The sequence below is a fragment of the Pseudomaricurvus hydrocarbonicus genome, assembly GCF_011602365.1.
Classification (GTDB): domain Bacteria; phylum Pseudomonadota; class Gammaproteobacteria; order Pseudomonadales; family Cellvibrionaceae; genus Pseudomaricurvus; species Pseudomaricurvus hydrocarbonicus.
The window spans coordinates 57,672-115,342 of record NZ_JAAONZ010000002.1 but is presented as its reverse complement, the minus strand read 5'-3'; the positions used below and the strand labels follow the sequence as shown (position 1 = coordinate 115,342).

43 protein-coding genes, 3 tRNA genes and 3 pseudogenes (1 of these 49 only partly in view) are annotated in these 57,671 nt (G+C 50.3%); 38 read left to right on the top strand and 11 right to left on the bottom strand.

From position 1 onward, the window contains the following. From rfbA to G8770_RS24030, 13 genes and pseudogenes are all read left to right on the top strand, one after another. A protein-coding gene (rfbA, locus tag G8770_RS02810) for a glucose-1-phosphate thymidylyltransferase RfbA (RefSeq protein WP_167182296.1) crosses the window boundary here: on the top strand, positions 1–648 show its 3' portion. 222 nt of this gene lie to the left of the window's left edge; the window shows 648 of its 870 coding nt (coding positions 223–870); its start codon lies beyond the left edge, outside the window; its stop codon occupies positions 646–648. A gap of 125 nt (positions 649–773) precedes the next feature. After that, entirely contained in the window at positions 774–1,628 is an 855-nt protein-coding gene (locus G8770_RS02805; RefSeq protein ID WP_167181557.1) for a glycosyltransferase family 2 protein, read from the top strand. 91 nt (positions 1,629–1,719) lie between these two features. Then, positions 1,720–2,625, top strand: coding sequence for a dTDP-4-dehydrorhamnose reductase (gene rfbD / locus G8770_RS02800; protein ID WP_167181555.1), 906 nt, complete (start codon positions 1,720–1,722; stop codon positions 2,623–2,625). Positions 2,626–2,645: 20 nt separating this feature from the next. After that, a complete protein-coding gene (gene rfbC / locus G8770_RS02795; RefSeq protein ID WP_167181553.1) occupies positions 2,646–3,206 on the top strand; it encodes a dTDP-4-dehydrorhamnose 3,5-epimerase in 561 nt (186 codons plus the stop codon). Next, positions 3,199–6,822, top strand: coding sequence for a glycosyltransferase (locus G8770_RS02790; RefSeq protein WP_167181551.1), 3,624 nt, complete (start codon positions 3,199–3,201; stop codon positions 6,820–6,822). The genes rfbC and G8770_RS02790 overlap by 8 nt, the downstream gene beginning before the upstream one ends. 20 nt (positions 6,823–6,842) lie before the next feature. Beyond that, positions 6,843–7,598, top strand: coding sequence for a sulfotransferase family 2 domain-containing protein (locus tag G8770_RS02785; RefSeq protein WP_167181549.1), 756 nt, complete (start codon positions 6,843–6,845; stop codon positions 7,596–7,598). Between the two features lie 75 nt (positions 7,599–7,673). Further along, positions 7,674–8,561 carry a WcbI family polysaccharide biosynthesis putative acetyltransferase gene (locus G8770_RS02780; RefSeq protein ID WP_167181547.1) on the top strand — a complete coding sequence of 296 codons (888 nt, stop codon included), beginning with the start codon at positions 7,674–7,676 and terminating at the stop codon, positions 8,559–8,561. 2 nt (positions 8,562–8,563) lie between these two features. Beyond that, on the top strand, positions 8,564–9,481 hold the full coding sequence (locus G8770_RS02775; RefSeq protein WP_167181545.1) for a hypothetical protein: 918 nt from the start codon (positions 8,564–8,566) through the stop codon (positions 9,479–9,481). 140 nt (positions 9,482–9,621) lie between these two features. Then, complete coding sequence (locus G8770_RS02770; protein ID WP_167181543.1) at positions 9,622–11,136, top strand: glycosyltransferase family 32 protein; 1,515 nt, start codon at positions 9,622–9,624, stop codon at positions 11,134–11,136. 289 nt (positions 11,137–11,425) lie between these two features. After that, a pseudogene (locus tag G8770_RS02765) lies at positions 11,426–12,580 on the top strand (IS3 family transposase). A gap of 323 nt (positions 12,581–12,903) precedes the next feature. Further along, a pseudogene (gene tnpA / locus G8770_RS02760) lies at positions 12,904–13,317 on the top strand (IS200/IS605 family transposase). A 364-nt stretch (positions 13,318–13,681) separates the two neighbouring features. Further along, entirely contained in the window at positions 13,682–15,358 is a 1,677-nt protein-coding gene (locus G8770_RS02755; protein ID WP_167181541.1) for a hypothetical protein, read from the top strand. A gap of 98 nt (positions 15,359–15,456) precedes the next feature. Further along, positions 15,457–15,617: pseudogene (locus G8770_RS24030) on the top strand (transposase); the annotation flags it as partial. Positions 15,618–16,229: 612 nt separating this feature from the next. Here G8770_RS24030 and G8770_RS02750 read toward each other — a convergent pair. The 4 genes from G8770_RS02750 to G8770_RS02735 form a co-directional block, all read right to left on the bottom strand. Beyond that, a complete protein-coding gene (locus tag G8770_RS02750) occupies positions 16,230–18,173 on the bottom strand; it encodes a polysaccharide biosynthesis protein (RefSeq protein ID WP_167181540.1) in 1,944 nt (647 codons plus the stop codon). A gap of 306 nt (positions 18,174–18,479) precedes the next feature. Beyond that, positions 18,480–18,554, bottom strand: a tRNA-Asn gene (locus G8770_RS02745). A 224-nt stretch (positions 18,555–18,778) separates the two neighbouring features. After that, complete coding sequence (locus G8770_RS02740; protein ID WP_167181538.1) at positions 18,779–19,834, bottom strand: MraY family glycosyltransferase; 1,056 nt, start codon at positions 19,832–19,834, stop codon at positions 18,779–18,781. Between the two features lie 13 nt (positions 19,835–19,847). After that, complete coding sequence (locus tag G8770_RS02735; RefSeq protein ID WP_167181536.1) at positions 19,848–20,849, bottom strand: NAD-dependent epimerase/dehydratase family protein; 1,002 nt, start codon at positions 20,847–20,849, stop codon at positions 19,848–19,850. Positions 20,850–21,136: 287 nt separating this feature from the next. Here G8770_RS02735 and G8770_RS02730 point away from each other — a divergent pair. From G8770_RS02730 to G8770_RS02675, 12 genes are all read left to right on the top strand, one after another. Continuing rightward, positions 21,137–21,213 (top strand) — tRNA-Val (locus tag G8770_RS02730). Between the two features lie 190 nt (positions 21,214–21,403). Next, on the top strand, positions 21,404–21,892 hold the full coding sequence (gene purE / locus G8770_RS02725) for a 5-(carboxyamino)imidazole ribonucleotide mutase (protein ID WP_167181534.1): 489 nt from the start codon (positions 21,404–21,406) through the stop codon (positions 21,890–21,892). Positions 21,893–21,947: 55 nt separating this feature from the next. Further along, positions 21,948–23,018, top strand: a complete 1,071-nt coding sequence (gene purK, locus G8770_RS02720) for a 5-(carboxyamino)imidazole ribonucleotide synthase (RefSeq protein ID WP_167181532.1) — start codon at positions 21,948–21,950, stop codon at positions 23,016–23,018. Positions 23,019–23,380: 362 nt separating this feature from the next. Further along, positions 23,381–25,303 carry a threonine--tRNA ligase gene (gene thrS / locus G8770_RS02715; protein ID WP_167181530.1) on the top strand — a complete coding sequence of 641 codons (1,923 nt, stop codon included), beginning with the start codon at positions 23,381–23,383 and terminating at the stop codon, positions 25,301–25,303. Positions 25,304–25,330: 27 nt separating this feature from the next. Next, positions 25,331–25,879, top strand: coding sequence for a translation initiation factor IF-3 (infC, locus tag G8770_RS02710; RefSeq protein ID WP_167182293.1), 549 nt, complete (start codon positions 25,331–25,333; stop codon positions 25,877–25,879). Positions 25,880–26,063: 184 nt separating this feature from the next. Continuing rightward, entirely contained in the window at positions 26,064–26,258 is a 195-nt protein-coding gene (rpmI, locus tag G8770_RS02705; RefSeq protein ID WP_167181528.1) for a 50S ribosomal protein L35, read from the top strand. 31 nt (positions 26,259–26,289) lie between these two features. Continuing rightward, positions 26,290–26,646 carry a 50S ribosomal protein L20 gene (gene rplT, locus G8770_RS02700; protein ID WP_167181526.1) on the top strand — a complete coding sequence of 119 codons (357 nt, stop codon included), beginning with the start codon at positions 26,290–26,292 and terminating at the stop codon, positions 26,644–26,646. A 249-nt stretch (positions 26,647–26,895) separates the two neighbouring features. Then, positions 26,896–27,948 carry a phenylalanine--tRNA ligase subunit alpha gene (pheS, locus tag G8770_RS02695; RefSeq protein WP_167181524.1) on the top strand — a complete coding sequence of 351 codons (1,053 nt, stop codon included), beginning with the start codon at positions 26,896–26,898 and terminating at the stop codon, positions 27,946–27,948. 152 nt (positions 27,949–28,100) lie between these two features. After that, positions 28,101–30,497, top strand: coding sequence for a phenylalanine--tRNA ligase subunit beta (gene pheT, locus G8770_RS02690; RefSeq protein ID WP_167181522.1), 2,397 nt, complete (start codon positions 28,101–28,103; stop codon positions 30,495–30,497). A 24-nt stretch (positions 30,498–30,521) separates the two neighbouring features. Further along, positions 30,522–30,824, top strand: a complete 303-nt coding sequence (gene ihfA / locus G8770_RS02685) for an integration host factor subunit alpha (RefSeq protein WP_167181520.1) — start codon at positions 30,522–30,524, stop codon at positions 30,822–30,824. Continuing rightward, entirely contained in the window at positions 30,805–31,164 is a 360-nt protein-coding gene (locus tag G8770_RS02680) for a MerR family transcriptional regulator (protein WP_167181518.1), read from the top strand. Before ihfA ends, G8770_RS02680 begins: the two co-directional genes overlap by 20 nt. Before the next feature lie 166 nt (positions 31,165–31,330). Then, positions 31,331–31,407: transfer RNA gene (locus tag G8770_RS02675), tRNA-Pro, on the top strand. Positions 31,408–31,694: 287 nt separating this feature from the next. On the opposite strand, the gene G8770_RS24025 is transcribed toward G8770_RS02675, so the two are convergent. The 5 genes from G8770_RS24025 to G8770_RS02650 all read right to left on the bottom strand — a co-directional run bounded on the left by G8770_RS24025 (position 31,695) and on the right by G8770_RS02650 (position 40,304). Further along, a complete protein-coding gene (locus G8770_RS24025) occupies positions 31,695–36,974 on the bottom strand; it encodes a diguanylate cyclase domain-containing protein (protein ID WP_341771059.1) in 5,280 nt (1,759 codons plus the stop codon). Positions 36,975–36,997: 23 nt separating this feature from the next. After that, positions 36,998–37,768, bottom strand: a complete 771-nt coding sequence (locus tag G8770_RS02665) for a hypothetical protein (RefSeq protein WP_167181516.1) — start codon at positions 37,766–37,768, stop codon at positions 36,998–37,000. Positions 37,769–37,779: 11 nt separating this feature from the next. Continuing rightward, positions 37,780–38,580, bottom strand: a complete 801-nt coding sequence (locus tag G8770_RS02660) for a gamma-glutamylcyclotransferase family protein (protein ID WP_167181514.1) — start codon at positions 38,578–38,580, stop codon at positions 37,780–37,782. A 374-nt stretch (positions 38,581–38,954) separates the two neighbouring features. Beyond that, the gene (locus G8770_RS02655; RefSeq protein ID WP_167181512.1) at positions 38,955–39,827 is read right to left on the bottom strand and encodes a phytanoyl-CoA dioxygenase family protein; all 873 of its coding nucleotides are present in this window, start codon (positions 39,825–39,827) and stop codon (positions 38,955–38,957) included. Positions 39,828–39,854: 27 nt separating this feature from the next. Then, complete coding sequence (locus tag G8770_RS02650; RefSeq protein ID WP_167181510.1) at positions 39,855–40,304, bottom strand: nuclear transport factor 2 family protein; 450 nt, start codon at positions 40,302–40,304, stop codon at positions 39,855–39,857. A gap of 266 nt (positions 40,305–40,570) precedes the next feature. On the opposite strand from G8770_RS02650, the gene G8770_RS02645 reads away from it, so the two are divergent. The 3 genes from G8770_RS02645 (at position 40,571) to ftsH (ending at position 44,900) form a co-directional block, all read left to right on the top strand. Beyond that, positions 40,571–41,155, top strand: a complete 585-nt coding sequence (locus G8770_RS02645) for a TetR family transcriptional regulator C-terminal domain-containing protein (RefSeq protein WP_167181508.1) — start codon at positions 40,571–40,573, stop codon at positions 41,153–41,155. A gap of 337 nt (positions 41,156–41,492) precedes the next feature. Continuing rightward, the gene (gene zapE / locus G8770_RS02640; RefSeq protein ID WP_341771058.1) at positions 41,493–42,695 is read left to right on the top strand and encodes a cell division protein ZapE; all 1,203 of its coding nucleotides are present in this window, start codon (positions 41,493–41,495) and stop codon (positions 42,693–42,695) included. Between the two features lie 339 nt (positions 42,696–43,034). Beyond that, entirely contained in the window at positions 43,035–44,900 is a 1,866-nt protein-coding gene (ftsH, locus tag G8770_RS02635) for an ATP-dependent zinc metalloprotease FtsH (protein ID WP_167181506.1), read from the top strand. A gap of 369 nt (positions 44,901–45,269) precedes the next feature. Here the strand turns inward: ftsH and G8770_RS02630 are convergent, their stop codons facing one another. Continuing rightward, the gene (locus G8770_RS02630; RefSeq protein WP_167181505.1) at positions 45,270–45,485 is read right to left on the bottom strand and encodes a hypothetical protein; all 216 of its coding nucleotides are present in this window, start codon (positions 45,483–45,485) and stop codon (positions 45,270–45,272) included. Between the two features lie 78 nt (positions 45,486–45,563). Between G8770_RS02630 and G8770_RS02625 the strand changes: the two genes are divergently transcribed. From G8770_RS02625 to G8770_RS02585, 9 genes are all read left to right on the top strand, one after another. Beyond that, positions 45,564–46,340 (top strand): transporter, encoded by a 777-nt coding sequence (locus G8770_RS02625; RefSeq protein ID WP_167181503.1) that lies wholly within the window; start codon positions 45,564–45,566, stop codon positions 46,338–46,340. Positions 46,341–46,428: 88 nt separating this feature from the next. Further along, complete coding sequence (locus G8770_RS02620) at positions 46,429–47,229, top strand: hypothetical protein (protein WP_167181501.1); 801 nt, start codon at positions 46,429–46,431, stop codon at positions 47,227–47,229. A 332-nt stretch (positions 47,230–47,561) separates the two neighbouring features. Next, positions 47,562–50,144, top strand: a complete 2,583-nt coding sequence (locus G8770_RS02615) for an acyl-CoA dehydrogenase (protein ID WP_167181499.1) — start codon at positions 47,562–47,564, stop codon at positions 50,142–50,144. Between the two features lie 189 nt (positions 50,145–50,333). Beyond that, positions 50,334–50,516 (top strand): periplasmic nitrate reductase, NapE protein, encoded by a 183-nt coding sequence (gene napE, locus G8770_RS02610; protein ID WP_341771057.1) that lies wholly within the window; start codon positions 50,334–50,336, stop codon positions 50,514–50,516. A 200-nt stretch (positions 50,517–50,716) separates the two neighbouring features. After that, the gene (locus G8770_RS02605; RefSeq protein ID WP_208022009.1) at positions 50,717–51,061 is read left to right on the top strand and encodes a chaperone NapD; all 345 of its coding nucleotides are present in this window, start codon (positions 50,717–50,719) and stop codon (positions 51,059–51,061) included. Next, the gene (gene napA / locus G8770_RS02600) at positions 51,061–53,565 is read left to right on the top strand and encodes a nitrate reductase catalytic subunit NapA (RefSeq protein ID WP_167181496.1); all 2,505 of its coding nucleotides are present in this window, start codon (positions 51,061–51,063) and stop codon (positions 53,563–53,565) included. Before G8770_RS02605 ends, napA begins: the two co-directional genes overlap by 1 nt. A gap of 13 nt (positions 53,566–53,578) precedes the next feature. Next, a complete protein-coding gene (locus G8770_RS02595) occupies positions 53,579–54,109 on the top strand; it encodes a nitrate reductase cytochrome c-type subunit (RefSeq protein ID WP_243760242.1) in 531 nt (176 codons plus the stop codon). 3 nt (positions 54,110–54,112) lie between these two features. Continuing rightward, a complete protein-coding gene (locus G8770_RS02590) occupies positions 54,113–54,832 on the top strand; it encodes a cytochrome c3 family protein (RefSeq protein WP_167181494.1) in 720 nt (239 codons plus the stop codon). A gap of 152 nt (positions 54,833–54,984) precedes the next feature. Then, complete coding sequence (locus G8770_RS02585; protein WP_167181492.1) at positions 54,985–55,257, top strand: YkgJ family cysteine cluster protein; 273 nt, start codon at positions 54,985–54,987, stop codon at positions 55,255–55,257. Between the two features lie 85 nt (positions 55,258–55,342). On the opposite strand, the gene G8770_RS02580 is transcribed toward G8770_RS02585, so the two are convergent. Further along, positions 55,343–55,987 (bottom strand): histidine phosphatase family protein, encoded by a 645-nt coding sequence (locus G8770_RS02580; RefSeq protein ID WP_167181490.1) that lies wholly within the window; start codon positions 55,985–55,987, stop codon positions 55,343–55,345. 183 nt (positions 55,988–56,170) lie between these two features. Here G8770_RS02580 and G8770_RS02575 point away from each other — a divergent pair, with 183 nt between their 5' ends. Continuing rightward, a complete protein-coding gene (locus G8770_RS02575; RefSeq protein WP_167181488.1) occupies positions 56,171–57,544 on the top strand; it encodes a serine hydrolase domain-containing protein in 1,374 nt (457 codons plus the stop codon). Positions 57,545–57,671: the final 127 nt, after the last annotated feature.

Below are 57,671 nucleotides of genomic sequence, written 5' to 3'. Positions count from 1 at the left end.
TTGAGTTATGCCGTACAGCCCTCGCCGGACGGTCTGGCCCAGGCGTTTATTATTGGTGAAGACTTTATTGGCGATGATAATGTGTGTTTAGTCCTTGGGGACAATATTTATTATGGCCAAGGCTTCAGTCAGCTATTGCAGTCAGCTGCTGCGCGTACGAGTGGCGCAACGGTGTTTGGGTATCGTGTAACTGACCCAGAGCGATTTGGAGTTGTAGAATTCGATGAAAATAATTGCGCAATTTCAATTGAGGAAAAGCCGGCTTACCCCAAATCAAATTATGCAATAACGGGTTTGTACTTCTACGATAATGATGTAGTTGATATTGCCAAATCAATTGTCCCTTCCAGTCGAGGAGAGTTGGAAATCACTTGTGTCAATCAGGCTTATCTTGAGCGTGGAGACTTGAACGTAGAATTGCTAGGAAGGGGCTTCGCCTGGTTGGATACCGGGACCTATGATTCATTGCATGAAGCTGCCGGGTTTATTGAAACACTGGAAAAGCGCCAGGGATTGAAGGTGGCTTGCCTGGAAGAGGTTGCTTATCGTATGGGATACATTGATCGGGAGAAACTGCTACAGCAGGCTTCGCTGCTGAAGAAAAACAGTTATGGAGCTTATCTTCGCAGGTTGGCTGAGTCTGATTGATTACCTGGAATAATTAAGGTTCCTGCCTGACAAGCTGCTTGTTTAGTCTGCTTTGGTATGTGCATTTTTAAATTTGCAGTCAATGTCGTGTTGATTGCTTTTGATCGTTGGCCATTGAGCTTTGTATGAATCTTGTTATTTCTATCGTAATTTATCATTGGAATTTCGAAGAGCTGCAAGATTGTCTACAGGCATTGTCAGAAAGCCTCGACGAAGCACAACAGGGGGGCTTGCTCAAAAGTGGGCAATTACACCTTCTCTACAATGGCCCTCTCAGCCTTAATGTTCAGGAGGCCGAGTTTAATATTGCCAGCCTTTTTGCCTGGCCCTTTATTTTGCAGAGTTCTGTGCCAAATAACGGGTATGGTGGGACCAATAATTTAGTGCTCAAAGCCGTCATGGCGAACGAACAGTGGACGCCAGAAAATAGCTCAATACTGGTTTTGAACCCTGATGTTCGAGTAGATAAAAGCGCAATATGTCGGTCATTGCAGCGGTTGTCGGAAAATCAGTCTTATGGCCTGATCTGTCCGAAAATTCATGAGTGGGATGGCCGTGCCACTGCCTCTCCTGGCCATAAGCGATACCCGTCAGTAGCCGTTCTTGGGGCCAGACTGCTCCAGCCTCTGAAGAAGCTTTCCGTTTTTCGATCACTTAACCGTCGGTATGAGTATCAAGACATTGATCTTGAGAGCGAATACCTGGGCGTAGTCTTGTGCAGTGGTTGCTTTCTGATGGCCTCTGGTCGGTTTTGGCAAGAGACGGGTGGGTTTGATGAATGTTATTTCATGTATTTTGAAGATTTTGATTTATCCCTGCGTGGCACTGCTGCAGGAATGATCAATGTCTATGACCCGGAAGTGGTTGTTTATCATGCAGGAGGTGGAGCTGGCAAAAAAAGCTGGCAACATCAATGGTGGTTTATTCGCTCCGCGGTTAAATTCTTTGGCCATCATGGTTGGCGATGGTGGCAAGTCTAGCTAATGACCTTTTGTGACATCCAATAGCGAGTATGGGACAATTGTCGGTTTTTAATTTGATGGACGGGTAGAAGATGATTAGTCCTGGAGTATGGCAGAAATGATCCTGATAACAGGAAGTGGTGGACAAGTCGGTTATGAATTATTGAAAACTTTGGCTCCGCTAGGGCAGGTCAAAGGTTTGTGCCGGAAAGATGGTGACTTGTCGGATCCTGACGTTGTGAATCAATTGTTATCAACCTACAAGCCTACCTGTATTGTGAATGCTGCTGCCTATACCGCAGTGGATCAGGCTGAATCAGATTTCCCTAAAGCCAAAGCGCTAAATGCAGAGTTACCGGCCTTGCTGGCACAATGGGCTTCAGCCAATAACGCTATCATGGTCCATTATTCTACTGATTATGTCTACGATGGCAGTGGCGAAGAGCCTTGGACAGAGGAGGCGAAGCCTAATCCATTGTCAGTATATGGTAGAACCAAACTTGACGGTGATGTAGCAGTTCTTGAGTTCTGTAACAATGCCGTAGTTCTCAGAACGTCTTGGGTCTATGGGGCGAGGGGCAGTAACTTTATGCTGACTATGCTTAAGCTCGCCGCCGAGCGCAATGAGCTTAGAGTGGTCGATGATCAGTGGGGGGCGCCAACACCCGCTTGGCTGATTGCCCAGGTGACCGCAGCAGTGGTGCTTTCGAAACAAAAAGCTCTCGACTGCCATTCAGGTATATATCATTTGGCTTGTCGGGGGGAAACCAGCTGGTGTGGATTTGCCAAGTCTATCATCAACGGTGCTCTTGATTTGGGAAGTAAAGCCGCTATGTCGGGTGAAGCCGTATTCCCGATCACAACCGAAGATTACCCTGTTCCTGCGCCTAGACCTGCCAATTCCCGTCTCGATGTATCGAAACTAGAAGAGTCTTTTCGACTTACAATCCCGGATTGGGAGTCGGCATTGAGAGTAACGTTGCAAGATTGGCAAGAGCGACAACTGACTAAATAGTATAACTGTAGGAAGTTCTCATGAAAGTGAACAAAACACCACTTGAAGGTGTATTGGTGATTGAGCCAGCTGTTTTTGGTGATGAAAGAGGCTGGTTTACTGAAAGCTTTAATCACGATCGATTTGCGGAGGCCGTGGGTCGAGAGGTGGTGTTTGTTCAGGATAATCATTCCAAATCCACAAAAGGTGTTCTTAGAGGGATTCATTTTCAAACCGCATCCTCGCCACAGAGTAAATTGGTTCGGTGTACTCAGGGTGAGGTTCTAGATGTGGCCGTAGATCTCCGTATTAGTTCTCCTACGTTTGGTCAGTGGACCGGGGAGGTTTTAAGTGCGGAAAATCATCGTCAGCTATGGGTGCCTGCGGGTTTTGGGCATGCTTTTCTAGTGCTGAGCGAAACCGCTGAAGTTCAGTACAAGGTGGATAATTACTGGTCGCCTAAACATGAGCGTAGTCTACGATGGGATGACCCATTGGTCGATGTGAAGTGGCCAGACCGTGACGCGGTACAATTGTCAGGGAAAGACCTTGTGGCTCCCACTTTGGAAGAGCTTAAAAAGGCCGGAGATCTCTTTGATTAAGAATATGACTGAGTCTGTTGAGGGAAAAAGAATAATTGTTGTGCTGGGTATGCATCGCAGTGGCACCAGTGCGATCACCCGCGGTTTACAAGTCTTAGGTGCAGACCTGGGGCCAGACTTAATGCCTGCAGCAGAAGGCGAGAACGATAAAGGCTTCTGGGAGGATATGGGTGTCTACCGAATTAATGAACGTATCCTTGCAGCATTGGGTTCTAGTTGGGATGGCTTGTCGGAAATTTCTATTGAGGATTTACTGTCCAGTAAGTTAGAAGATGAAAGACGTGATGCCATTGATTTGTTAACCGAACGCTTGGCTCACGTCGACACATATGCGTTTAAAGATCCGAGGACAGTGAATTTATTGCCTTTTTGGCAGAGTATATTTTCTGAACTCAAGCTGGATGATCGCTATTTGATTGTTGTCCGAAACCCGAAAAGTGTGGTTGATTCACTGGCCAAAAGGAATGGTTTTTCAACAGCAAAATCACTTTGTCTTTGGGGGCGGCATACTTGCAACTCCCTGGAATATATCGGGAGAAAACGGTATTCAGCGGTCGATTACGATTTGTTTTTGGCATCTCCTCGAACGGAATTATACCGAATAGCTGCTGATCTGGACGTTGTTGAGCCAGATGAAAAATCTCAAGAATATAAAGATTTTATTGACCACTTTTTGTCGACTGACTTGAGGCACAGTGTCAATGACACAGTAGAAAATCTTGATGATGAGATACCGCTGTTTATTTATGGCATATATGAGGTTGTCTTAAATCTTGCAAATTCAAACAATCACGATATGGCTGAGGTTTTGTCGGGCGGGCTTTGGGATGAGTACTGTTCGCAATTTAATGGTTATGCCTCTTTGGGGATTTACATTGATCAATTAGAAGATTCGGGACAACAAATTAGAACCGAATTAAAATTATATACAAAACAGATGGAAAAGCTAAAGTCCATGTATGATGAGCTCGAATCCGATTTTGAAGGCAAAAGGGAGCGGTTGGAGAAAAAACTTAGGGACGATTTAGATTCAAGCACTCAACAAATAACAAAGCTTCAGTCTATGCATGACAGGCTGCAGTCTGAATTTGAACTGAAAAGGGAGCGCTCTGAACGACAGCTCCGAATAGATTTAAGCGCCAGTTCAAGAGAAGTAAAAAAACTTCAAGAGAAATATTGTAAGACTCAATCTGAACTTCAGGAAGAAAAGCAGAAATATAGCAAGGCTCTATCGGAATTTGAAAAGGAAAAGCAACAATCGCAAGCAGTAATGCTTGGCTTTTACAGTCGGTTGGATGCATTTAATCGATCTGCGTTAGGGCGTCTTTTTTCTCTGATAGAGTCAATGTACTTACTCTTTCGCTTGAATCCTAAAGGTTCGACATGTTACCGCCAGCTGGTTGAAGAGGGTGAGCATTATTTCTCTGAAGCAACTTTAGATTCTGAAAGTCTAATGTATCAGTCTTCTAGCCGGTTTCGGCTTTCTATACAGATCATTAAATATGTGCTTCGCCACCCGTATTCCAGTGTAAGGTTGGTCAGTGCGTATCGACTAAAAAAGCTGTTTCGGACTTTATTACTTGCAGATCAGACCACGGCCCAAACCTGGATCGGCAATAGATTTCCTGCGGAACAGATTGCCAGGCAGCGCCCTGTTATTTTCTCGGAGTCTGATATTGCTGAAGATTTGGAGTTAGAGTTTCCCGTATTTGATGACATTAAAGTGTCTATTGTCGTACCGGTCTACAATCAGTATCGAACTACTCTGTCTTGCCTTAAGGCAATTCTGGCTCATACTGACGAGATCTCGTATGAAGTCATTGTGGCTGATGATTGTTCCACAGATCACACCGCGACAATTGAATCACGTATTAAAAATATTCAAGTTGCCCGTGGTGATAAAAATGTAGGCTTTTTGAAAAACTGTAATTATGCCGTGTCTCGTGCGCGCGGAGAATACGTAGTTCTTCTGAATAACGATACCAATGTACAAAGCAACTGGCTTGCACCATTGCTAAGTGTTCTGGAGGAGCAGGGAAGTGTTGGAATGGTTGGCCCCATGTTACTGTTTGAGGATGGCATTCTTCAAGAGGCCGGGGGAATAGTATGGCAAGATGGTTCTGGCTGGAACTATGGTCGAAGCCAAAACCCGGAGCTCCCGGAATTTAATTACTTGAGAGAGACCGATTACATTTCTGGTGCCTGCATCATGTTTTCCAGTGCTAATTGGAAAGAGCTAGGTGGGTTCGATGAGCGGTTTTGCCCTGCCTACTATGAGGACACAGACCTCGCGTTTCAAATGCGCGCCAAAGGTTTGAAAGTTGTATATCAACCTGAATCTAAAGTTGTCCATTTTGAGGGGGTCAGCAACGGTACCGATCTTGGCGGTGGTATTAAAAAACACCAGGCAATAAACCAACATGTTTTTTGCCAAAAATGGCAGACTACATTAACGAGTGAAAACTTTCCTAACGCAGAGAATGTCTTTCAAGCCAGAGAGCGTTCATCGAGTAAAAGAACTGTTGTTTTTGTAGATCACTATGTTCCTTTTTACGATAAGGATGCTGGTTCCCGCTCTACATTTTTGTATATCAAATCAATGGTCGAAGCCGGTTTAAATGTAAAGTTTATACCCGCTAACTTCTTTCCTCATCTACCCTATACGAGAGACCTTCAGCAACTGGGTGTCGAGGTGTTGTACGGTGAGGTGAGCGCTCGCAATTGGAAGCAATGGTTTTCAGATAATAGCCAATATATCGATGTTATCTATCTGCACCGTCCACATATTACGGAAGGCTTTGTGGATCACTTGGTACAATTGCAGCCTAAACCCAAGTTAATCTATTTTGGACATGACCTGCATTATCTTCGAACGGAGCGTGAAGCCAATATACTGGGTGACACTGCGGTTTTAGCCGATGCCGAAGACTGGAAACGGCGTGAACTGGAAATATTCAAGAAGGTAGATAAAGTCTATTACCCTTCAGAAATCGAAGTTGATGAAGTTCGTAAGGTTGCACCCTCTACGGATGTGTCAGCAATCCCGCTCTACCTTCTCAATCAACCCGATGTGAATTCCTATGATCACAGCGAGCGAAGTGGATTGCTGTTTGTGGGTGGGTTTGGGCATCCGCCCAATGCCGATGCAATAATCTGGTTTGTTGAAAATGTATTGCCGTTATTGATAATTGATGAGCCCGATATCTGTTTACATATCGTTGGTTCCAATGTTCCCGAAGATATTCAGTGTTTAGAAAGTCGTAACGTGAAAGTGCATGGTTTTCTATCGGATGAAGATTTAGCACACCTCTATCAGCAAGTCAGAGTGTGTGTGGTTCCTTTGAGGTACGGCGCAGGGGTTAAGGGTAAAATCCTGGAGGCTCTACAGGCCGGCCTGCCCATTTCTACCACATCTATAGGAGCAGAAGGTCTGCCCGACGCTGACAGTGTTATGGCAATTGACGATGATTCTAAATCCATGGCGGATGAAATCCTGAGCCTATATAAAAAGCCCGATGTATGTATGAACTATTTGAATCGATACCCTGGATACATTGAATCTCATTTCAGTCAACATGAAGTTCGAAGGGTAATTGATCGGGATTTTGTAAACTAATTTTTTGAGATGCAAAAGTTATGCGTTACGTAATTACTCATGGGCATATATTTAAAAATGCCGGTACTACATTTGATTATGCTTTGGAAAAAGCCTTTGGTAAGGATTTTTGTGATCATCGTGACGATAAGGAGATGCGTCAGGGCGGGGCGGAATATTTGAGGCAGTTTATTCTTGATAATCCAAATCTGAAGGCAATTTCAAGCCATCACTTGTGTAACCCACTACCAGAATCGGATGAGTTCAAGTGTATCCCGGTTTACTTTGTACGTAATCCTATTGATCGGGTGCTCTCAGTATATAACTTTGAGAGAAAACAGAAGTGGGGTTCAAAAGGAGCTGAGATGGCATCAAAACTTTCCCTGGAAGAGTATGTTCGCTGGCGCATGACTCCTGAGGCACCGAAGGTTATTTTTGATTATCAAACTGATTATATAGGGAAAATTAAACACTCAAAACCGTCCGAGAGAGTTACTTTGTCGACTTTTGAGAGAGCTTTGGAAAGACTCTCTGACAAAGATGTATTGATAGGCAGTGTTGAGAGGTTTGATGAAAGCTTTGATTATATAGCAAAAAAACTCAGCTTGTTTTTTCCTCAGGTTACTTTTGGTTATAAAAGAAAAAATGTAACCAACAAAAAAACGGAATCTGATAAGTATCGTCAAGCAATTAATGAATTGAATTTAGTTTTGCCTGAAGTTATTAACGGAAATACTTTTGATTTGGCGTTGTGGCATGCGGTTGACCAATTTCTTGATGAGGTTGTTCAGAAATAGAAGGTTTAAAATTTTAAACCCATTGGCTTGGTGTATGCCAGCGTTAGCGGCTTAACTTAATAGGTTTAAGACTATATGGAAAAAATTAAAGTTGTAGTAGTTGGTAATTGTCAGGCAAGACCCTTGGCTAAGTTGCTGGAAAGTCTGAACCCATCGATTGTAGTAACGGTTACCGCAATTGTTCATCTTTTAAAGTCTGAGCAATTTTCCGAATATCAAAAATATTTTGAAGAGGCGGATTTGATCGTTTCACAGTTGGTGCTAGATTCATATCCATGTGATTTTGTGCAAACTGGCTTTCTTAAATCACGATATAAGGAAAAAGTAGTATCTATAGTCAATCTATATTTTAATGGTTATACACCCGATTGGTTTTATATTCGTATACCTGGTAGAGGGGCGCTTAGGGGGCCTATGGGTGACTATCATAATCGGACTATTTTTGAGGCATGGAGAGAGGGCTCATCTCAAGATGTAGCGGAAAAACGATTGTTGAGCGAAGAATATAATGAGATTTATAAGTCAGAACTGAAAAAATCCCTACTGGCATTAAAAGAAAGAGAAAGTAAAGTTGATGTAAAAATTACAGATTTTCTCGAATCTAAATTTCGTAAAGAAAGACTTTTTTTTACTTTTAATCACCCAAATATGTTTCTCCTTCGTGAGTATGCAAAAAGAATATTGTCTTATTCAGATATTAAGGTTAAAGGTAAATGGCTTCCTTTTAGGGTTAAGGATGTAGAGATGTTGGACCAGTTTATTCCGTTAGCAAATCCATCTATGGGGCTGCCCACTCTTGCAGGTGATCTGCATAAAGGAGTTAAGTTCGAATTTGATTCGGAAGATATGATAAAAATAGGTAGGAAAAAATATTATAACTCTCGGGAAATTGTAGAAACGTACTTTCAAATATACGAGAAGTTAAATGAGTCTCTCAATTTGAAAGAGTTAGTGAAATCTTGAAAATGAAGAAGTTGATTTTACATATTGGTTGTGAAAAAACTGGCTCCACATCTATCCAGAATTTTTTGAATGTAAACAGGGGGGGTTTGGAGCGCGATAACAAGATTCTTTTGCCAACATCATTAGGAAAAGATAATCATATTCAGTTGGCAGTATATGCTTGTGACGAGGATAAAGGGCTGTCTCGTTTCTTAAAGCGGGGGCAGGATCTAAATTCTGCCAGATTGCCAATAGAAGAAAAGTTCAGAAATGAAGTCCTCAAAAGTAACTGTGATACTGTTTTGATTTCAAATGAATGGCTTCATTCAAGAATAAGATCTAGGGAAGAGTTTTCTAGGTTGAAGTGTTTGTTTGAAAATTTATTTGATGATGTTACTGTTATTATGTATGTAAGGCGCCAGGATAAAATGGCGATTAGTTTATATTCTACCTCTTTAAAGTCTGGTAATCACCTCCCTTTTCAGTTTCCCGTTGTGAACCCTAATGGCCGGCTTCCTTACTATTATGATTTTTTTGAAATTTATAAAAACTGGGCTGGTGAGTTTGGTCCAGGAAATGTAAGAATTAGGTTTTTTGAGCGGTGCTCTTTAAAAGAAGGGGATGTGGTTAAAGATTTTATCTGCAGTCTCGGAATAAATAATAAAAATTTTAAGTTTTTGAAAGAAAAAAACACCTCACTAAGTAATTTGGGCGTGAGTATTATGAGAGTTGTGAATCGGTTGATTTCATTGGGTGGGCGTTTTGTCCATCCTCGATTAGCAAAAACAATAAGGGGTATAGTGTCCTACATCTTTTCGGGAACTCCGGCTCTTACATCTAGTCAAGAGTGTGCCGCCTTTAACAAAAAATTTAGTACCTCTAACACCAAGCTTAAACTTCTTTATGAAAAAGATTGTTCAGAAATTATCAATATACGTTGATTTAAAAGGGGGGGATAGATGTTTTATACATTCAGCGTTAGAGCAGGTGTTAAAGTTTTAAAGAACACAGAGATTTAGTGAGGCGTTTAGTTTTAACTTGATGCCCAGTTTCAAATTTTATACTTCAGTTAGGTGAACTAATGATACCTAGAGTTATTATTCAATATTGGGATCAAGATGAAACTCCCGAAGACATTAATTCTTTATTAAAAAGTTGGCAAGACATGAATCCATTTTATGGGTATAAATGTTTTTGTTTTAGAGATGCTAAAAAATTCATAAAAGAATATTATAGCCAAGAAGTTCTGGACGCTTTTTTGAAGTGCCGACTACCAGCAATGCGGTCTGATTTTTTTCGCGTCGCATATCTATTAGAGTACGGAGGAGTTTATATAGATGCCGGTACTGCTTGTTGGTCAAATATAGACAGTCTTTTAGGTGATTCTGATAAACTGGTTGTAGTAAAAAAGTGGCATGGCGGTATTTGTAATGGGTTTGTTGCGTCTCCTCCTGGTAACCCTGTGCTCTCATTAATTTTTGATAGAATTGTTAATAATATCCAATCTCAAGTGAGTAATGATATATGGAGAGTTACTGGGCCAGGAGTTTTTAATGAAGTTAAAGAGCTGTGTGAAGATCGATTGTTGAAGATACTCACACAATCAGAGTGCCAAAACTATTTTTCATTTGTTAATGATTTGTCACATAAAAAGAGCAATCATTGGTCGAAGCGCCAAGAGTTTGAATCTATTTTCGCTTCATCAAATTCAGATGATGGACTGCAAAATATAATTAAACATACTAATTTGTTCCATTTGGGGCCACATAAAACAGCAACGACTAGCTTTCAGAATTTATTAGAGTCTAACGAAGACTATCTTAAAGAGATTGGATTTTCTCTGCTTACAGTAAGGTCCTCTAATAAGGAGGAGTATAAAGAGTGGCGAAATAGATACACAAGAGAAATACAAGGCTATTTGCTTGGGCGGAGAGAAAAGGAAGAGCTGATACATAACATTTCTAAATTATTTTTAGAGCTCAAAAATAGTTACACTTCAGAGCACCATAAGTTAATCGTGAGTGATGAAAATTTATTAGGGCCTATGACTGGCCATCCTTTTGCAAAAGGTCAAGGGCGGGATTGGACATTTTATTCTGCTTACCCTGCTGTGTTTTCGTCTCTTAGGAGTGTTTTTTTCGAAGGTGACTTAAAGGTAATGATGTGTAAAAGGAAGCCATCTGAGTTTGTTACCTCATCCTACAAGGATATGGTGAAAAAAAGCTCTCACCCTGAAGATTTTTTAAGTTTTTATGAGAAGTTATTGCCTGATTTTGTGGTTAGGATGAATGAGTTGTTCAATTCTATTCAAGATGACTTTGAGGTGATTGATTTTCCTAAGTTTGTAAAACACATGCCTAATGTTTTTCTGGAATTGATGGGTATTGATCTAAAAAGTAAAAGAAAAGTGATGGTTAATCAGTCAATGAGTTGGCAAGCTATTGAATTGTACCGTCAGTTAGCTTGTTCACTTAAAACAGATGAGGATAGAAAGGCTTTATTGTCGGCCTTATCAACTCTTCGAGGTGCAGGGTCTGTGGAATTGAATAATACATTAGCTACAATCAAATCCCAACTTGACTTTATGCCCCATTGATTGATTTGTTATCAAGATAATGGGCGATTTTAATTAAAGGTTCTTTTTAAATTATCTAAATCTGTTGCCGTGCTTGTTGGGTCGTTGCGTGATAGCTAGGTTCATGACTATATTGGATTACTTATAAATTCTCTAAATTGCTACTCTGGGGGATTTAGGCATTTGTATATTCTTGATATATACAAGGGGGGGGGGTAATTACAGCGTTTTTTGATAGGTATAATGTGTAGTGGTCTAATGATCCCGGACACCAACTTAGGTGGTAAAACCACCACCAGTGAGGTGTTCAATGAAAAGACAGCCTCGGTCATTCTCGACTGAATTTAAACATGATGCGGCGGCCTTGGTCCTTGATCAAGGTTACACGATAGCCGAAGCCTGCCGCTCTTTGGATATTGGGGAAACCCTCCGACGCTGGATTGATCAGTTGCGGGCTGAACGAGGGGGTGTTACCCCAACCAGCAAGACTATGGCACCAGAGCAAACGCGTATTCAAGAGCTGGAAAAGCGGGTTCGTGATTTAGAAACTGAAAACGCATAACAAAAGGCTACCGCTCTCTTGATGTCAGACGAGTAGAATCGTACCAACTGATAGACCAGTTGAGTGAGCAGGAGTCTGTTGAAAAGGTCTGTCGGGCGTTTGATGTAAAGCGATCCAGTTATTATGACTATCGTAGCAGAAAAGGAAGGGTAAACTCTGTACGGGAATACTTAAAGATTCAGGTAAATCAGGCGTTTAGAGAGTCGCTGCTCAGCTGGGACCAGGACGATCAAGCATCTGCTGGCGGAGGATAGCATCCATCTTGGCCGCTTTCTGATCGGTCGCCTGATGGAAGAGTTAGGACTAATCTGTAAGGAGCCGGGTCCGCACTAGTACAAGCAGGCTACGGTGGAACGTCCTGATGCCCCAAACCATTTGAACCGGGAATTTGATGTCGACCGCCCGAACCTGGTTTGCTGTGGCGATACCACGTACATTTGGGCTGGATCTCGCTGGGTTTATCTGGCGGTTGTTATAGACTTGTACGCACGCCGGGTTGTGGGTTAGTCTTTGTCAGACAAAGCGGATGCCAATCTAACGATCAAGGCGCTGGAAGACGCCTACCACCGTCGAGGTAAACCAGAAAGCGTCATGTTCCACTCGGATCAAGGATCACATTACAGCAGCTTGAGGTTCCGGCAACAGTTATGGCGCTATCGATTTAAGCAAAGCATGAGTCGTCGTGGTAATTGTTGGGATAACGCGCCGATGGGGCGGCTGTTTAGAAGCCTAAAAACGGAGTGGGTTCTAAATACTGGCTACCGCTCCATGGTAGAAGTAACCATGGGTATTGGTTGGTATCTGATGACTTACTACAATCAGCGCAGAGCCCATGCAGGGAATGATGGTCTGCCGCCGGTAGCGAAGGAAGAAAAACTTAAATCACTCTCCGGAATTAGTTGACCACTACAAGTATCATACCCCCGCTTTTTAGATGTAATTATTGTGGTTACAGGTTAGTAATATTATTAACTTGTAAAGGGGCTGATTTTCAATAGGTGTAGCAGTAGGCTTTATGGGTGTGGAGTTATGACTCTTTGGTTTTATCATTAAAGTAAAAATTTCTGTACTCACAAAAGGTAGCAGAATATTAATCTAACTGGCTAGTCCAAAATGGAGGTTCTCCAGCTCTGCTGGGGGATGCATCCAGTGTTTGACAAATCCTTAAGTCTCCCATAGTAAATCCGATGTCAAAGCCGCCAAGTAATACACACAAAGGAGTCACTATGAGACAAGTGAATAATTTAAGTCACAGCAAGTGGGAGTGTAAGTACATATAGTATTTATCCCCAAGTACCGGAGAAAGGCCTTATTCGGGAAAATTCGGAGGGATTTGCCAGAGGTGTTTCACAGCTTGGCCCGAGAGAAAGAGTTTGATCGAAGAAGAGCATATTATGACAGATCATGTGCACATGATGATTACGATGCTTCCCAGTTACGTTGTTTCTCAGGCAGTGGGTCATATCAAAGGTAAAAGCGCCATCCATATTGCTAGGAGGTACTTTGGTAGCCAGAGAAATTATGTTGGTCAGCATTTTGGGGCAAGAGAGTACTTTTTCTCGATAGTTGGCCGAGATGAGAAGGTCACACGTGAGTACATTCGTCACCAAGAAGCAGAGGACATTCGAGTAGATCAGTAGAAGTTGGTATAAGAGGTGAGCAGGGGCCCCTTTGGGACGAAGGAGCGTTAGCACCGCTAAGACCGCTTTGAGCGGTTCACAATTAAAGCTCGGGATAGTTACTTTATAATTTTGGGGGTTTGTTTTGGTGCTGGACTTAGTTTGGTCGTAAATAAATTATTTCTCAGGGGTGTTTGTGTGATTAAAGTTGCAATTCATAGCATGCATGTCTGATAACAATGATTTTAATCATTTTTCAAATGAATTCTATTGAGTCAACGTCTATAAAATTATTGATGGCATTACAATATTTGGGCCTAGTAATTTATATACCGTCTGCCTGTTCTTGAAAAATATCAAGTTTCTCTGTAAGTGCGAATAATGTATGACAAATAATGTTGCTGATGTTAAATGGTTATTTTGGCTTGGTAAGCAGCTTATATTAGCTGCGCCATATGGTACTTTTTTAGTTATTTTTTTAACCATCGTTGCTCAAATACTTCAATTAGCTTCATTTTTCCTTCCTATAAAAATTATTATGTTACTGGGACAAGTAAACATACCTTCATATATGCCGAACTTTTTACAGGTTTATAGTAAGGAGCATCTTATATTGGGTATGACTATATTGGCTCTTATGTGTTATGTAGGTCATGCAGTAACAGCTCGATTTTGTATGTCTGAATCTTTTAAATGTTCAAAAAAAGTAGCTGATAAAACAAATAAAATAATTTTGTTTGAAAATCAGATAGATTTCTCCAAGAATATATTTTCACGTTATGTTCAGGCAATTTCTAATTTCTGTTTTATCTTTATTGCAAATGTAGTTTTGGTTTTTTTATATCCAAAGCTTGGGCTGTCGTTATGTTTTATTGTATTTTCTGGATTATATTGGGCTGCCTTTATTAGGAGGAGTGGGGCTGGAGGAGTAGATGGAAATACAGATGGAGTTGGTCTATATGAAAAGGTGTCAGGGATTGTATTTCTTGCTATTTTTATTTTCATAGTTATAGATATTCTATATTTTAATACTGATAATTTTGTAAGTGCAATATTGGTATTAATTTTGTCTCGACAAATTATGTCGAAACTAGGAGTTGCTCTTAGACATTTTTCATTTATATGTAAACAGCATGAAAAAGTTGATGTTTTATTTTTTGAAGGCAAGGTTCTGGCTCATAAAACAGACGGAGCCAAACATATGAAAAGTGCATGGATTTTGCTCAAAGAGTTTGGGATTGAAGAATCATGTAGATTAGTAGGGAAGGAGGCAGATGACGATCTTCTTGTTGGGGCAAGCTTTAATGCTGAGTGGATTGATAGTGGCGAAAATTATGTCGTCTTTATATCTGTAGTGTTTACGAATAGTGCAAAGAGATATTTGTTGAAATTCTTTCAATCAAATGCACTTGTTAAAGCCAAGCATGAGGCAACCCTTTTGCTCGACTCGGATGGAGTCTTTCCATGTCCGACGTTGTTATATGTGGTAACTTTGAAAGGTGTCCATTGTCATGTGCTAGATGTTTCAGATTTGAAACATAAAAGAGGTAATGATTTGAATTCATCAAAGTCGGCATTAAGGGAATCACTTGCATTCACTGTACCTCCTGATGAGCTTTTAGAAAAATATGTTCGATCGAGAGAAACTCTCGGTCGTCGTTTGCGGAACAATGATTTTCAGAAATTATCATTGGTTTGTCCGGTTGAGCATAGACAGGCCTTTGGAAAATTTATTAAGTCCCTAGATGTATTATCTCAAATGGTAATTAATGTCCCACTTAGACTACATCAACGAATCCATTCAGAGGCCATTTATGAATCAGAAGACAGAGTCATTTTGTTGGCACATTGGCCGACTTGGGTTTTTGAACCTTTAGGATATGATTGGGATGTGGAAGATATTTCCGGTCTTTCTTTTCGATTTCAGAAGGTTTTAGATTTAAATGAAGAGCAATTAGCTTCTATATATTATGTTGCAGCCCTTTCAAAGCTTGAAAATTTATATCAACGCAACAAATTCAATGATTGTTTCCACCTCATAAATAAAATAAACACAATGTAAAGTAGTGCTTGTTGTTCTAGACATTATGTATTGTTGTAGCGGTCTAATGATCCAGGACACCAACTTAGGTGGTAAAATCACCACCAGTGAGGTGTTTAATGAAAAGACAGCTTCGGTCATTCTCGACTGAATTTAAATGTGATGCGGCGGCCTTAGTCCTTGATCAAGGCTACACGATAGCCGAAGCCGCCGCTCTTTGGATATTGGGGAAACGGCCATCCGACGCTGGATTGATCAGCTGCGAGCTGAACGAGGGGGTGTTGCCCTACTTTTCTGGTAAAAGATCCTCGAATGTGCAGACTTAGTCAACTGTGGGATAGATTAGGTCAAAAAAGGGACATCAAAAGTAAAAGAATAATTCTGATAGACCACCCAACTAAAATTGCCAAATCTTTATATAAAAGAGATGCTTTAAACAAAGAGTGGGCTGAAATTCTTTGGCTTCGTTATAATCTTGATGTTCTAAACACTGTTAGGGAGATGATTTAATTGTAAATCTCCATACAATATCTTTTGAAGGGTTAACTACTGCGCTAGGTGGACATCTTGAAACCAATATCCAAACAACTGAAAAATGGGTTCCAAATGAACCCTTTGAGCCGGAGTCTGAAATTTCTGCAAAGCAAATGATCACAAAGATTTGTTAAAAAATCTTTGTTTGGTCGAGCGTTTTATTTCTAGTAGACAAAGTATGTTTAATGATTTGGATAAATTGATGCATTAAGTTCTCTAATTTAATATGGATTGCCGGTCCAAGTTAAGCAATCCTCTCTTAACTGATTACGACAGGGTTGCTTTTAATCAAAGATAACGAAGCCTGTCATTATCCTGAACCCTTATGTGCCAAGCGCAATTTGCTTCATTGTGCCGATTATTTGTTAATAGGTAATCCCACAACATTAGACGAAGCGCTCACCCGAGAGATCTGGGCGTCGGCGAGAATCGTATGCGTCAGATCCTGTATGCTATTGTTAGGTGCGTATGCAGTTGGAGCTTCCATAATGATCTTCCGTAAAGCCTCAAAATCAAAGATTGAACATTGATGTTTGATTTTATTGAGAAGAACCTCAACCGTCTCCCAGTCAAGAAATTCTTCTTCAGAACGCATGATCCGTGGGTGAGCAGTGCCCTCACAGTTGTTGCCAATGAGCAGCTCTTCAAACAGCTTTTCGCCGGATCTTAAGCCCGTGTATTGGACTTCGATCTCGCCCTCAGGGTTACTGGTGTCCCTTACGGACAATCCTGAAAGACTGATCATCTCTTTGGCCATATCGGCAATTTTTACCGGTTCTCCCATCTCCAGAACAAAAACCTCGCCACCCTGAGCCATGGCACCGGCCTGAATGACCAGCTGGGAGGCTTCTTTAGTGGTCATAAAGTAGCGGGTGATTTCAGGGTGGGTGACGGTGATGGGGCCGCCATCTTCAATTTGTTGGCGAAATTTTGGTACTACAGAGCCGGATGAGCCCAGCACATTACCAAATCGGACCATGCAAAATAGCGTGTTGCTTTCAATATTCAGCGCTTGCAGAATCAGTTCGGCCAAGCGCTTGGAAGCACCCATCAGGTTGGTCGGGCGAACGGCTTTATCCGTAGAAATCAGAACAAAGGTGCCTACATTGGCCTCAATGGCTGACTGAGCGCAACGGAGTGTGCCAAAGACGTTGTTCTTAATACCTTCAATGATATTTTGCTCTACCAGAGGCACATGTTTGTAGGCGGCAGCATGGTATAGCGTATTCACCTGATAGAGTTTCATGATGTGGGTCAGGCGTTGCTTGTCCTGCACATTACCGAGTAAAGGAATCAGGGTGAGATTCAGGTTGTCTTGCTGGATGATTGACTGTAGCTCTTCAGTGATGGCGTACAGGTTGTATTCATTCAGCTCGAACAGAATCAGGTGCTTGGGTTGGTGTTGAATGATCTGACGACAGAGCTCAGAGCCAATGGAGCCTCCTGCACCGGTGACCATGACCGCCTTGTTGCGAATATTGGATTCCATTAATGTCAGATCGGGTGCAACTGGGTCTCGTCCGAGCAGGTCTTCGATCTGAATGTCACGAATTTCATCGATTTTAAGGCGACCTTTGGTGAGTTCCTCAAGGGGAGGGATGGTCTGAATCTGGATCTTCAATTTTTCCAGTTGGCGGATGATCAGATGTTTGGAGGGGCGGTCAACGGCGCCTAATGCTAAAAATATTTTTTCACAGCGATATTTTTTGATCAGCTTTTCAGCGTCTTTCCCCGGGTGTACCGGGAGGCCTTTGACGTTGCTGTTCCAGAGCTTGGGGTTGTCATCGAGAAAGGCAACAGGTTGATAATCCCGGCTCGGTCGCAGTGAATCGGTCAGCATCCGGCCTGCACTGCCCGCGCCATAGATCAGGACTTTGGTGTCACCAACAGGTAGCAGCATTTGCACGATATTGCGTACCATCAAGCGCGGCAGGCCAATTAAAAATGTGGCCAGTAACAGATAGATAACGGGCACGGATCGCGGAATAGAGGCGGATAGGAAAAAGTCACTGGCGGCCAGAGTTAGTGAGGATATCAGCAGCCCACTGGCTATGCTCACCACGGCATCTTGCGCCATATAGCGCAAGATGGCGCGATACAATCCCAGCCGTACAAACGCGTAGATGGAGACAAAAACGGTAATGCCAAGGCATACCAGGTCTTTTTGAGTGGGGTCGATGGCAAGCTTGCCCAATCGAAGTGCCCAGGCAATATAGAGCGAGAGGCAAAGGGCCAGGGTGTCGTAGATGACGGAAATGACGCGTTTGGTCGGGCGGCTGGATTCTAAAAGCTGATGTATCATTCAAAGGGCTCTTTGTCTCAAGTTCCGTGAGGTTTTCCGCGTGTTAGCAGAGAACTTTTCCAGGCTGCCGAGCGATTACCAGTCAGTGGATTTGCGTGAAATCGGCCAAATGGTTTGGGAGCTTTACAGCGGTTCGTCCGTGGTACCGTTTAAGCTTATTGATTATATGGATATTACCGTGAATCACGTATAAATCAATGGTGAGCAGTAGGGATTGATCTGCTGTGACACGCTTCATTCTGAAGAGTGTGAAAGGGTTGGCGCTTAAACGAAAAAAGGCCGCACAATGTGCGACCTTTTTAAATTTGGCTCCGACACCTGGGATCGAACCAGGGACCAATTGATTAACAGTCAACTGCTCTACCGCTGAGCTATGTCGGAATCGTTATCTTAAGTTGGTGGCTTGTTGCCCTTGGCTCAAGATGGCGCGTATATTATAGCCCGATCCCCACCTCGTCAAGGCCTGTGAGGGAATTTTATTTAAAAAATAACTGTTTGATTTGTAAGTGAAAAAAGCGACATTTTATCGGGGTGAGGTTGACAGGTTTGAAACAATTGGTCAGCCCGCTGATTTTATTCTTAGGCTGCAAGCCGAGCTGGTGAAGCTAGTTGTGCAGGCCCGCTTGGTGGCGATGGCAAAGCAGCATCAGTGGGGTGAAGGCGAGCAAGGTGAAGAGGGCGCCATACTCGGGGTGCCGGCTTGCAAATACGGCTAATGGCGTCAGCCACATCAGGTTAATCGCGGCGGCGCCTGACGTGACTTGGCGGTGTGACTGCAGTTTTCGGCTGAGAATTTGATAGCAGTGGCTACGATGAGGTTGATGCCACTTTTGTTTAGTGACAATGCGTGTGGCCAGGGTCCAGCAGGCATCGGTGATAAACACGCCCAGTAATATAATCCAGCACCATAGATTGACCGGGGTGTTGGCGGCATAAATGACGGCCAGTAAGCCCAGGGTGATTCCCAGAAAGCCGCTGCAACCGTCTCCCATAAAGACTTTTGCCGGTGACCAATTCAGGAGCAGGAAGCCCAGCAGTGGAGCGGTTAGCAGGGCCAGAATTTCCCAGGGAAATTCGATCTCAGACGCGGAGGCCGAAAAAATGCCAATGGTTATGGCGCCCGCCAGAACCGTCAAGGCCTCTGTGGCCGCAATACCATCGATACCGTCCATAAAATTGTACAAATTAATCAGCCAGGTAAGTCCTAACGCTACGGGGATCAACCAGATGCCATCCAAAGTCATGTCCGCGCCTGGCAGGGGGAGTGTGGGAAGTGGTTCTATGAGCGAGAGTGCTGCCAGGCTGGCAATAAAGTGAACGCTGAAGCGGATTTTGCTGGAGAGGGGGTTAAGGTCATCAAGAAACCCGATTGCCGCCACAATAAAGCCACCCAGGAGAAGGGCAATCAGATTTGGGGGAGTCAGTTGTGTCGCCAACAGGTTTGGGGCCATTAAGGCCACTGCGAACAGGGCGAGCGATACGATGACGATGGAGACACCACCGCCTCTGGGTGTCGGTGTGGTGTGAGAGCTGCGATCGTTTGGGGTGTCTACCACCCCCTTGTGAAGGGCGTAATGGATGTAGTGCTGCGTTAACAGGTAAGCACTGAACGCCGCACCGGCAAAACCCAGCAGGTAATATAAGGCAGAAATTGTTGTCATAATTGGGTTGTTGTCACGGTTGAAAAGAGGTGTCTTGGGGTTTGGTTTGAGCTTGGTCTGGGCTTGATTTGAGTTGGCTTAAGTTGGTCGGTTTGTGCGTTGAGTGCGGTTGCGGGCTGTCCGTGTTCGGTTGCAGTAAGTGTTCTGTTTCGGTTGGGTCAATTTCAAGGTTGCCACACAGTTTGGTGAATTGCTCTTGTTTTCCCAGGAGCTTGCTGGCCACTTTGAGCAGTGGGGTCGGAACAGGCAGCAGCAGCGGTTGGCGGGCAATGTCTGTGCCGATGCGCTGGACCAGCTCAGGAGTAGACGCGGGGTGGTGATTGCTGATCAGCAGGGTTTTGCCATTGGCCTCTGCGGTGATGCAGCTTTTATAGAGGTAGTCGCAGAGCAAGTTGAGGTCAATGATGCTTCTTTTATTGTCGATGCGGGCCAAAGGGAGTGGCCAGCCTCGCAGGATGGCATTTTTAAGTGCGCTGATATTTCCTTTGGCGTCGGCTGAATAAATAAGCGGGGGTCTGAGGATCACCAGCTCCAGCTGATTTTGGCAGCATTGGGCTAATGCTTGTTCGGCTTCCAGTTTGCTGATTCCGTAGGCGGTTGTGGGTGCGGGCTGGTCAGAGTTGCGAAAGGGAGTTGGCCCGGTATGCTCGCCATTGACTTTGATGCTGCTGAGAAAAACAAGGCGCTTAACTCCGGCTTGCGCGGCCGCTTGAGCAACCACCTGGCTGATGCCCAAATTCGTGGCGCGATATTCATCGATCTCGGACAGCGCGTCTTTGGCGTGTGTTTTGGCGATCAGGTGGATGACGGCGTCGGCACCGGTTAATGCGCGGACCAGGGATGAGGGGGCCTGGTAATCCACCTTCTCTAGCCGGAGGTGATTGTTGACGAGTTCCGGGGACGTGCTTTGCCGGTGCTGCCGGATCAGGGCAGTGACTTTCAGGCCTTGATCCAGGAGGTATTGGCAGAGTGCGGACCCGACATATCCGTTGGCGCCTGTGACTGCTATCCGCATGGTGATTCATTCCATCTACGCTTGTGTGCGCAAAATTCTACCTTGTTTTAAAGGGGCGTAGTAGATTGAGTGGTGGCAGCTAGCGGTCTGGCCGCTCGCTTGGGGGGTGGTTTTACCCGGTCGTAAACTTATGTTGACAGGGGGCTTGCCTCTGTCAAAAGGTGCTGGTAAAGTACGCGCCTCTTTCGGGGAGATGGATGTTGCTAAGCTCCTGAAAAGACTGGTCTTATCGGTTTTATGCTGTAAAGACAGGCCTGTAGGTGAAAGAGCAAGCAAGTGAAAACAATAGGACTATAGCTCAGTTGGTTAGAGCGCTACCTTGACATGGTAGAGGTCCCCAGTTCGAATCTGGGTAGTCCTACCAAACTGATTCAGGCAATTCGTTTCGACGTGTTGTGAGTAAAATACCCGCTTATTGGCGGGTTTTTTCGTTTGGGGCCCTGAATGGCCTGGTTAAGCCTCGAATCGCCAAATTTTAGATAGAGCCTGTAAATTAGCCTGTAATAAAGGGCGGGGCCTTTCATGAGAAGCTAAGGGCTTCTGGAGACTGCACAATGCAACCAAAAATCGCCATTATTATGGGATCAAAGAGTGATTGGCCGACGATGAAAGAGGCGGCCGATATCCTGGATAAATTGGGTGTGGATTATCATGTCGAGGTTGTATCTGCTCACCGTACTCCAGATAAGCTGATGTCTTTTGCCGCTTCCGCGGCTGACAATGGCTATCAGGTGATCGTTGCCGGTGCGGGTGGCGCTGCTCACTTGCCGGGCATGGTGGCGTCTAAAACCCGTTTACCTGTGCTGGGCGTGCCTGTACAGAGTAAGGCATTGAGCGGGCAGGACAGTCTGCTATCTATTGTGCAGATGCCTCGCGGTGTTGCAGTGGGCACTCTGGCTATTGGTGCTGCGGGTGCGTTTAATGCGGGCCTGATGGCGGCACAAATCCTGGCGACAGCGGATGCAGAATTGGCGAAGCGTATTGATGCTTTCCGTCAGGAGCAGACGGACACGGTTTTGGCAGGTCCTGATCCGCGCGTTTAATCTTCTTGGTCTGGCGTGCCGCAGAAAGTGAAATTTTATTTGCAGAGAGTTGATGATGAGTAAAGTTTGGGTCTTGGGACACGGTCAATTGGGGGCGATGCTGCAGCACGCGGCGATGCCGTTGAGCGTGGAAGTCATTCCGGTGGATATTGACTCTGAGCAGTTGCCTGACTTGCAAGCGGATGATGTAGTGACCGCTGAGCGTGAGCAGTGGCCCACAACACCGGTCACTGAAAAGCTGGCCAAGCACCCAAATTTCATCAACCTGGATGTGTTTGGCCGTTTGGCGGATCGCCTGACCCAAAAGCAATTACTGGACGATCTTGGTCTGGCCACCTCTCCGTGGAAACTGGTCGACGACACGCTGGCAGCCGAGCAGGTGTACGCTGAGCTGGGCGAAAGGGCGTTGATGAAGCGTCGCACCGGTGGTTACGATGGCCGTGGCCAGTTCTGGCTGAAGCAATCAGAAAATACGCAAATTCCTGATGATTGGCGCAACGAGGCCATTGTTGAGCAGGGCATTAACTTTGACGAAGAAATGGCCATTGTTGGTGTTCGTGATCGTGAAGGCAAAAAATTCTTTTACCCGCTGACCCTGACTTTGCAGCTCAACGGCGTGTTGACAGCATCTGTGGCGCCATTGGCTCGCCTGGATAAGTTACAGCCCAAGGCTGAAGCGATGCTGGGTAAGTTGCTGGATGGCTTGGATTATGTGGGTGTCATGGCCATGGAGTGCTTCCGCGTTGGCGACGAACTGATCGTCAATGAGCTGGCGCCTCGGGTACACAATACTGCGCACTGGACCCAGGCGGGCGCCAGTGTCAGTCAGTTTGAAAGTCATATTCGTGCGGTTGCCGGTGTGCCACTGGCCAAGCCCCAGGTGAAAGGCCTGAACGTGATGATTAATCTGCTGGGTACGCCGCACGATGAGCGCTGGTGGGCTATTTCAGGTGCTGAGCCCTACTGGTACGGCAAAGAGGTGCGCGAGGGGCGCAAGGTGGGGCACATCACCTTTACCCACAGCGGCGATAAAAAGCTGATTCAGGGGCTGGATGAGCTGAAAGCGTTGCTGCCCGAACGCTACGAAGAAGTCATCGACTGGGTAGAGACCGCCGTCCAGTCCTGATTAGCCCCTTTTTGTTGTGACTGTTGTGATGTGGGAGCATGCGGCCCCAAGCCGCTTGCTCCCATCTTCCTTTGGTTTATCCTCGCTACTCGCTACTCGCTACTCGCTACTCGCTACTCGCTACTCGCTACTCGCTACTCGCTACTCGCTACTCGCTACTCGCCCAAGGTGAATGGCGCAGCAAGAGAAGGCACCCTGGGGTGGCCACTCGCTACTGATATCTTTCTTTTTCCAGATTCTACCGCTGGCCACTGGTTTCTGGTCACCAGCTTCTCTATACTTTGCCCCCCTTAATGCTTTCCACCTCTAAAATACGATCATGTGGGCTTACGTAGGGCTCACCACTGAAGCTAGGACATATAATGCCTGTAATTACCCTTCCTGATGGCTCGCAGCGCGAGTTTGATAAGCCTGTTTCTGTTCTCGATGTTGCTGCCGATATTGGTCCTGGTTTGGCCAAGGCGACCATTGCCGGTCGAGTCAATGGCGAGCGTGTGGATGCGCACGATTTAATCTCAGAAGATGCTGAATTGAGCATTTTTACCGCCAAAGACGAAGATGGTCTGGAGATCATTCGTCACTCTTGCGCGCACCTGTTGGGGCATGCGATTAAGCAGCTGTGGCCTGACGCCAAAATGGCCATCGGGCCAACCATTGAGCACGGCTTTTATTACGATGTGGACCTTGAGCACAAACTGACGGAAGAGGATATGGCAGCGCTGGAAAAGCGCATGCTGGAACTGGCCAAAACCAATTACGACGTCATCAAAAAGAACGTTAGCTGGCAGGAGGCGCGCGATACCTTTGAGGCGCGCGGTGAAACCTACAAGCTGGAAATTCTGGATCGGGATATTCCCCAGTCGGCGACCCCGGGCCTGTACCAGCACGAAGAATACATTGATATGTGTCGTGGGCCGCACGTGCCGAACATGAAGTTCTGTCACCACTTTAAGTTGATGAACATCAACGGCGCCTACTGGCGTGGTGATTCTGACAACCAGATGTTACAGCGTATCTACGGTGTGGCCTTTGCCGACAAAAAGCAGCTGAAGTCCCACCTGAACTTCCTCGAAGAGGCGGTTAAACGCGATCATCGTAAGTTGGGTAAAAAATTCAACCTGTTTCATTTGCAGGAAGAAGCGCCGGGCATGGTGTTTTGGCACCCCAAAGGCTGGTCTATCTACACTGCGATCGAAGAATACATGCGCAAAGTGCAGCGCAATAATGGCTATCAGGAAATTAAAACCCCGCAGGTGGTGGATCGTTCTTTGTGGGAGCGCTCCGGTCACTGGGATAAATTCCGCGACAGCATGTTTACGGTGGAGTCTGAGGCTCGCGATTATGCCGTTAAGCCGATGAACTGCCCGTGTCACATTCAGGTGTTCAATCAGGGGTTGAAGAGCTACCGCGATCTGCCGTTGCGATTGGCAGAGTTCGGCTCCTGTCACCGCAATGAGGCTTCCGGTACCTTGCAAGGCATCATGCGTGTGCGTGGCTTTACCCAGGATGATGCCCACATCTTCTGTGCAGAAGAAGCTATTCAGGATGAGGTGTCGACCTTTACCGATTTGCTCAACAGCGTTTACGCCGACTTTGGCTTTGAGGATGTGATCATTCGCATCTCCACTCGCCCGGAGCAGCGTGTGGGCAGTGATGAAGTCTGGGATAAGGCCGAAAAAGCCCTGATGGATGCCATGGACGCGAAAGGCAATGAGTGGGAGTTGTTGCCCGGTGAAGGCGCTTTTTACGGTCCCAAGATTGAGTTTTCATTGAAAGATTGTCTGGGTCGAGTGTGGCAGTGCGGCACTATCCAGGTGGACTTTTCCATGCCGGGCCGCCTGGATGCGCAATATGTCGCTGAAGACGGTTCACGCAAGACACCCGTGATGTTGCACCGTGCCATTTTGGGCTCGTTTGAGCGTTTTATCGGTATTCTGATTGAGAACTACGAGGGCGCATTTCCGTCCTGGTTGGCGCCTGAACAGGCAGTGATCATGAATATTACGGACAATCAGGCTGAATATGTGCAAAAAGTTGAAGAAACCTTGGTAAACAAGGGGTTTCGGGCTATTTCAGACTTGAGAAATGAGAAGATCGGCTTTAAAATCCGCGAGCACACAATTCAGAAGATCCCTTTCTTGCTCACTGTGGGTGATAAAGAGGTTGAGACAGGGTCCGTCAGCGTGCGTACACGCTCTGGCGAAGACCTGGGTTCGATGAGTCTTGAGGCATTTGCCGAATATTTGGCCGCTGACGTTGCACGTCGCGGCCGCTCGTCGTTGTAGGCTGCATAAGCAGTCAAATATTAGGAGATTAATACTATCAAACGAGAAAATTCCAAAGGACGTTCCAAAAAAGCACCGATTAATGATCAAATTGAGGCGGAACAAGTACGCCTGATCGGTGCAGACGGTGAGCAGGCAGGCATCGTTTCCTTGGAAGAGGCGCTCGCAAGCGCACAAAGTGCAGGGCTGGATCTGGTACAGATGGCTGGTGAAGTAGAACCGGTGGTCTGTAAGATAATGGATTACGGCAAGCATTTGTTTGATATTAAGAAGACTAAAGCCGCTGCCAAAAAGAAGCAGAAGCAGCAGCAAATCAAAGAAATGAAGTTTCGTCCCGGTACTGACATTGGCGACTATAAGATTAAATTACGTAATCTGACGCGCTTTTTGGAAGACGGGGACAAGATCAAGGTGTCCTTGCGGTACCGTGGTCGTGAAATGGCTCACCAGGAGCTCGGTATGGAGATGATGAAACGCATCGAAACCGATCTTGCTGAGTTAGGTGTTGTTGAGCAGTATCCGAAGATGGAAGGTCGTCAGCTGCTCATGGTAATGGCACCTAAAAAGAGAAAGTGATCGGGCTTTTAGCTGCCTTGATGACTTTAAATGGCGCTTTACCGTGGCTTGTTATCGCCAGTCTGTATCGTTTTCGATGTGGGCTGATGGTCGAGCAGCGTGAAAGTGTGTTTGTTTAACTTAGCAACCTGTTGTTGAACACGTCGTTGTTGAACACAGAGATTGCTTGAAAGAGAGTATTCTCATGCCAAAAGCTAAAGTGCACAGTGGTGCTGCGAAGCGCTTCAAAAAAACTGCGGGCGGCTACAAACGTAAGTCTGCCAACAAGAGCCACATCCTGACTAAGATGACTACCAAGCGTAAGCGTCACCTGCGCGGCACTAGTCTGGTTAATCCTGCTGATGTTCCAGCAATTGACCGTATGCTTCGCGCCAAGTAATTGGCCGACTAAACTTTAGAGAGGATTAATCATGGCTCGTGTAAAACGTGGTGTAGAGGCGCGTCGTCGTCACAAGAAAATCTTAAAGCAGGCTAAAGGCTATTACGGTGCACGTTCACGTGTATTCCGTGTTGCCAAACAGGCTGTTATCAAAGCTGGTCAATACGCTTACCGCGACCGTCGTGTTCGCAAGCGTAACTTCCGTGCTTTGTGGATCACTCGTATCAATGCTCAGTCACGCGTAGAAGGCATGACTTACAGCCGCTTGATTGCTGGTCTTAAGAAAGCAAGTATCGAACTGGATCGTCGTGTTCTGGCCGACCTGGCTGTTCACGATAAGGTTGCATTTGCAGCTGTTGTTGCTCAGGCAAAAGCAGCTCTGGCCTAATAGGTCATAACCTTATTCAGTACGAATACGAAAGGGGAGGGGCTGTTTGTTCAGCACCTCCCTTTTTGTTTTTAAGGTAAATTGTTTTTTTGATCAGACTTTTCTAGGCAATTTATTCAGTGTGATTGGGGGCCAGCTTTCTTTATTGCAGACGCCATTGATCTACAGCAGCAGGCTCTGTTTTACTGCAGACCACCCTGAATAAATTTCTTAATTTCTATAATAAGCCCTGACGATTGGGAGTCCCGAATGGAAAATCTAGCAGCGCTCACTGATGAAGCGCTCAAGCTGGTTGCAGATGCACAGGATCTGGCCGCGTTGGATCATGTGCGAGTCGAGTATCTGGGCAAAAAAGGCCAGATCACCGCGCTTCTGAAAAGTTTAGGTAAGCTGTCCGCAGAAGAGCGCCCGGCAGCGGGTGCCAAAATCAACGAAGCAAAACAGGTGGTGCAAGAGCAGCTGGTGGTTCGCAAGGGAGCCATGGAACAAGCCGCTATTGATGCCAAGCTGGCCGAAGAAACCATCGACGTCACTCTGCCCGGTCGTGGCCAGAGCAACGGCGGCCTGCACCCGGTGACCCGCACCTTAAAGCGCATTGAAAAGATCTTTGCGTCGGTCGGCTATGCGGTAGAAGTTGGGCCAGAAATCGAAGACGATTACCACAACTTCGAAGCCCTCAATATTCCTGGTCACCACCCGGCGCGTGCCATGCACGACACCTTCTATGTCAACAGCGAGCAGGTAAAAAGCGACGGCACTGCAGCGTCGGACGCAAAATACGTGCTGCGCACACACACCTCACCCGTGCAGGTGCGGACCATGGAGAACCAGGAACCACCGATTCGGATTATCTGTCCTGGCCGTGTGTACCGTTGCGATTCGGATTTGACCCACACGCCCATGTTCCATCAGGTCGAAGGTCTGGTGGTGGATAAAAACATCAGCTTTGCCGACTTGAAAGGCACCGTTGACCAGTTCCTGAAAGCGTTCTTCGAAGCGGATGTACCGGTGCGTTTCCGCCCGTCCTACTTCCCGTTTACCGAACCTTCGGCCGAAGTGGACATTCAGTGCACTAACTGCGGCGGCGAAGGTTGCCGGGTGTGCAGTCACACCGGATGGTTGGAAATTATGGGTTGCGGCATGGTTCACCCCAATGTGTTCAAGGCCAGTGGCGTTGACACTGAAACCTATACCGGTTTTGCGTTTGGCATGGGGGTTGAGCGTCTGGCGATGTTGCGCTATGGCGTGAATGATCTGCGCATGTTTTTTGAGAATGATCTGAAGTTTCTGAAGCAGTTTTAATTTAGAAGTAATTTTAAATTAAAGGAAACTTCAAATGGTTGTCGCGTTAAGCGGTTAGCCATTGTGCCGTTAGACAGGTTGAGGTCGATCGCTACCTGTTTAAGAGATCGGCTCCTCGTTTAAGAGATCAAAGAAACGGATAAGCAAAAATTATGAAATTAAGCGAAAATTGGTTGCGCGAATGGGTAAACCCCAACCTGACGACCGCTGATTTGGTTGAGCAGATCACCATGGCCGGTCTTGAAGTCGATGCTGTGGAAGCGGTGGCCGGTGAATTCACGGGTGTGGTGGTCGGCGAGATTTTAGAAGCTGAACAACACCCGGACGCGGACAAGTTACGGGTCTGTAAAGTTGCGGGCAATGGCGACGAGATTTGCCAGGTGGTTTGTGGTGCGCCGAATGCGCGTCCCGGCATTAAGATTCCGTTCGCGGTGGTGGGGGCAGCCTTGCCGCCAGGAGAAGACGGTAAGCCGTTCAAAATCAAAAAAGCCAAGCTGCGTGGCGTTGAGTCCTTCGGCATGTTGTGTGCTCAAACCGAGCTGCAGCTGGGTGAAGACAGCGCTGGTATTTGGGAGTTGGCCGAAGACGCCCCGGTGGGTGCGGACCTGCGTGAATATCTGAACTTAAATGATCAGTGCATCGAGGTGGATCTGACCCCGAACCGCAGCGATTGCCTGTCGGTGAAAGGCATTGCCCGCGATGTTGCGGTGCTCAATCGTCTGGACTTGAGAGAGCCCAAAATCACACCGGTCGCCCCGGTGATTGAGGATGTGCTCAAAGTGTCCCTGAACGCTGCTGAAGCCTGTTCTCGCTACGTCGGGCGAGTGATTCGCGGGGTTGATGTCAGCCAAAAAAGCCCTTTGTGGATGCAGGAAAAGCTGCGTCGCGCCGGCATTCGCTCCATTGATGCGGTGGTGGATGTCACCAATTACGTGCTGTTGGAGCTGGGTCAGCCCATGCACGCGTTTGACCTGAACACGCTCAGTGGCGGCATTCAGGCGCGCATGGCCGACAGCGGCGAGAAACTGACTCTGCTGGACGGTCAGGAAATCACCCTGAAAGACGGCACGTTGGTGATTGCCGATGATGACAAGGCTGTGGCTATGGCCGGCATCATGGGCGGCGAAGCGACGGCGGTCACTTCCGCCACCCAGGACATCTTTTTGGAAAGCGCCTTCTTTGCCCCGATTGCGATTGCCGGCCGCGCCCGTAACTACGGTTTGCACACCGATTCCTCGCACCGCTTTGAGCGCGGCGTCGATTACAAGCTGCAAACCACCGCCATTGAGCGTGCGACACAGCTGCTGCTGGATGTCGTCGGTGGCCAGCCTGGCCCGGTGATTGAAGTTGAAAACGAGCATGCGCCCAAGGATCGCGAGGTGACTCTGCGCCGTGAGCGTATTCTGTCGGGCCTGGGCTTCCGCATGGCGGACGAAGAAGTGGTCGACATCCTTACCCGCCTGGGGCTGGAAATGTCGGTCAAGGCTGAAAGTGGCTGGCGCTTCAAAGTGCCCAGCTACCGGTTTGATATCGCCATTGAAGAAGATCTGCTGGAAGAGCTGGCGCGTATTTACGGTTACAACCGTTTGCCGACCAAGAGCATCAGTGCCGATCTGGCGATCCCCATGCAAAACGAAGCGTCGATCGGTATCGACGCCGTACGCAGTCAGTTGGTGGCCCGTGGTTACGAGGAGGCGATTGCCTACAGCTTTGTGGAGCCCAAGCTGCTGAAACTGTTTGATCCTGAGGCTCAGCCGGTGGAGCTGCAGAACCCCATCAGTGCGGATATGGCGGTGATGCGGACCACCTTGTGGCCAGGCCTGGTCAATGCCCTCAAATACAACCTGAATCGCCAGCAGGACCGGGTTCGTTTGTTCGAAACCGGACAGCGCTTCTTGCCGGGCGCCTCTATTGCGGAGCTTAAGCAAGAGCCCATGCTGGCGGGGTTGATCTACGGCCCGCGCTTTGACGAGAGCTGGACAGAAAAGCAGGAGTCTGTCGATTTCTACGACATCAAGGGCGATCTGGAGTCAGTGCTGGCACTGCTTGCGGACGACGCCAGCTTCAGCTTCGCGGCCGCCAAACATCCGGCGCTGCACCCCGGCCAATCGGCTGCGGTCTTGCGCAATGGTGAAGCAGTGGGGCTGGTCGGTGCCTTGCACCCGCAGCTGCAAAAAGAACTGGGCCTGTCCCAGTCGACCTTTGTGTTTGAAATCACATTGGCTTCCCTTGCCGAAGCCCGGTTGCCGAGCTTCCAACCACTGTCCAAATTTCCCGAGGTCCGACGTGACATTGCAGTCATCGTCGATCAGGATAAAGCGGTCCGTGATCTGGAAAATACCATCAAAGCTGGGGCAGGGGATTACCTCACAGAGTTAAAGGTATTTGACGTGTATGTCGGCAAAGGCATTGATCCACATAGAAAAAGTGTTGCTCTGGGCTTGACGTTTCAGCATCCTTCGCGCACTCTTAATGAGGATGAGATTAATGCCTCCATGGATGTGGTAGTTCGGTCGTTGGAGGACACGTTTAACGCTTCCCTGAGGTAGAGGGTCACAACGAGGCCATTCGCTATGTCAGCGTTGACCAAAGCGGATCTAGCAGAAATGCTCTATGAGGAACTGGGTTTCAACAAGCGTGAAGCCAAGGAGCTCGTGGAGCTTTTCTTTGAGGAGATCCGTACCGCTCTGGAAACCAATGAGCATGTGAAGCTGTCCGGGTTTGGTAACTTCGACTTGCGTGATAAAACCTCCCGTCCCGGGCGCAACCCCAAGACCGGTGAAGAGATCCCCATCTCGGCTCGCCGAGTCGTTACTTTCCGCCCCGGACAAAAACTCAAGGCACGTGTAGAGAACTATGCTGGAACCAACCAATAACGATGAATTGCCGGTAATTCCTGGCAAGCGCTATTTCACGATCGGAGAGGTGAGTGATCTGTGTGCGGTCAAACCGCACGTGCTGCGGTATTGGGAGCAGGAGTTTCCACAGCTGGCCCCGGTAAAACGTCGCGGTAACCGCCGTTATTACCAGCGTCAGGATGTGCTCACCATCCGCCAGATTCGTGCACTGCTGTACGATCAGGGCTTCACCATTGGTGGTGCCCGTCAGCAAATGAGTGGCGACAACGCCCAGCACGACGCCAGTCAATTCTCCCAGTTGGTCAATCAAATGATCAGCGAGCTGGAAGAAGTTCTTGTGGTTCTAAATCGTCCCTAAAGGCTGACAAATTGCTTGCAATTCCACGCTGTTCGGGTATGATTTCAGCCCTCTCGCCCCTGAGGCTATCTGTAGTTAAATCAATAGGTTACAAGATTTAACTGTGTGAAGATTAGCCCAAATATGGTGTCCAGCAGTCTAATGGCTTACTGGAAACCAAAATTCTCGGAGTGTAGCGCAGCCTGGTAGCGCACCACACTGGGGGTGTGGTGGTCGTCGGTTCAAATCCGGCCACTCCGACCATATGAAACCAAAAAGGCCGCCCATTGGGCGGCCTTTTTGGTTTATCGCTCCTGAGTTTCTGGAATGGTTCAATCGAACGCCTCGGTTCACAACAATGCCGGGAGCATTTTGGACCGTGCTGCGGCCCCGCAGGGGGTGAGCGCCAGGGATGGCGCGAATCAAATCCGGCGATCTGGGTTGGGCTGGCGAACATGTAGACCATAAACCCTCGTCCCTGAAGCAGCAGCAACATTCTTGGGAATCATTCCCGGGTGCTTAGTCTTAAGCTAACCCCTAACCCCTAACCCCTAACCCATCACCGGTAGGTCCGCAGCGGCATGAATCCGGTTGCGCCCCATCTGTTTGGCTTGGTAGAGGGCGATGTCGGCCTGACGTACAAGTTTTTCTGCACCCACTTCGGCATGGGGGATCATGGTAGCAGTGCCGGCGCTGATCGTTACCACCGTGCTCGTTGAAGAGAAGTGGTGTTCAATCGCCAGCGCCTCCACCCGGTCGCGGACGTGCTCAGCTACCTGAGCCACACCGTCACTGTCGGTATTGGGCAGGATGAGAATGAACTCTTCGCCGCCGTAGCGGGCCACCAGATCAGCGGGGCGCTGCACATACACACGCAGGGTGGCGGCCACTTTCATCAGGCATTCGTCGCCCGCCTGGTGGCCATAGTTATCGTTGAATGTCTTAAAGTGATCCACGTCGAGCATGATGATCGACAGCGGTTGCTGTTCTCGCCGCAGGCGCCCCCAAATCTGCTCCAGATAGGCATCGCCACGACGACGGTTGGCAACACCGGTTAACCCATCGTGCTCGGCGAGTCCTTTCAGTTCCTGATTGAGTTGCTCCAGGCGTGCCGTCCGTTCGGCGACCTTTTGTTCCAGGGTGCGCGAGTGCTCCTGCACCTGCTCATAAAGGCGCGCGTTTTCCAGGGCGACCGACGCCTGGGCTGTCAGCAGTCGAATGACCTCCACTCGCGCCTCGGTGAACACGCCGCTGGTGAGGTTGTTCTCCATGTATAGCGCACCTTCAAAACCTTCCCGTCCGATGGGTACACACAGCACCGACGTGGGCTGGCGCTGGCGGACGTAAGGATCTTGGACAAACTGGCCCTCACCGGCGGCATCGTGCAGGACGATGGCCTCACTGGTGTGCAGCACCTGGCTGATCAGGGTCACGGGTATCGGCAGCTTGCAGCCGTCGGCCAGCGGCACGAGAGTGTGGTCTGGCAGGTCGTCAGTCGATAAAGTCTGTTCGGGCAGTTGGGCAGCCTCTGCCTGTAGTCGACCGTCTCGCCGGACCACCAGGCAACCCCACTGACCACCGGCATTTTCCAGCAGAATGCTCAGGGTGGTCTTCAGCAGTTGGTCGAGGACGATTTCGCCGGAAATTTCCCGCGATGCTTTCATAACCGAGGCGAAATCCAGATCGCTTATGTCGCCTGGGTTTATGGGCTCACGGCTTGCCGCAACCAGTTCCAGTAAAACCGGAAATTCCTGTTCCAGCAGGGACACTTTGCGCTGAGCCCCCCAGCGGTCATAGAGACGGTGAGCTCCGCGCAGATAACCTTCTGCAGAGCGTCGACGCCCCAGAGCAAGCAGGTGCCGTGCGGCTCGTTCACAGGCTGTGGCCTCGTCGCGCAGGAAACCGCTTTTTTGGGCGGCTTCTATGGCGGCGTCATAATGGTCCAGTGCGATGTGATCGTGACCGTCAATCCGGGCCAGCTCGGCCTGCATTAGATACTGCAGATGGCGGAAATTTTCTTCACAGTTGTCGGCCCAGCGGGTCATGCGCGCCAGATCTTCCTGCAGCCGCTGTCGGGTTTCTGACTGTTCCTGTTGGTTCATGAGCGGGTAGCGGGTCGCCAGGGTCAGGCAGGCGACGAGGTAAAAGCGCACCAGCTGGGGCAGGGACATGGCCGACTTGATCAGCGTGTCCTGATCGCGAACATGTTCGAGTGCCCGTTCATTATTACCGTAAAGTAAACACAGTTCGGCGCTGTAAATATGATAGTTGGCAATGCCGGTCATGAATTGGCGTTGACGCATACCTTCGAGGCACTGCTGCTCGTTAAAATTGTCGTCGCTGAGTGAACAGGGCGCTTCGGTCAGGCCGAGCAGATTGCGCTGCATCTGTAAAAACAGGGTGCCCGAATCCAGCGAGTCCTGATAGGCGCACTCACGCACGATCTCCAGAAGTTCGGCGTGCAGGCGCTCGGCCGTTTCCAGTTCCAGCGTCGGATCCCAGATCACGCAATCCTGGGCACTGTACGCGAGATAGAGCAGGTCACCGGTCTGGTAGCCCGCTTCGATGCCTTTGCGGAACCACGGGGTCAGGCTTGACCAGTGATTGCTCCAGTGGTGCACGAACATGGCATAAACGTAAATCACCCGAGCTCGCAAGGTCAGGTCGTCGAGGCGCTCGTTAATGGCCAGTCCGACTTTGCCGTACTGGTAGCCCAGTGCGGGTTCATCCAGCTCGCCGCATAACAGCATGCCGTAGCCGGCATAGGCAAAGGCGGATTCGGGGCAATTTCCGTGGCGCAGGGAAAGGTTGACGGCTTTCAGTACCAGATAGGCAAATAAATTGCCGCTGCCCGAGAGGAAGGCCGCGGCGAAAATCTCCATCAGCAGGCGCATGGCGATCAGTGTGGCTTCATCCTGCACCAGCGGGGCATCCACCAGATCTTCGATCGCCCGGTCGCCGAGGTTCACCAGGACCCGGTGTCGCTCCTCGGCAATATCCGCCAGGGTGGGTTGATCGGTGAAGGCTACGCCGAGCAGGTTGAGTCCCTGGATGGCGGACAGAATAGAGTCTTCCATGCGGCCCAGGGTGGCGTACTGGCGAGTGCGGATGGCGAAAATATTGCCGCGCTCCAGGTCAGAATGCGCGTGCTGCATCATCAGCTCGATCCAGCGCTCCGCCTCTTCGGTGCGGCCGGTGAGGTAGGTGCACTGCTGGGTTTCCGCAGCCAGTGATTGCATTAGTGCCGGAGTCTCCTGCCAGGGATCACCGGGCAGCAGCTCGGCGGCCACTCGCAGATAGTTCAATGCCGCCTCGTAGGCAGCGGAGTGCTTGGCGCGTATCCCGGCCCGTAAATTCAATGCGGCCAGCTGCAGCCGCTCGGTGTCGGTTTTGATCAATGAGCGAGCCTCATTGAGGTGGCCGACAATGTCGATCAGGCGATCATCGGGGACGCTGTCATTGGCAAATTTTGAGTCGGTAGCACAGCTCTCGACATACTGGTTTTCAGCCTCTCTTTTTTCAGAACTTCTATCTTCAGAAGCTCTGCTTGTCTTTTCTCCGTTTGCAGGTGTCCGGTTACCAGCGTGTTCCAGCATCAGGCGACCGACAGAGTAGTGCACTGCTTGTTGCTGCTGTACATCAATCAGCGCGTAGGCCGCCTGATGCACGCGGTCATGCTGGAATCGATAGTTCGGGTTGAGGGAGGGGAGGATGTCATCCCCGTCTGTTGTATGCTCCGCTTGCAGGTTTTCTTCGACAGAACAAGCAGTTTGTTGCTGAGCATGGATCTGCTCCGTGCCCAGCAGCCGATAGTCACTGTGCAAAGGGATAATGGTGTGCTGCTTAAGCGCCGGCAGCAGTCTCGCGGCGGTCTCGGCGAGGGGTTGCTGGTAGATGACCGCCAGTGTCTGCAGGTCGAAGGTGCCACCGATGCAGGCCGCCAATTGCAACACTCGTTGGGTCTCCGGTGTCAGCCGCCGCAGGTTATCCACCATAAACTCGACGACGTCGCTGCTGACCCCTGACCATTGGGCAGCGTCCAGGTCCCAATCCCAGCGACCAGCAGCGGGATCAAAAGAAATGGCTTCCTGTTTATGGAGTTCGCGCAACAGCTCATTAGTGAAGAACGGATTGCCCTGAGCCTTGGCGTAAAGCATGTCACTCAGGCGCCGCGTTTCGCTGACGTCGCGACACAGGGCGTCGGCCACCAGCTGCGCTACCGAGCCCGGGTTCAGAGGGCCAATGGGCAGCTGACGGATAAGTCTCTGCGGTTGCAGGTCATCGAGTAACAGGCGCAGGGGGTGACCCACACCCACCTCGTTACTGCGATAGGCTCCGATTAACAGCAGGTGACTCAGGTCGTGGGAGGTGACCAGGCGCCGCAACAGTTCCAGCGTGGGGATATCGCTCCATTGCAAATCGTCGAGAAACAGCACCACTGGGTGCCCCTCTCCGGCGCACACGCGCAAAAAAGCCGTCAGTACGAGGTGCAAACGGTTGCGGGCCTCCGCCGGTGGCAATTTGGCCACGGCCTGCTGGCGGCCAATGATCAGTTCCAGCTCGGGCACCAGTTCTACCACCAGTTGTGCGTTTGGCGCCAGCGCCTCCAGCAGGCGTTCACGCCACTTTTTCAGCGAGGCCTCAGGCTCCGCCAGCAGCCGCTGCACCAGGCCGCGGAAAGCCGCGGCGAGGGGGGCGTAAGCCTCACCCTGCTGATATTGGTCGAACTTGCCCTGCACCAGAAACCCGCGTTCGCGCACCAGGGGGCGGTCAATCTCGTTAACGAGGGCCGATTTGCCCACTCCGGAGTAGCCGTGCACCAGGCAAAACTCGTTCCCCCCGAGTACCGCCGCCTCAAACAACGCCAGCAATTCCTGCAGTTCGCGTTCGCGGCCATAGAGGCCTTGCGGTACCAGGAATTTCTGCACCACATCGTTTTGGCCCAGTGCGAAGGGCTCAATGGTCTGGCCTGTCGTCAGCCGGTCGGCGCAGAGTTCCAGGTCGTGTATCAAGCCCGCCGAGCTCTGGTAGCGGGCCTCGGGGTTTTTGGCCAGCAGCTTGAGGACGATGGCCGAAATGGCTTCCGGCACCTGGGGGGCAATGTCATGGGGGGCCGGAGGCAGGCGGCTGATGTGGCTGTGCACCCATTCCAGCTGGTTGTCCGCCTGGAAGGGGCGTTGACCGGTCAGCAGCTCAAACAGCAGCACGCCAAGGGAATAGTAGTCAGAGCGGTAGTCCAGATCCCGGTTCATGCGTCCGGTTTGCTCTGGTGACATGTAGGGAAGCGGCCCCTCAAGCCGACGAGACATCTGCACCGCTTGACGTTCCTGGTCCAGTTCCGAGGTGATGCCGAAACCGGCCAGGGCAATCGAGCCAGTGGCCGCAACGAAAAATACATGCTCCGGGGTTAGAGCCTTGTGCACAAGATCCCGGGCATGGATCTGGCCCAGTGTGCGTGTGAGATCAATGGCGATGTCGAGGACTTCGGCCACGAGTAAGCCGTTGCCATTTGCCGGGTCAGACTTTGCCTGCTCAAGGCGGGACCGCAGGGTGCTTTCTAAGATTTCGCCGACCAGGGCCAGGTTGCCGCTGCCATGGGGGACGACGCCGTATATCTGGCGTACCCCATTGATGTCTTCCAGACGCTGGGCGATGGCTCCCTCTCGACGTATGCGAGCGATTTGCTGGCGATCAGGGTATTCCGCTTCAAGTGTCTCCAGAGTCACGGGGGCACTGTCGGCAAGACGACGAGCGCGATAAACCACCCGGTCGTTGTGCCGACACAGAACAGAACCGACCTCGTAGCCGGGTATTTGCAGACCCTCAGTCACCTTGCGTCTCCCTTGCCGTTCGATCAGACGTCGAAAAGTCGGTTAAAGGTCTTGCAATAGGCTTCGTGTGCGGTCTCGAGCAGGGGGTCGCCGTGGCCGCACAAGGCGTGCTTGAACGACAGTGCCTTGAGGCGGTTAAAGTCGTCCGCCGTTGGAGCCGCTGCCTGAAGCCAGACGGGGCCGAGGTTGGCCGGGGTGAAAAAGCCCATCTCCTGCATCATGGCGGTTGATGAATCAGAGAAAAACTCGTCCGGTGCCAGCCAGTTTTGCAGCGCATCGCAGGCAATGACAATGCCGCCGGCGCGGTCGAGGCGTAGAATGCCTTCGGGAATCTGGGCGGTCTCAAATTGAAACAGGGTGGCATCCGCAATGGGTAATGGGCCGTCCACGGTAAGAGTGCGTGCCGTCATCTGGCTGCCCTCGAATGCTTGTTCTGCTTCAACTCCGTGCTGGCATGGTGCTGCGTCCAATCCTGGCATGGTCCAGTATTGAGCACCGTAGTGACCCACATAAAACTCATCATCACGCCCGTGCAGGGCGCCGAGGCGAATGACATCGGTGACCTGACCAAGTTTATCCAGTTCTGCCAGGCCTTCATCGCTGAGGCGCACGCTGTTAATCAGGATCAGGCGTTCGCCTTCGCGCACCACGGTCATATTGCGGCTGAACTGCCAATCCGTATCCATGAGGACGGTATCCATGGCGCCGCTGACAAAATAGACACCGGCAAGGACTGCTTTCAGGTCGCCATGGGGTAGCGCGGGGGGTAATGAAGTTGGGGGAAACGGTTCCATCGTTACACTCGTCAATTTTTTTCATAACTGAAGCGACCCACGTAGCGATACTCCCGGGCATACTCGTTGAGATACGCATTGAGGTAGTGTCGCTGGGGCTCATTGAGGCGTCCCTGCCTGATATCGTCCATTGATTCGTTGCTGGTACTGCTGTCCAATCGCTTTAGGTGAAACAGTGTCATATCTTGCCCGCCGAAGAAACCCTTCAAAAATTCATGCAGTGGACGTGCCGCCGACATATCAAACACGGCACCCCACAGTGCTGTATACAAAGGTTGTTGCGCCAGCGAGCCCTCATTGAAGAGAGGGTAATCACCCGCTGGGGGCGAGAACGGGGGATAGTCTTGTGGCTGATGGACGGGCTGCGCCATCAGGTCCTGTACATAACTGGTGTCGAGGCCGGCACGACGGGCACCGTCAACCACGATATTGAGGTAGCGGCGACTGGGCAGGCAGTTGTCATCGATAAACTCGGGCATTCCGACGTAGGTCAGTGCGTTAACCGGTTCGGCATCAGCTTCGGTCTCCAGTTCGACGGTGATGCGGTCGTAGCCGTGGCCATAGGCCTCGGCGGCATCGAGAGGCTCCAGGGCTTCATCCGGGCAGTCGTAGAGGACACCGAGCACCCGATCATCGGGGTTGTCGCTGCGCTCGATGTTGCCGACGCCGCCCTCGTGGCGAAAAAAGTGCTGCACATTGAAGTGCAGGCGCCAACCGTGCAAAACCGCACGCCGAGCGGCCAGGGGTTCTAAGCCCTTAGCCCGCAGCGATGTCATGTTCATGTTGGAGCCAAAGCCAAAATAGCGAAACATGTGGGTGCCCAGCCCCTCCTTAATTTGTCAGCCTATAACATATTATGTCGATAAATTCTGGGTGCTGACGCGAAAATTGCTATAACAATACAGGGATCATGGCTGAAATCAATATCCGCAATACGCTGCAGGCTCACTCGGTTGGTTTACCCGTTCAAGCTGGAGGGTTTGGAGGATGGGATAAGGTGGATCAAAAAAGGGGATGAGGAGTAAGGGGATGAGGTGTAAGGGGATGAGGAGGAGTATGGGGCGGTCATTAGGTGTTGTGCAGCCTGCTGCAGGAATCCTGCTGCCTATTGCCACAACGTGTCGCATTCTCTGCTGGGCTTGAAGTGAGAAGTTCTGGACCGAGCGACCCAGAACCTCGTTTAACTTCAGCTCAGCTTGGCCAAACCGGCTTCGTACACTGGGCTTCCCAGAGGAAGACTGTTGATGCGCGCCGTCAACTCTTCCTCGTCATCGCCGACATTCTTCGCGGTTGGGGAATCCAGGTTGGCGCCAGGCCTTGTTACGCGGACCATATCGTCGCCAATCATTCGGAGTGAGAGGCTGCGTCTTGTAGAGCCTGCCGGTGAGGGGCCGCCGCCGTGCAGGCAGCTTGGGTGGAAAATCAGCAGGTCGCCACGCTTCATGCCACAGGGCATGATGTCCCACTTGTCACGCTCGGCTTCAATTTCTGGCAGGCGGGGCATTTCCTTCTCATCGTATAACGGGAGTGTGTCATCGCTCGGATCGAAGAACGAAGGGTTGTAAAGTGTCTGTTTGTGCGACCCTCGGACTATTTCGAGCGCTGACTCCTCAGGGATATCGTGCATCGGAATCCAGAAGACAACAAACTTGCTTCCATCCATTGCGTGGTAGGGTGTGTCCTGATGCCAAGGCGTTCGCCTTACTGGCTTTTCGCCACCGTCCTTATAGAACAGTTGGTCGTGGAAATACCAGACATCTCCAGAACCGAAAGCTTTTTTGCAGATTTCAACGATGGGGGTTTGCTCAAACATTGTTTTGAATGCTGGTTTGCTGCTTGAGTCCTCGACAGACTGGATGAAAGTTCCGCCAGACTCTGCGTAGAGATGCTGAGTAAGTGCGGAGGGGTTGTCCAGGTTGCCCTGGTAAGCTGCTTCTATGAGCTTCATCTGCTCATCATTGAATGCCCCTTCGACGATCAAAAACCCATCGCGATGGAATCTTTCGGAGAAGCTGTTCTTTTCACTTAGGTTTGTGCGTATTTCTTTAGAGTTCGACATGTTGCCTCCTGATCGAAAAGCCGTAAGTTACTTGTCGTTATGAACTTGGCCTACTGAGTCAGGCATGGGCAGCTTGGGTGCTTCATAAAAATGTGCGATTTTCCAGCCGTTTGAGGTGCGACGCATCTTAAGGTCGTAGTAGACATACACTTGAATGTTGACACCCTTATGTGAGCGTCCCATGCCACAAATATAGGCATAACAGCGCGCTGTATCGCCAGCATATTCAGTCACTCGGAAGTTGGTCAGCGTGTGCATGTGATGGGACATGGTCTCAAAGACTTGCGCATAGAACTCACGAATGGCACCTGCGCCTTCAAAAACACCCAGGTCCAGTCCTGAGAGGTCCAGTACCGCATCTTCGGTAAAGACTGCCACCATTGCATCCAGATCAGTCAGTCCATCAACAGCGGTCAGATAATCGAGCAGCGCGTCTTCCAGGTCGCGGCGGTCTTGTAGCGTTAGTTGATCACTCATATTTAGCTCCTTAGTTATTGGTATCGACATGTGCTTGTCGTGCATCTGAGATAAGTGTTCATCTGCTTGGGGTAACCCCTTGCTGGCTTTATTATATTACGCTCGTAATAAAATAAAAGGAAAAAAGTTGATTTATACGCTATAAAATTTATAACTCACTGTTTTATAAGTATATTTATTGTTTTTTTTATTGAGGTTTAAAAGTTTTTGTAATATAAAGAAGTTGTTGCGCAGATGCGTTAAAACGTTCTAAACAGGAGTAGGTCGTGCCCGCAATTGTTGATCATGATGCCCGAAGGTTGGAGGTCGCTGCGGCTGTGGGAAGACTGGTGGCCCGGGGTGGAATTCAGGCGGTGACGGTTCGATCTGCGGCGAAAGAGGCAGGCTTCAGTACCGCCGTCATTGGACACTACTTCCACAACAAAGATGATTTGATCAGCTTTACCTACCTTTCTGCACGAGACCGGACACGCTTCCGTGTTGAGCGAGCGCTCCTTGCGGGAAAAAACGTCTTTGATTGCCTGAAAGAGTGTCTACCCACTAACGCAAGTCAGCGTAGCGACTGGATCGTTTGGTTCGGTCTTTGGGGCATGGCAAGTGGAAACCCTGCACTGGAAAAGGAGAGCAGCAAGGGCTTGTTGGAAGCCAGCACACTGTTTATTGATGTGCTGGAGGCGGCCAAAGCTCGCGGTGAACTTGCCGAGTCTGTTGACTGTGTGGCTCAGGCTCAGCGCCTGTTGGCTCTAATCAATGGTATCGCCGCATTGTGGGTGCAAATGCCCGACCACTGGACGGCAAAAACCCAATTGGAGTTACTGAAATCTGAACTTGAATTTATTAGTGCTCACTGAACGTTGATTTGAATTCAGGAGGCTGCACTTGCAAGGTGCGCGGATTCAATCGTCATGGCGTTCATAATGAGCCCGCGTTTTCTGGCTGGTGGCCGCTGAATGCGTCTGTTTCATGGAGTGATGGGCGATGTTCGGCAGGGGTGTCTTTGAGCCGGTCGGTTGATCGTGCACTTTGGCGTATTCCCGGGATGATGTTAGGAGCGGGCAAGGGCAATCACCAGGGCGGGTATTTAAATGCGGCTAAAGGCGATTTAACTCCGACCGGAGGGTGGTTCAAGTGGGCATGGACCTGGACGGCTGCCAGATTTCTCCTTTGACAATGAATGAGGCCCGCGGTGTGAGCGGATCCATTGTTTATTTGATCGCAGTAACCCGATCATTCATCATGTCCGCCATGCGCTCACTCTCTCCCCAACAAGCTTACCTGCAGGCTAAAATTCAGCAGGGTTTTGTCGCCGATCCGGCCCAGGAGCGTGCGCTACAGGTGCTCGAAGACTGCTATCAAGCCATGCACGCCAATCCTGCTCACTCTGGAACTCTTCAACCCGGTGCCGGTATTTATCTGTGGGGGCCGGTAGGGCGCGGCAAGACGTGGTTGATGGATGCCTTTTATCACAGTCTGCAAGTGCCCGCGCGGCGCCAGCATTTCCACCATTTTATGCGGTGGGTTCACCGTCGATTGTTTGCCTTGACCGGCACCGCCAATCCGCTGTTGGCGCTGGGGCGGGAGCTTGCGCACGACGTGCGGGTGCTCTGCTTTGATGAGCTGTTCGTCAGTGATATTGGTGATGCGATGCTGCTGGGGCCTTTGTTTCAGGCGATGTTCGATGCTGGGGTCGTGGTGGTCGCTACGTCTAACCAGCCCCCGCAACAACTTTACGCCGATGGCTTCAACCGCGATCGGTTTTTGCCCGCCATCGCCGCGTTGCAGGCCCATATGCAGGTGGTTGAAGTCGACGGCGGTCAGGATCATCGTCAGCATCCTGGCACCGTTTGCCAGCGTTACTGGGTGGGGAATGCCGAGGTGTTGCCGGCCCTGTTTGAGCGGTTGAGCGGTTCCCAGGCTGCGGTAGAGCACTCGCTGCTATTGGGCGGGCGTCAGTTGCCGGTGCTGGGTTGCAGCGATGCCGCCATTTGGCTGGAGTTTGAGAGTCTGTGTGGTCAACCGTTTGCGGCAGTAGACTTTATTGCCCTGTGTGATCGTTTTCCGACGATTTTGCTCGGCAAGGTACCGAGCCTGAGCGCCAGTCGACGAGCCGCCAGGATTGCACGTGGCACAGAGAATGGCGTGGAGCGCGTCGCCGCCGGAGACCGCGAGCTGCCTGCGCTATCCATCACCGATGACAGCGTGCGCCGTTTTATTGCCCTGGTGGATGAGTGCTATGACCGGCAGGTGCCCTTGTATATTGAAGCGCAGGTGCCGCTAACAGAACTGTATACGGAAGGTCACCTGGCCTTTCCATTCCGCCGCAGCTTGAGTCGATTACAGGAAATGCAGTTGCAGCGTTTTGGCCAACAGGCATTTACCCTTCAAGGCTGAAACGTTCCGCGATCATGCTCTTGCTGCTTGTTTGTCAGGGCGTTTACTCCGCGTACTCGTCTGCTCATCAAGTTGCGGTGTCATGAAAGCTAGGCCGACGCTCATGTGGGCTTTTGCTCTGAGCAGGCGACAGCGCAAACCACAGGCAGGTACGGATACACAAGAAAACCAAACACGACTCATTAATACCTTGCGTCGACTTGATGGGTCTCGAAAACCTTCCACGGGTTAATCCGTTCAAGCTCCCGGCTGGGCCTATATCCCCGGGTGGGCTACCATATCAACGTCTGCCGATGTAAATTAGCTGGAAACACCATCACACAGGGAACCATGATGCCAATGTCCACGCCGCCACCCGACAAGCCTTCTGACAAGGGGGGCCCACCCCGCAAGCCGCCTGAAGCCCTGCATCGGGACCCCTGGTTTGTCTGGTTGATGATGGCGGTCTTCTTCTCTTATTTCTGGCTTGCCCAGGGGCAGGATCAGCAATCCCCCCTCCTGCCGTACAGTGAGTTTATCCAATCCCTGGAAAGCGGTGAAATTGGCCGAGTGGAAATCAGAGGGCTGGATTTGTCGGGTGGTTACAATAACTCGGATAAGTCCGTCGACTTTAGAACCCGTTTGCCCGAATTTATTGGTGATGAATTTCTGCAGAAGCTGGAATCCGCGGATGTTGATGTCAATGTTAAATCCAGTGAAACCCCGGTCTGGGTCAATCTGTTGGTGGGCTTTTTGCCCTGGGTTTTTATCATTGGTGTATTTGTGTTGCTGTCGCGCTCTGTTCAATCCCGCATGGGGGGGATGGGTGGACTCGGGGGCGGGTTGAGCTTTTCCAATTCCAAAGCCCGGCGTTTTGAGAAAAAAGAGGGGGGCATTACCTACGATGATGTGGCTGGGCTGGAGGGGGCCAAACAGGATTTGGGGGATATCATCGAATTTCTCAAAAACCCTGAGAAATACCAGGCGTTGGGAGCCAAAATTCCCAAAGGTATCCTGATGATGGGGGCGCCGGGTACGGGGAAAACACTCCTGGCCAGAGCAACAGCAGCGGAAGCCGGGGTGCCTTTTTTCTCGATCACCGGGTCGGAATTCATTGAGCTCTATGTGGGGGTGGGGGCTTCCCGTGTGCGGGATATGTTTCTCACTGCGCGTAAAGAAGCCCCGGCTTTGATTTTCATTGATGAGATCGATTCTGTTGGCAGAATTCGGGGAACGGGCATGGGGGGCGGAAATGATGAGCGGGAACAGACGCTGAACCAGATACTGGCGGAAATGGATGGCTTTGATCCGGAAGACGTGGTGGTGGTGTTGGCGGCGACCAACCGGCCGGATGTCCTTGATCCGGCCTTGCTGAGGCCTGGCCGCTTTGACCGTAAGGTCGTGTTGGATCTGCCGGATAAGGCGGCGCGGGTGGCCATTTTTCAGGTCCACACTCGTAAAACGCCCTTGGCCAGCGATGTGGATTTGAAAAAATTGGCCGGTATGACGGTCGGGTTTTCCGGGGCGGATATAGAAAACCTGGTCAATGAGGCCAGCTTACGGGCTGCCCGGGAGGATCGGCATGATGTGACCAGTGATGATTTTCTGGTGGCGCGAGAAAAGGTCCTGATGGGGGATGAGCGGCCCAATCTGCTGACGTCCGCTGAACGTGAACGTGTTGCTTGTCATGAGGCAGGTCACGGACTGATCACATTTTATTCCGAGCATTCCGATCCTTTACAAAAAATCAGTATTGTTCCCCGAGGGCGAGCCCTGGGTGTCACTGAGCAATTGGCCAGTGAGGAGCGGCACAATTTTGACGAAGACTTTTTACGGGATCGGTTGCGTATTTTTATGGGAGGGCGCTGTGCAGAACAGTTGCTCTACCATAACTGCAGTTCGGGCGCGGCGGACGATTTAAAGCAAGCGACCAAGTTGGCTCGCCAAATGGTGGTTAACTGGGGCATGAGTAAAGATGTGGGGCCGATGGGGTTTGCAGAAGGTGAGCGTCACCCTTTCCTGGGGCGAGAGCTCACAGAGCCCAGACCTTACAGTGAGGCACTTGCGGAAAAGATTGATGAAGAAGTGAAGCAGCTGCTGTTGCGAGCCGAAGCCGAAGCGATGGAATTGTTGGACAAACATCGTCAGGGACTGGATAAGTTGATGGCTGAACTGTTGGAACATGAATCGCTGGGAAGCGAAGAAGTAGTGGCCTGTCTCTCCTGATTTGGCCGGCGTGATCCGCCAGGGAAGGTAGATCCCTGCGGATAGAGCGGGTGTTGCGTGAGTTTGACCGTCTGTTGAGCTCTACCCCTCGCTGCCGTTGTGTATTTGGCCATTCCCGTCACATTCTTTTGTGAACACTATCCGTTTGTGAACACTATTGGCTTGTTAGCACTGTCGTTGGTTAGTGCTGTCGCAAAACACCCCTCCTGTTGATTGGCCCCCTGGCGGTTATTGGCCATCACAACCTTGCAGCGTTTTTTGATGTAGGCACACTGGGTTCTGGTGAGGTTCGCGCAGCGGTAAACGCTACCCAGTAACAATCTGGCAACAGGCAACAGGCAACAGGCAACAGGCAACAGGCAGCGGATCTTACAATATCGCTTTCAAAACTTCTCGATCTGGACGGGAATCGGTTGATGCTTTTGCGTTACCTTCAGTGTGCCTGGTGTCGATGCGCTGCCTTGATGCAATCCAAAGTGCCGCGCTACCGTATTCTGAATCAGGTGTTGTAATCGCGTTTTCTTCACAGAATTTGCCACCTTCCTGTGCTTTCTTGCCATAACCGCTATTGATCAGCAAACCCACTGAGAACCAGTTGGTGGCGTGCTAAACCTTTTGCGACTAGTCTGTAGCTATTGCCTTGAATATGGGAGAAAAGTTTGTATGCCTCGTTTAACGACTGCGGTTGTCACCGCTGCCGCGCTGTTTTTTCTGGCCAGTGCCCAGGCCGAAGACAGAGCCTGGAAATACACCGCAGGTGCGGATTACAGCTCTGGTGATTACGGTGGTGACCCTGTGGATACAGACATTCTGTTTCTGCCGGTCTCAGCGTCATACAGTACTGGGCAGTGGACGTACAAGGCGTCTACGGCACTGGTTAAAATTGACGGCCCAGGCAATGTCATTGGTATCGGTGGCGACGGTATTGTCATTGACGGAGGGAATACCCAATCGACGGCTGAAAGCGGTTTTGGAGATACCTGGCTGGGGGCTGCCTATGAGGTGGACGCAGTACCGGCGCAGTGGTTTTATCTGGATGTAGGTGCCAAGCTTAAAATACCGACGGCCGATGATGATAAGCGCCTGGGTACTGGAGAAGTCGACTACAGCTTTTCCGCCGATGTTTATAAACCTTATGGGCAATACACACCTTTCGCAAATCTGACGTACAAAATCAAGGGAGATCCGCCCCAGGGCGATCTGGATAATGTATTTGCCTTATCCCTGGGTTCAGATTATCGCTACAGTGATCAACGCAATTTTGGCGCTTCTCTGGATTATCAGCAGTCGGCAACCTCAAGTGACGACTCTCTGGAGCTCTTCGCTTATGTCAATCACCGCCTGTCGGATCAGTACAGTGTCATGTTTTACAATTATTTGGGCTTAATGGACGGCAGTCCGGATTATGGTCTGGGAATACAGTTTTCTTATCGCCCTTAAGTTTCGCGCTTGATGGCGAGCGATGGTTTGAAAGGAAAAGTTGGAAGTACAAAAATAACGAATTCAAAACATGAGGAAATTACGAAAGATGAACGTTAAGAAATACAGTTATGGTTTATTGGCCGCACTGTCATTGTCGGCGACAACAGTTTATGCCCAAACCGAAGGCGAGGCTACAACTGCGCCCGATGTGATAGAACCCGCGGAGATTGTCTTTTCCGAAGGAAATCAGCAAGTGATTGAAAAAATTGCCAGCGACTTCAGTGAGTTGGGTGATGGTCACAGTGAAGATTTAGTCAAGACCTTGCGCACGGGCGGTACTTACAGTGTCGAGACGGAAGTTGAGAAAGTCATTGTTGATAATGAAGGCAATCCGGTTCTGGATGCAAACGGACTCGAGCAAACTGAAATTGTCATTGAAACCGTGACTCTGGACGCCGACGGTAATGGTATGGGGTTTGGAGAAGTCAGCCTGGCTTTAGGCTTGACCAATGCCTTGCTGGAAGACGGGGCAACAGATTTGGATGTAATTGCGGCACTGTCGAATGCGGAAGGTAACGGCATTCTTGATTTGCGAGCGGCCGGAATGGGGTGGGGGGAAATCTTTCACGAATATGATATGAATGTTGGCCAGGTAATGAAAGACATTAAAGCCAGCAATCGGGAAGGTGCGGTTGTGGCTGTGAGAACGGATAAGCCTCAAAAATCACCGAAATCGCCACGTGTCGAAAAAGCGGAGCGCCCCGTGAAAGCCGAGCGTGCAGATAAGCCTGAACGCCCTGAGAAAGTTGAGCGTCCGGACAAACCTGAGCGCCCGGAAAAACCCGAACGTCCAGAAAAGCCCGAGCGTCCGGAAAAACCTGAAAAGCCTGAGCGTCCCAATAAGTAATATCAATAGCTTGATGGCGAAGATTCTGACGTCATTTGTCATTTCATAGCTTGTTGAGCCTGGGCGTCACTCCAGACGGTGATGCCTCGGTAAGAAAATCCCAATAGGGCAGTATTCGTAAGAATGCTGCCCTTTTTTGTGTCCGTGTTTTCTGTCAGCAGGCTCTGGGGCGGCGCGCCGTGCTGGTTTGCATCAAAATTCTTTTATCTTTTACCAAGGTGGTATCGCCCAGCGTCACAATCTGTGTTCATCCATTACTTGCCACAAGCACACCTATGGTCGATGGTTAGTGGTGTCGAGGTTTGAATATTCATTGCAACGGAGGTCTGCCTGTGAGTTTCCTGTTATTACTGCTCAGCGGATTGGTACTCATATACCTGGGCGTGGGTGGCTTTGCTGCCGCGACAGTGCTGGTTATCGCCACGCTCATCGGCTGGGGGCTGGATGACTTTAATCTCTTAAGCTTACTGATCGGCGGCGGCGTGCTGGGGTTAAGCCTGATCGTGCTGAAGCCGGGCGGTCTGCGAGAGGACAAATTGAGCCTGCCGTTGTTGAAATGGGTGCGGGAGCAGCTGCCTACGCTGTCCTCAACCGAAGCGCAAGCTCTGAAATCGGGAACGGTGGACTGGGATGGAGAGCTGTTTTCCGGTCGGCCGAACTGGAGCCGTTTGTTGAATGCCCAGCCGGCAAAGCTTAGTGGTGAGGAACAGGCGTTTCTCGATGGCCCGGTGGAAACTCTGTGTCAGATGCTGGATGACTGGGCGATTACCCACGAGCACTACGATTTGCCAGAAGCGGTATGGCAATTCATACGTCAGAATGGTTTTTTTGGTTTGGTCATTCCCAAAGCGCAGGGCGGTAAGGGGTTTTCCAACACCGCCCACTCTGAGGTGGTGATGAAGTTGTCGACCCGCAGTGTCTCCGCGGCCGTCACGGTGATGGTGCCCAATTCTCTGGGGCCTGGTGAGCTGTTGATGCACTATGGTACGGAGGATCAGAAGCGGCATTACTTGCCACGCCTGGCCTGTGGAGAAGAGATTCCCTGCTTTGCTCTCACTTCGCCCATGGCGGGCTCCGACGCGGGTGCGATCCCGGACAAGGGAATTGTCTGCAAAGGCCAGTGGCAGGGGAAGGAAGTCCTGGGCCTGAAGGTCACCTGGAACAAGCGCTATATCACCTTGGCGCCAGTGGCGACGTTAATCGGCCTGGCCATCAAGGTCTACGATCCGGATCGGTTATTGCCTGCCAGCCAAGGAGAGACGGCTGCTGAACCAGGCGATGTCCAACAGACCGCAGGCGGGAGCGCGGACGAAGCTGCAGGGCACTCCGCCGAGATAGGTGTGACCTGCGTATTGCTGCCGCGAAATCTGGAGGGCGTGAACGCTGGAGCTCGTCATTTGCCGATGAACACCGTTTTTATGAACGGACCTACGTGGGGAACTGACGTGTTCATTCCCATGGATCAGGTGATCGGTGGTCAGGCTATGCTGGGTAAGGGCTGGACTATGTTGTTGGAGTGCCTGTCCATTGGTCGCTCCATTTCGCTGCCAGCACTGGGCACAGGCGCGGGAAAGGCGGCTAGTCTGGCAACCGGCTCTTACGCCCTGGTGCGGGAGCAATTTGGCCGTTCCATCAGTCAGTTTGAGGGCATACAGGAAGCGCTCGAACCGATGGCAGGCTACACCTATATGATGGATGCGGCACGCCTGCTGACCGCAGGTATGCTGGATCGGGGCATACGGCCGTCAGTGCCTTCGGCGGTGCTGAAATACCGCAATACGGACCTGATGCGGGAGGTGATTAATCACGCAATGGATGTGGTGGCCGGACGCGGGGTGATCACTGGGCCGCGTAACTTTCTGGCGAGAGGCTATCAGGCGGTGCCCATTGGCATCACGGTGGAAGGTGCCAATATTTTGACTCGCAGCCTGATGATTTTTGGCCAGGGGGCGATTCGCTGTCACCCCTTCATTGTGGAGGAAATAGAAGCCGCGGGAATGGCCGATGAATCGGCCGCAGTGAAGAAGTTCGACGTCGTTTTTTATCGTCACTTGGCCCATACTGGCCGAAATGCCCTGCGCGCCTGTGTGATGGCGGTGACTCGGGGGTGGCCGGAATCGGTGCCTGAAGGCGGTGCCATTCGCTCCTATTACCGTCAGCTGGCGCGTTTTTCGGCGGCCTTTTCGTTCATGACCGACGTATCTTTATTGAGTGTCGGAGGGGGACTTAAAGCCCGTCAGCGCCTGTCAGGGCGGATGGCGGATTGTCTGGTTCAGCTTTATTACGCCACAGCGGTGATAAAACAATGGCATGATGAAGATTATCCTGAGAATCAGAGGCCGCTGGTGGAGTGGTGCCTGCAAACCTGCCTGCGAGATTTGCAGCGGTCCATGCGAACACTGATCATCAACTTTCCTGTGAGGCTTCTGCGATGGCCTCTGCGGCTACTGATTTTTCCTCTGGGTGCCACCGGGCTTAACGGCCCCGATGATCGATTAGGTCAGCAAGTGGCAGCCAGCATTGTTGAGGATACCCCCTTGCGGCAGCGAATTACTCGGGGCTGCTACTACAATACCGACCCGAACGACCCTCTGGGGCGGGTGTTAAACGCTTACCGACTGGCCAACAATACACTCGAACTGCGAACACGCCTGCACACCGCAATGCGTCATCGAGACGCCAATGACTTGAGTGGCATTGACCTGCTGTTGGGGCATCAGCGTAAAGAGTTGGTGGACTGGGCATGCGCGGAGGGGGTAATCAAAGAAACTGAGCGTGAACCGCTTCTGGAGGCTTTGACGGCGCTCTACGATGTAATCCGGGTTGATGCCTTTGACGGTGATGAGCTGAAAGCGTTAGCCGAGTCGACTGCAGGCAAACGCAAGGTGGTTGAACGCCCGCCGAAGGATGCCTGATACAGACTTTGGCGCCATACCCTTGGTTAGGCGCCACAATCCTTTGTTATACGCCACAATCCTTTGTTATACGCCACAATTCTCTATTTCAGCCTGCCATTCTTTTAACTTTGGTCATTTCTTGTCTAGTCTTTATGGCACTGATGAATAAACCATCCAATCAGCACTGGACGGGTAATGGGAGGGCGTGTGACTGACTTTAACGAACCTATCACACCGGAAGATACACTGCAGCGCAAGGAAGAGTGGCGTATGTTTATGTTTATCATCATCTTCCTGTTTCCAATTCTTACAGTGATGTTTGTCGGTAGTTATGGGTTTATCGTCTGGATGTATCAACTGCTGGCCGGACCTCCCGGATCAAGTGGGTAATTGAGGGTTCCACGTCTACAGAACGTCACTTGCATGACGTATTTATATCTGCTCACGGTATTCACACTAATAAATAACGTTTTTAACGGGCGTGAGTAGCAGGTCATCCCAGCATAAAATTTCTTTATCTGCGAAAATTAACGACAGGGGCGTTTTAAATTCCACCTGAAACTTTAACCTGAACTTTAAGAAGCTCTTAGATGAATACTACACTTGACGTTGGCGGGCGATCGGATTTCGGGAAATTAAACCAACCGGAAATTATTGCGACAGAAAAGGTGTCTGTTCCTCTCCACATCGCCAGTCTGATTGTGCATGTGCGGAAAAATTATCTTGAGACGGTGAAACAATGGGTTGAGGCGTTTTCCTGTTCGGACATTCAGACAGAAATCCACGCGGAAAGCGAACAAGGCAAGCTGGTGGTGGTGATAGAGACGGAAGATGAAAAACATATTTTGGCTTTGATCGACACGATCGTCGAGCAGCCCGGGGTTCTGAATTCTGCTCTGGTGTATCACGAAATTATTCCGGAGGATGAAGTCTGATGACTATTTCGCGTCGTGAATTTGCCAAAGCCAATGCGGCGGCGGTGGCCGCCATCTCCATTGGCTTGCCGGTGCCGGCCAGCGCTTCCAATCTGATTACCAATCGTGATTTGACCACGCTCAAATGGGACAAGGCGCCCTGCCGGTTCTGTGGGGTGGGGTGTGGTGTGATGGTGGCCACCAAAGACAATCAGGTAGTGGCTACACACGGTGACGTTAAGGCCGAAGTTAACCGGGGTATCAACTGTGTCAAAGGGTATTTTCTGTCAAAAATCATGTACGGCAGTGATCGTTTAACGACACCGATGCTGCGCATGAGCAACGGCCAGTACGATAAGCAGGGAGATTTCACACCCATCAGCTGGGATCAGGCTTTCGATATTATGGCGGACAAGTTCAAAGAAGCCATTCGGGAAACCGGCCCTGAAAGCGTAGCGATGTTAGGCTCGGGGCAGTGGACGGTGTTTGAAGCCTACGCAGGCAGTAAATTCATGAAGGGGGGCTTGCGCAGCAACAACCTGGATCCCAATGCCAGGCACTGCATGGCTTCGGCGGTGGGTGGTTTCATGCGCACCTTTGGTATAGATGAGCCCATGGGGTGTTATGACGATATAGAGCATGCGGATGCGTTTGTGCTGTGGGGTTCCAACATGGCTGAAATGCACCCGATGCTGTGGAGCCGAGTGACGGACCGGCGCTTGTCGTTCGATCACGTAGAAGTGGTGGCCATGTCGCCGTATCAGACCCGTAGCTTTGATTTGGCGGATCTGCGCATTGTCTTCAAGCCCCAAACCGATTTGATTATTTTGAATTACATCGCCAATTACATTATCGAAAACGACAAGGTCAATCATGATTTTGTCAAAAAACATACCCGGTTTGCCCGCGGACAGGATGATATCGGTTACGGCTTGCGGCCTGAGGATCCGCGGCAAGTGAATGCCAAGGGGGCAGATAAGGCCGGGGCCTCCACAGAGATTACGTTTGAGGAATTTGCCGAGTTCGTTAAACCCTACACTCTGGAACGAACGGCCAAAGAAACCGGTGTGGCCGAAGAACGGTTGGAGCGGTTGGCCAGGATTTATGCCGATCCCAACAAAAAAGTCATGTCGTTATGGACCATGGGCTTTAACCAGCACACGCGGGGTGTGTGGGCCAATAACATGGCCTATAACCTGCATTTGCTCACCGGTAAAATTTCCGAACCCGGCAACAGCCCCTTCTCGCTGACAGGTCAACCCTCGGCCTGTGGCTCCGCCCGTGAGGTAGGAACCTTTTCTCACCGTTTGCCGGCTGACATGGTAGTGACCAATCCCGAGCACCGGGCCAAAACAGAAAAAATCTGGAAGCTCCCCGAGGGTACGATTCCCGATAAAAATGGCTTTCATGCGGTGTTGCAAAGCCGAAAGTTAAAGGATGGTGTGATCCGGGTGTATTGGACGCAGGCGTGTAACAACATTCAGGCCGGACCCAATCTGAAGCAGGAAACCCTGCCGGGCTGGCGCAATCCCAAGACGTTTGTGATTGTGTCAGATGTGTATCCGACGACATCCGCCCAGGCGGCAGATTTGATTTTACCCAGTGCCATGTGGGTTGAAAAAGAAGGCGCGTTTGGCAATGCCGAACGACGCACCCAGATGTGGCATCAGCTGGTGTCTGCCCCTGGTGAGGCGCGGTCGGATTTGTGGCAGGTGGTGGAATTTTCCAAGCGCCTGAATGTCGATGACATCTGGCCCGAAGAACTGCTGGCGAAAGCGCCGGAATTTCGCGGCAAAAATTTGTATCAGGTGTTATTTACCAACGGCAATGTCGACCAGTTTCCCTTGTCTGAAACCGCCAAGGATCAGCTGAACGACGAAGCCAAGGCTTTTGGTTTCTATCTGCAAAAGGGGTTGTTTGAGGAGTATGCGCAATTTGGCCGCGGCCATGGCCATGATCTGGCACCGTTTGAGCGATACCATCAGGAGCGTGGCTTGCGATGGCCGGTGGTGGATGGTAAGGAAACCCGTTGGCGTTTTCGTGAGGGGTACGACCCCTACGTGGAAAAGGGCAGTGGGGTTCAATTTTATGGCCATGCCGACAAGCGTGCAGTGATTTTTGCTTTGCCTTATGAGCCGCCGGCCGAATCGCCGGATGATGCATACCCTTTCTGGCTCAGCACGGGGCGGGTATTGGAACATTGGCATACCGGGAGCATGACTCAGAGAGTTCCCGAGTTGCACGCAGCGGTACCTTATGCCCTGGTGTATATGAATTATGACGATGCCACCGAACTGGGGTTTCGACGTGGCAGCGAAATCAAAGTGATCAGCCGCCGAGGTGAAATACGGGCGAGAGTGGAAACCCGGGGTCGGGTCAAGCCGCCCAAAGGCCTGGTGTTTGTCCCGTTCTTTGATGCCAATCGCTTAATCAATAAAGTCACTTTGGATGCGACCGACCCCATTTCTTTTCAGACGGATTTTAAAAAGTGCGCGGTAAAACTTGAATTGGTCAGTCTGGCGTAACAGCGGAGGATTCATGAAAATGAAATATTTTAGGATCGCGGTTTTGTCCTTCGCCGTTCTCTCTGCAAGTGTCTTGTGGGCTGAGGCAGAGACGTCATTGAATGCCTCAGCGCCGGATGGCATTCGCCCGGGTGGGACACTGGCTGATGAAACCAAAGCGCCGGATATCCCGGAGACTGTCACGCCGATTAAAAAGCCTATGCGTAACTACCCCGATCAACCGCCGACGATTCCACATTCGGTGGAAGGGTATCAAGTCGACCGAAATTATAATCAGTGCCTGAGTTGTCACAGTCGCGCCCGCAGCCCCGATACCGGCGCCCCGATGGTCAGTATTACCCACTATCTGGACCGTGACCATCAGGCTTTAGCCGCCGTGTCACCCCGTCGATATTTCTGTGTTCAGTGCCATGTGCCTCAGCATGCTGTTGAACCGGTGACCAGCAGTAATTTTCAGGGGATTGAAAAAGTACTGGAAGAGAGTCTAAACAGGGAAGTGAACCAGTCAGAAAATCATAACAATGGGATGAAGGCGGCGGAGTAAACCATGCTGAAATTTCTCAAAGAGTACTGGCGGGTTTTTAATCGGCCATCGGCCTATATTGGCCTTGGCACACTCAGCCTGGGGGGCTTTCTGGCCGGAATTATTTTTTGGGGCGGTTTTAACACGGCAATGGAATTTACCAATACTGAAGCGTTTTGTATCGGTTGTCATGAAATGAAAGACAACCCCTATCGAGAGATTACTTCCACCATTCATTACACGAACCGCTCGGGCGTGCGGGCCATCTGTTCGGATTGCCACGTGCCGCATAAGTGGACCGATAAAATTGCCCGCAAAATGCAGGCCTCCAAAGAAGTCTGGGGCAAGGTCTTTGGAACCATCAATACCCGGGATAAATTTCTTGAAAAACGTCGACATCTTGCCGAGCGTGAATGGCGCCGTTTAAAAGCCAACGATTCTCTGGAGTGCCGAAACTGTCATGACTTTGAATTTATGGATTTTACGGCTCAGTCTCCTCGGGCAAAAGCCATGCACTCCACGGAACTGGCTGGCGGAGATAAGACCTGTATCGATTGTCACAAGGGGATTGCTCATGACCTGCCGGACATGGAAGGTGTGCCAATCGGTTCTGCCTATCCTGGGCGTGAGGTAGATCCAGAGCCTGGCTGGCATTCTGCAGGGCAAGCGGTGAATACCGATTTGCCGCTGGAACCGTGGCAGTTGTTTCTGGCTGAAAAATTTCAAGTGGCGCTCAAGCCTTAGAACTGCGCCCAAACCATAGAGCTGGGTTCTCGTTGCTAAAGGTGATAGGGTGCGCACAGGCTCTGGGTTCTGGCCCCGTTGATTACTGAGAGTCCGTGTTATCGCTGAACACTCCTGTTATCACTGAGAATCCATTAATCATCGAGAGCCCCATGAAGTGTCGCTCAAACTGCGGTATGTGCTGTATCGCGCCTTCCATTATTCAAGCCATTCCGGGCATGCCGCAGGGCAAGAAAGCCGGTGAAATGTGCGTGAATATGGACCCGGAAGATTTTTCCTGTGGTATTTGGGGGCAGGAAAACTATCCGGCATTTTGTCACAGTTTTCAGCCTGAAGAGGCCTTTTGCGGTCATTCCCAGGACGAGGCAGAGCAGATTCTCACCTTAATGGAAGCGGAAACGCATCCGGAATTTGGTCGTACATGAACCCCCTTTCCCCGCGCAACTTTCAGTCCCGGGCCTCAGTAACGCACGCTTAAGGCCAGTCCCTGATTTTCAGCCGTATCTTTAGTTAATCCTCCAGGCACTGCAAGTGCTCGGTGTGGTTAAACACCGGTAAACTTTTGCTGCGCAGGCAGAGCTCGGAAATCCCCGTATTGTTCATGCTGTAATTGAGCCATTGGGTGGTGTCGCTGTGAAGGTAGTGGGCCAGGGCGATGGCAATGGCGACTCCGTGTGAGACCACCACCACATTGGCTCCGGCATATTGTTGCAGTATGTCTTCGATCGCCTCAACCATGCGCTGACGGACGGAGTTTTGTGAATCGCCGTTGGGAGGGGTGAAGTCGGGCTCATCCTTAAGCCGAGCGGCAACCCCCATTTTTTCCTGCAGGTCATCAAACGAGGTATCTTCCCAGTCACCCAGGTGAAATTCCATCAATCTGGGATCCAGTTGCACCGGCAGCTGGTGCTGGTCCGCGATAGCCTGGGCGGTGTGACGGGTTCGCTGCAGCGGGCTGGCGATGATGATGTCCGGTTGCATGAACTGGTGAAAAGACTTTCCCAGATAGGCTGCCTGCTCTTGCCCCCGCGGTGTCAGGGCGGTATCGGTCTGGCCGTGCCACACCCGTCTGACATTGGCAAAGGTTTCCGCGTGACGGACAAACGCCAGACGGGGAAAAGCAGTGGGGGTCTTCGAGGACGTAAAGTCGGACATCGAAACAGCTCTCTGTAATGTGAGGATGCTTTAATTCTACACGCGGCCAAGGTATCGGCAACACCCCGGTCTTCCAGAGAAGGTTTTCCGGGCGGAGTTGGCAATCGCGTACCTTTCCGATGGTATCATGGGGGCTAAGTGCAGAGTGGTAATGAAATAATAACTAAGGGTATTTGTGTGAGTATGGTTAAAAAATCTGTGGTAGGTATTGCAACGGGGCTGATGGTCTTGCTGGCAGTGGGGGCGGGGCAGGGGATAACACCGACGTATTTGAGCAATGCCCCGGCCATGTTGACGGGCATGGGTGCAAAGTTAGCCTGCTCGGGGCGCTATGTGTCCAGGTTATCCGAAGAGCAGGCGTTTACCGATCTGCAGTCGTATTCCGGCGTGTTGGCCTTGTTGGATCTCAGTTTCGATGACGCTCACAAGAGCGTTCGTGCGGACTTTTTAGGTCTGGAGACCGCAGAGGCGCAGTATCGGCCGGGCTTGGGGTGTAGCCTGAATATCGGCAAGACCGCAATGCTGGATCAAGCGGTGTTGAAGACCACGTCACGCCGGGCGGAAGACTGGCCCGCAGGGGATGGTGCCAGCAACATTAATCCGCAGCTGCAGGCACGCCTGGGGGCATTGCTGCAGGCGGATAATGAACAAGGCCTGCAGACCCGTGCGCTGTTGGTCGTGCAAAACGGCCAATTGATCGCTGAAAGTTATGCCCCGGGGGTTGGCCAACAGACCCCGTTACTGGGTTGGTCCATGGCCAAAAGTGTGACGGCATTAATGATTGGTCATTTGGAAATGACTGGAAAACTGAATCCTGATCAAGTCCCGGTGTTTGAAGACTGGAGTGCCGATGAACGGCGACATATCGAGCTTCAGGATCTGTTGCACATGTCCAGCGGACTGGATTTCCCCGAGGTCTATGAACCGGGGGCGGGCGCCACCGACATGTTGTTTGTCGCGCACCGGGGGTCTGATCTGCCTCTGGCTGCAGATCTGGTGCATCCACCGGGCAGTGTGTTTGAGTACTCCTCGGGTACCACCAACCTGTTGTCTCGTCTCATCTTCAATCTCAGTGGGGGCACACTGCAAAGCAACCTGGACTGGTTACAGCACCGTCTCATGTCGCCTCTGGGGCTGCACGACTTTGTGTTTGAGCCTGACCCCAGCGGCATTCTGGTGGGCAGTTCTTACCTGTATGCCAGCGCCCGGGACTGGGCGCGTATTGGTCAGCTGATGCTCAATCAGGGTGAGCTGAACGGTCATCGGCTGGTGACCCGGGAGTGGGTTGCCAGAGCGGTAGAACCGAACGCGACCGGGAACAAGAAAAGCTACGGCTACCAGTTCTGGTTGAATCGGGGCGACGATACGCCTCGCTGGGCCGACTTGCCTGCTGACAGCTTTGCTGCGTTGGGAAACCGTAAGCAAGTGGTGATGGTGGTGCCAGAGGCCAACGCTGTGATTGTGAGGTTGGGATGGACTACGGGGGAATATCCCACAAGTCAAAATATGGCCGAAATACTGTCGTGGCTGCCGGAGTCAAAAATGGCAGCTCAATAGCCTGGTCGAAGGATGTCCGGTAAACGCTCAGGGCTGTTAGTTTGTTCGCTGGGGGTCGCTCAGGGCGTTATTTAAAACCGCTCAAGGCTGTTATTTAAAACCGCTCAGGGCTGTTATTTAAAACCGC

Coding starts and splice junctions, on each gene's coding strand:
- G8770_RS02805 (WP_167181557.1), top strand. CDS start 774: ATGAATCTTGTTATTTCTATCGTAATTTATCATTGGAATTTCGAAGAG.
- rfbD (WP_167181555.1), top strand. CDS start 1,720: ATGGCAGAAATGATCCTGATAACAGGAAGTGGTGGACAAGTCGGTTAT.
- rfbC (WP_167181553.1), top strand. CDS start 2,646: ATGAAAGTGAACAAAACACCACTTGAAGGTGTATTGGTGATTGAGCCA.
- G8770_RS02785 (WP_167181549.1), top strand. CDS start 6,843: ATGCGTTACGTAATTACTCATGGGCATATATTTAAAAATGCCGGTACT.
- G8770_RS02780 (WP_167181547.1), top strand. CDS start 7,674: ATGGAAAAAATTAAAGTTGTAGTAGTTGGTAATTGTCAGGCAAGACCC.
- G8770_RS02775 (WP_167181545.1), top strand. CDS start 8,564: ATGAAGAAGTTGATTTTACATATTGGTTGTGAAAAAACTGGCTCCACA.
- G8770_RS02770 (WP_167181543.1), top strand. CDS start 9,622: ATGATACCTAGAGTTATTATTCAATATTGGGATCAAGATGAAACTCCC.
- G8770_RS02755 (WP_167181541.1), top strand. CDS start 13,682: ATGACAAATAATGTTGCTGATGTTAAATGGTTATTTTGGCTTGGTAAG.
- G8770_RS02750 (WP_167181540.1), bottom strand. CDS start 18,173: ATGATACATCAGCTTTTAGAATCCAGCCGCCCGACCAAACGCGTCATT.
- G8770_RS02740 (WP_167181538.1), bottom strand. CDS start 19,834: ATGACAACAATTTCTGCCTTATATTACCTGCTGGGTTTTGCCGGTGCG.
- G8770_RS02735 (WP_167181536.1), bottom strand. CDS start 20,849: ATGCGGATAGCAGTCACAGGCGCCAACGGATATGTCGGGTCCGCACTC.
- purE (WP_167181534.1), top strand. CDS start 21,404: ATGCAACCAAAAATCGCCATTATTATGGGATCAAAGAGTGATTGGCCG.
- purK (WP_167181532.1), top strand. CDS start 21,948: ATGAGTAAAGTTTGGGTCTTGGGACACGGTCAATTGGGGGCGATGCTG.
- thrS (WP_167181530.1), top strand. CDS start 23,381: ATGCCTGTAATTACCCTTCCTGATGGCTCGCAGCGCGAGTTTGATAAG.
- rpmI (WP_167181528.1), top strand. CDS start 26,064: ATGCCAAAAGCTAAAGTGCACAGTGGTGCTGCGAAGCGCTTCAAAAAA.
- rplT (WP_167181526.1), top strand. CDS start 26,290: ATGGCTCGTGTAAAACGTGGTGTAGAGGCGCGTCGTCGTCACAAGAAA.
- pheS (WP_167181524.1), top strand. CDS start 26,896: ATGGAAAATCTAGCAGCGCTCACTGATGAAGCGCTCAAGCTGGTTGCA.
- pheT (WP_167181522.1), top strand. CDS start 28,101: ATGAAATTAAGCGAAAATTGGTTGCGCGAATGGGTAAACCCCAACCTG.
- ihfA (WP_167181520.1), top strand. CDS start 30,522: ATGTCAGCGTTGACCAAAGCGGATCTAGCAGAAATGCTCTATGAGGAA.
- G8770_RS02680 (WP_167181518.1), top strand. CDS start 30,805: ATGCTGGAACCAACCAATAACGATGAATTGCCGGTAATTCCTGGCAAG.
- G8770_RS02665 (WP_167181516.1), bottom strand. CDS start 37,768: ATGGAACCGTTTCCCCCAACTTCATTACCCCCCGCGCTACCCCATGGC.
- G8770_RS02660 (WP_167181514.1), bottom strand. CDS start 38,580: ATGTTTCGCTATTTTGGCTTTGGCTCCAACATGAACATGACATCGCTG.
- G8770_RS02655 (WP_167181512.1), bottom strand. CDS start 39,827: ATGTCGAACTCTAAAGAAATACGCACAAACCTAAGTGAAAAGAACAGC.
- G8770_RS02650 (WP_167181510.1), bottom strand. CDS start 40,304: ATGAGTGATCAACTAACGCTACAAGACCGCCGCGACCTGGAAGACGCG.
- ftsH (WP_167181506.1), top strand. CDS start 43,035: ATGTCCACGCCGCCACCCGACAAGCCTTCTGACAAGGGGGGCCCACCC.
- G8770_RS02625 (WP_167181503.1), top strand. CDS start 45,564: ATGCCTCGTTTAACGACTGCGGTTGTCACCGCTGCCGCGCTGTTTTTT.
- G8770_RS02620 (WP_167181501.1), top strand. CDS start 46,429: ATGAACGTTAAGAAATACAGTTATGGTTTATTGGCCGCACTGTCATTG.
- G8770_RS02605 (WP_208022009.1), top strand. CDS start 50,717: ATGAATACTACACTTGACGTTGGCGGGCGATCGGATTTCGGGAAATTA.
- napA (WP_167181496.1), top strand. CDS start 51,061: ATGACTATTTCGCGTCGTGAATTTGCCAAAGCCAATGCGGCGGCGGTG.
- G8770_RS02595 (WP_243760242.1), top strand. CDS start 53,579: ATGAAAATGAAATATTTTAGGATCGCGGTTTTGTCCTTCGCCGTTCTC.
- G8770_RS02590 (WP_167181494.1), top strand. CDS start 54,113: ATGCTGAAATTTCTCAAAGAGTACTGGCGGGTTTTTAATCGGCCATCG.
- G8770_RS02585 (WP_167181492.1), top strand. CDS start 54,985: ATGAAGTGTCGCTCAAACTGCGGTATGTGCTGTATCGCGCCTTCCATT.
- G8770_RS02580 (WP_167181490.1), bottom strand. CDS start 55,987: ATGTCCGACTTTACGTCCTCGAAGACCCCCACTGCTTTTCCCCGTCTG.
- G8770_RS02575 (WP_167181488.1), top strand. CDS start 56,171: ATGGTTAAAAAATCTGTGGTAGGTATTGCAACGGGGCTGATGGTCTTG.